44 protein-coding genes (1 of these 44 running past the window's edge) are annotated in these 57,671 nt (G+C 66.1%); 23 read left to right on the forward strand and 21 right to left on the reverse strand.

Annotated elements, in window-relative coordinates:
- The first annotated feature begins 244 nt into the window (after positions 1 to 244).
- From ACT54L_RS23605 to ACT54L_RS23655, 11 genes are all read left to right on the forward strand, one after another.
- The gene (locus ACT54L_RS23605; protein WP_476088109.1) at positions 245 to 1,984 is read left to right on the forward strand and encodes a relaxase/mobilization nuclease domain-containing protein; all 1,740 of its coding nucleotides are present in this window, start codon (positions 245 to 247) and stop codon (positions 1,982 to 1,984) included.
- Positions 1,985 to 2,005: 21 nt separating this feature from the next.
- Complete coding sequence (locus ACT54L_RS23610) at positions 2,006 to 3,997, forward strand: conjugal transfer protein TraG (protein ID WP_476088110.1); 1,992 nt, start codon at positions 2,006 to 2,008, stop codon at positions 3,995 to 3,997.
- Between the two features lie 5 nt (positions 3,998 to 4,002).
- Positions 4,003 to 4,449 (forward strand): CopG family transcriptional regulator, encoded by a 447-nt coding sequence (locus ACT54L_RS23615; RefSeq protein ID WP_476088111.1) that lies wholly within the window; start codon positions 4,003 to 4,005, stop codon positions 4,447 to 4,449.
- Positions 4,450 to 4,666: 217 nt separating this feature from the next.
- Positions 4,667 to 5,392, forward strand: coding sequence for a response regulator (locus ACT54L_RS23620; protein WP_280960270.1), 726 nt, complete (start codon positions 4,667 to 4,669; stop codon positions 5,390 to 5,392).
- A complete protein-coding gene (locus ACT54L_RS23625) occupies positions 5,389 to 6,702 on the forward strand; it encodes an ATP-binding protein (RefSeq protein WP_133863540.1) in 1,314 nt (437 codons plus the stop codon). The genes ACT54L_RS23620 and ACT54L_RS23625 overlap by 4 nt, the downstream gene beginning before the upstream one ends.
- An 88-nt stretch (positions 6,703 to 6,790) precedes the next feature.
- Positions 6,791 to 8,446, forward strand: coding sequence for an efflux RND transporter periplasmic adaptor subunit (locus ACT54L_RS23630; protein WP_476088112.1), 1,656 nt, complete (start codon positions 6,791 to 6,793; stop codon positions 8,444 to 8,446).
- 8 nt (positions 8,447 to 8,454) lie between these two features.
- Positions 8,455 to 11,586, forward strand: coding sequence for an efflux RND transporter permease subunit (locus ACT54L_RS23635; RefSeq protein WP_476088113.1), 3,132 nt, complete (start codon positions 8,455 to 8,457; stop codon positions 11,584 to 11,586).
- A 12-nt stretch (positions 11,587 to 11,598) separates the two neighbouring features.
- Positions 11,599 to 11,973, forward strand: a complete 375-nt coding sequence (locus ACT54L_RS23640) for a hypothetical protein (RefSeq protein ID WP_133863543.1) — start codon at positions 11,599 to 11,601, stop codon at positions 11,971 to 11,973.
- A 53-nt stretch (positions 11,974 to 12,026) separates the two neighbouring features.
- The gene (locus ACT54L_RS23645) at positions 12,027 to 13,580 is read left to right on the forward strand and encodes a multicopper oxidase family protein (RefSeq protein ID WP_476088114.1); all 1,554 of its coding nucleotides are present in this window, start codon (positions 12,027 to 12,029) and stop codon (positions 13,578 to 13,580) included.
- 623 nt (positions 13,581 to 14,203) lie between these two features.
- Positions 14,204 to 15,457 (forward strand): metallophosphoesterase family protein, encoded by a 1,254-nt coding sequence (locus ACT54L_RS23650; RefSeq protein ID WP_476088115.1) that lies wholly within the window; start codon positions 14,204 to 14,206, stop codon positions 15,455 to 15,457.
- A 3-nt stretch (positions 15,458 to 15,460) separates the two neighbouring features.
- Positions 15,461 to 18,901, forward strand: coding sequence for an ATP-binding protein (locus ACT54L_RS23655; RefSeq protein ID WP_476088116.1), 3,441 nt, complete (start codon positions 15,461 to 15,463; stop codon positions 18,899 to 18,901).
- 278 nt (positions 18,902 to 19,179) lie between these two features.
- Here ACT54L_RS23655 and ACT54L_RS23660 read toward each other — a convergent pair whose 3' ends face one another.
- On the reverse strand, positions 19,180 to 20,301 hold the full coding sequence (locus tag ACT54L_RS23660) for a DUF4172 domain-containing protein (RefSeq protein ID WP_476088283.1): 1,122 nt from the start codon (positions 20,299 to 20,301) through the stop codon (positions 19,180 to 19,182).
- Positions 20,302 to 20,640: 339 nt separating this feature from the next.
- On the opposite strand from ACT54L_RS23660, the gene trbB reads away from it, so the two are divergent.
- The 11 genes from trbB to ACT54L_RS23715 are packed head-to-tail and all read left to right on the forward strand — an operon-like array spanning position 20,641 to position 30,045.
- The gene (gene trbB / locus ACT54L_RS23665; RefSeq protein ID WP_476088117.1) at positions 20,641 to 21,609 is read left to right on the forward strand and encodes a P-type conjugative transfer ATPase TrbB; all 969 of its coding nucleotides are present in this window, start codon (positions 20,641 to 20,643) and stop codon (positions 21,607 to 21,609) included.
- Positions 21,606 to 21,938, forward strand: coding sequence for a TrbC/VirB2 family type IV secretion system protein (locus ACT54L_RS23670; RefSeq protein ID WP_476088118.1), 333 nt, complete (start codon positions 21,606 to 21,608; stop codon positions 21,936 to 21,938). The genes trbB and ACT54L_RS23670 overlap by 4 nt, the downstream gene beginning before the upstream one ends.
- Complete coding sequence (locus ACT54L_RS23675; RefSeq protein WP_476088119.1) at positions 21,938 to 22,207, forward strand: VirB3 family type IV secretion system protein; 270 nt, start codon at positions 21,938 to 21,940, stop codon at positions 22,205 to 22,207. The genes ACT54L_RS23670 and ACT54L_RS23675 overlap by 1 nt, the downstream gene beginning before the upstream one ends.
- A 13-nt stretch (positions 22,208 to 22,220) precedes the next feature.
- Entirely contained in the window at positions 22,221 to 24,659 is a 2,439-nt protein-coding gene (gene trbE / locus ACT54L_RS23680) for a conjugal transfer protein TrbE (protein ID WP_476088120.1), read from the forward strand.
- Complete coding sequence (gene trbJ / locus ACT54L_RS23685; protein ID WP_476088121.1) at positions 24,656 to 25,408, forward strand: P-type conjugative transfer protein TrbJ; 753 nt, start codon at positions 24,656 to 24,658, stop codon at positions 25,406 to 25,408. The genes trbE and trbJ overlap by 4 nt, the downstream gene beginning before the upstream one ends.
- 12 nt (positions 25,409 to 25,420) lie before the next feature.
- On the forward strand, positions 25,421 to 25,690 hold the full coding sequence (gene trbK-alt, locus ACT54L_RS23690) for a putative entry exclusion protein TrbK-alt (protein WP_476088122.1): 270 nt from the start codon (positions 25,421 to 25,423) through the stop codon (positions 25,688 to 25,690).
- A gap of 3 nt (positions 25,691 to 25,693) precedes the next feature.
- Positions 25,694 to 26,923 carry a P-type conjugative transfer protein TrbL gene (trbL, locus tag ACT54L_RS23695; RefSeq protein WP_476088123.1) on the forward strand — a complete coding sequence of 410 codons (1,230 nt, stop codon included), beginning with the start codon at positions 25,694 to 25,696 and terminating at the stop codon, positions 26,921 to 26,923.
- Positions 26,920 to 27,609: a conjugal transfer protein TrbF gene (trbF, locus tag ACT54L_RS23700; protein ID WP_332119792.1), complete on the forward strand. Its 690-nt coding sequence runs from the start codon at positions 26,920 to 26,922 to the stop codon at positions 27,607 to 27,609. The genes trbL and trbF overlap by 4 nt, the downstream gene beginning before the upstream one ends.
- Positions 27,606 to 28,592 carry a P-type conjugative transfer protein TrbG gene (trbG, locus tag ACT54L_RS23705; RefSeq protein WP_476088124.1) on the forward strand — a complete coding sequence of 329 codons (987 nt, stop codon included), beginning with the start codon at positions 27,606 to 27,608 and terminating at the stop codon, positions 28,590 to 28,592. The genes trbF and trbG overlap by 4 nt, the downstream gene beginning before the upstream one ends.
- The gene (locus tag ACT54L_RS23710) at positions 28,589 to 29,770 is read left to right on the forward strand and encodes a TraB/TrbI/VirB10 family type IV secretion system protein (protein WP_476088125.1); all 1,182 of its coding nucleotides are present in this window, start codon (positions 28,589 to 28,591) and stop codon (positions 29,768 to 29,770) included. Before trbG ends, ACT54L_RS23710 begins: the two co-directional genes overlap by 4 nt.
- A gap of 2 nt (positions 29,771 to 29,772) precedes the next feature.
- Entirely contained in the window at positions 29,773 to 30,045 is a 273-nt protein-coding gene (locus tag ACT54L_RS23715; protein ID WP_476088126.1) for a DUF2274 domain-containing protein, read from the forward strand.
- On the opposite strand, the gene ACT54L_RS23720 is transcribed toward ACT54L_RS23715, so the two are convergent.
- The 20 genes from ACT54L_RS23720 to ACT54L_RS23815 form a co-directional block, all read right to left on the reverse strand.
- Positions 30,005 to 30,922, reverse strand: a complete 918-nt coding sequence (locus ACT54L_RS23720; protein WP_476088127.1) for a LysR family transcriptional regulator — start codon at positions 30,920 to 30,922, stop codon at positions 30,005 to 30,007. The genes ACT54L_RS23715 and ACT54L_RS23720 overlap by 41 nt on opposite strands.
- Before the next feature lie 161 nt (positions 30,923 to 31,083).
- Entirely contained in the window at positions 31,084 to 34,122 is a 3,039-nt protein-coding gene (locus ACT54L_RS23725; protein WP_476088128.1) for a type III restriction-modification system endonuclease, read from the reverse strand.
- A gap of 10 nt (positions 34,123 to 34,132) precedes the next feature.
- The gene (locus tag ACT54L_RS23730; RefSeq protein WP_476088129.1) at positions 34,133 to 36,079 is read right to left on the reverse strand and encodes a site-specific DNA-methyltransferase; all 1,947 of its coding nucleotides are present in this window, start codon (positions 36,077 to 36,079) and stop codon (positions 34,133 to 34,135) included.
- Positions 36,057 to 36,797, reverse strand: coding sequence for a DUF4391 domain-containing protein (locus ACT54L_RS23735; RefSeq protein ID WP_476088130.1), 741 nt, complete (start codon positions 36,795 to 36,797; stop codon positions 36,057 to 36,059). The genes ACT54L_RS23730 and ACT54L_RS23735 overlap by 23 nt, the downstream gene beginning before the upstream one ends.
- Positions 36,794 to 40,066 carry a helicase-related protein gene (locus ACT54L_RS23740; protein WP_476088131.1) on the reverse strand — a complete coding sequence of 1,091 codons (3,273 nt, stop codon included), beginning with the start codon at positions 40,064 to 40,066 and terminating at the stop codon, positions 36,794 to 36,796. The genes ACT54L_RS23735 and ACT54L_RS23740 overlap by 4 nt, the downstream gene beginning before the upstream one ends.
- Entirely contained in the window at positions 40,050 to 40,910 is an 861-nt protein-coding gene (locus tag ACT54L_RS23745; RefSeq protein ID WP_476088132.1) for a BrxR family helix-turn-helix transcriptional regulator, read from the reverse strand. Before ACT54L_RS23745 ends, ACT54L_RS23740 begins: the two co-directional genes overlap by 17 nt.
- Before the next feature lie 652 nt (positions 40,911 to 41,562).
- Positions 41,563 to 42,837, reverse strand: coding sequence for a tyrosine-type recombinase/integrase (locus ACT54L_RS23750; protein ID WP_476088133.1), 1,275 nt, complete (start codon positions 42,835 to 42,837; stop codon positions 41,563 to 41,565).
- A gap of 542 nt (positions 42,838 to 43,379) precedes the next feature.
- The gene (locus tag ACT54L_RS23755; RefSeq protein WP_476088134.1) at positions 43,380 to 44,543 is read right to left on the reverse strand and encodes a GNAT family N-acetyltransferase; all 1,164 of its coding nucleotides are present in this window, start codon (positions 44,541 to 44,543) and stop codon (positions 43,380 to 43,382) included.
- Positions 44,540 to 45,343 (reverse strand): alpha/beta hydrolase, encoded by an 804-nt coding sequence (locus ACT54L_RS23760; RefSeq protein WP_476088135.1) that lies wholly within the window; start codon positions 45,341 to 45,343, stop codon positions 44,540 to 44,542. The genes ACT54L_RS23755 and ACT54L_RS23760 overlap by 4 nt, the downstream gene beginning before the upstream one ends.
- Positions 45,344 to 45,444: 101 nt before the next feature.
- Positions 45,445 to 46,368, reverse strand: a complete 924-nt coding sequence (locus tag ACT54L_RS23765; protein WP_476088136.1) for an arginase family protein — start codon at positions 46,366 to 46,368, stop codon at positions 45,445 to 45,447.
- 14 nt (positions 46,369 to 46,382) lie between these two features.
- Complete coding sequence (locus tag ACT54L_RS23770) at positions 46,383 to 47,825, reverse strand: aspartate aminotransferase family protein (RefSeq protein ID WP_476088137.1); 1,443 nt, start codon at positions 47,823 to 47,825, stop codon at positions 46,383 to 46,385.
- The gene (locus ACT54L_RS23775; RefSeq protein ID WP_476088138.1) at positions 47,818 to 48,537 is read right to left on the reverse strand and encodes an MtnX-like HAD-IB family phosphatase; all 720 of its coding nucleotides are present in this window, start codon (positions 48,535 to 48,537) and stop codon (positions 47,818 to 47,820) included. The genes ACT54L_RS23770 and ACT54L_RS23775 overlap by 8 nt, the downstream gene beginning before the upstream one ends.
- Positions 48,538 to 48,818: 281 nt before the next feature.
- Positions 48,819 to 49,736: an HlyD family secretion protein gene (locus tag ACT54L_RS23780; protein WP_476088139.1), complete on the reverse strand. Its 918-nt coding sequence runs from the start codon at positions 49,734 to 49,736 to the stop codon at positions 48,819 to 48,821.
- Positions 49,733 to 50,458, reverse strand: coding sequence for an ABC transporter ATP-binding protein (locus ACT54L_RS23785; RefSeq protein ID WP_476088140.1), 726 nt, complete (start codon positions 50,456 to 50,458; stop codon positions 49,733 to 49,735). The genes ACT54L_RS23780 and ACT54L_RS23785 overlap by 4 nt, the downstream gene beginning before the upstream one ends.
- Positions 50,455 to 51,588 (reverse strand): ABC transporter permease, encoded by a 1,134-nt coding sequence (locus ACT54L_RS23790; RefSeq protein WP_476088141.1) that lies wholly within the window; start codon positions 51,586 to 51,588, stop codon positions 50,455 to 50,457. The genes ACT54L_RS23785 and ACT54L_RS23790 overlap by 4 nt, the downstream gene beginning before the upstream one ends.
- The gene (locus ACT54L_RS23795) at positions 51,588 to 52,994 is read right to left on the reverse strand and encodes an efflux transporter outer membrane subunit (protein ID WP_476088142.1); all 1,407 of its coding nucleotides are present in this window, start codon (positions 52,992 to 52,994) and stop codon (positions 51,588 to 51,590) included. The genes ACT54L_RS23790 and ACT54L_RS23795 overlap by 1 nt, the downstream gene beginning before the upstream one ends.
- A 177-nt stretch (positions 52,995 to 53,171) precedes the next feature.
- Positions 53,172 to 54,863 carry a cyclic peptide export ABC transporter gene (locus ACT54L_RS23800; RefSeq protein ID WP_476088143.1) on the reverse strand — a complete coding sequence of 564 codons (1,692 nt, stop codon included), beginning with the start codon at positions 54,861 to 54,863 and terminating at the stop codon, positions 53,172 to 53,174.
- Positions 54,864 to 54,933: 70 nt separating this feature from the next.
- Complete coding sequence (locus tag ACT54L_RS23805) at positions 54,934 to 55,239, reverse strand: hypothetical protein (protein WP_476088144.1); 306 nt, start codon at positions 55,237 to 55,239, stop codon at positions 54,934 to 54,936.
- A gap of 80 nt (positions 55,240 to 55,319) precedes the next feature.
- Positions 55,320 to 56,654, reverse strand: coding sequence for a sensor histidine kinase (locus tag ACT54L_RS23810; RefSeq protein WP_476088145.1), 1,335 nt, complete (start codon positions 56,652 to 56,654; stop codon positions 55,320 to 55,322).
- A complete protein-coding gene (locus ACT54L_RS23815; RefSeq protein WP_476088146.1) occupies positions 56,651 to 57,319 on the reverse strand; it encodes a response regulator in 669 nt (222 codons plus the stop codon). Before ACT54L_RS23815 ends, ACT54L_RS23810 begins: the two co-directional genes overlap by 4 nt.
- A 343-nt stretch (positions 57,320 to 57,662) precedes the next feature.
- Between ACT54L_RS23815 and ACT54L_RS23820 the strand changes: the two genes are divergently transcribed.
- Positions 57,663 to 57,671 carry the beginning of a GNAT family N-acetyltransferase gene (locus ACT54L_RS23820; RefSeq protein WP_476088147.1) on the forward strand. 531 nt of this gene lie beyond the right edge of the window, so 9 of the gene's 540 nt are visible here — the first part of the coding sequence; the start codon lies at positions 57,663 to 57,665; its stop codon lies off the right edge, out of view.

Consider the following 57,671-nt stretch of genomic DNA (forward strand, 5'->3'; position numbering starts at 1 on the left):
TCCATGCTTCGAAGGAAACCGACATGCCCCGATTTTGCATCCCACCAATACTGTGCAGGGACCGGACGGATACCCACGACCGCACGAGGGCAGGATAAAAGCGCGCACATTGCGCGACGGTCGGGGTGTTGTTTCTGCAGCCTTTTTCTGTGTCCCCGGCACCTTGCAGGCCCGAACCACAAGGTTCGCCCGTTCCGCAAGTGGCTGCGTATCCACGATTTCCCGCACATTGCGAGGCTTCGCCATGAGCGATGACCGCGAGTTCCGTGTCCGTCCCGGCCGCATCCGCTCGACCCGCGCCCAGCAGGCGCGCCCCTTCATCGCCCAGGCGCTCGCCGCGGCCCGCAAGGCCGGCGGCGGGGTCTCTCGCGCCGGCAAGATCGCCTCTGGCAACCGCTCGCGTTTCGGCAGCGGGCAGGTCGCCAGCCTTCAGGCCAGCCGCCGGATTACGCCGCGGTCACGCGGCGCCGTGGTGAAGGCCCGCGTCGTCCGACACACGGCCCGCGCGGGCTCGCTTGGCCAGCACCTCACCTATCTCCGCCGCGAGGGGGTGACCCGCGACGGCGAGAAGGCGCGGATGTTTGGTCCCGAGATCGAGAGTGTGGATGTCGACGCCTTCACCGAGCGCTGCCGCGAGGACCGGCACCATTTCCGCTTCATCGTCTCGCCTGACGACGCGTTGGAGATGGAGGACCTGCGGGCCTTCACCCGTGACCTCGCCCGGCAGATGGAAAAGGACCTCGGCACCGGTCTCGACTGGGTCGCCGTCGATCACTGGAACACCGAGCATCCCCATGTGCATCTGATCGTGCGCGGCCGCCGCGACGATGGCCAGGATCTCGTGATCTCCCGCGACTACATCAAGGAGGGCGTGCGCGATCGCGCCCGCGACCTGATCACCCAGGAACTCGGCCCGCGCACCGAGCTCGATATCCGCCGGAGTTTGGAGCGTCAGATCGAGGCAGAGCGCTGGACCGAGCTGGACCGCCAACTCGTGCGCGAGACCCGCGAGAGCGGCATCATCGACATGGCGCCGGTGACCGGCCGGCAGCCGGACGACCATCATGCGCTGAGGATCGGCCGCCTTCGCAAACTCGAGACGCTCGGCCTCGCCAGTGAGATCGGCAACGCGCAATGGGTGATGGAGCCGGAGGCGGAATCAACCCTGCGCGCGCTCGGTGAGCGTGGCGATATCATCAAGCGCATGCACCGCGCCCTGACCGAACGCGGGATCGAGCGCGGCACGGCCAGCTATGTCCTCGCCTCCGAGAGCCTCGAAGTGCCGGTCATCGGCCGGCTGGTCGCGCGCGGCCTCGATGATGAACTCCACGGCTCCGCCTATGCCATCGTCGATGGGGTGGACGGGCGTTCCCATCATATCCGGTTGCCCGATCTCGATGCCGCTGGCGATGGCGCGCCTGGCTCCATCGTCGAGCTGCGGACCTTCGATGATGCGCACGGCAAGCGACGTGTCGCACTCGCCGTGCGCTCCGATCTGGACCTTGCCCATCAGGTCACGGCCACCGGCGCCACCTGGCTCGACCGGCAGGCCATTGCGCGTGACCCCGCAGCTCTGTCGGATGGCGGCTTCGGCGCCGAGGTGAGCCAAGCGCTTGACCGGCGTGCTGAGCATCTCATCCGCGAGGGGCTGGCCGAACGACAGGGACGGCGCGTCGTCTTCGCCCGCAATCTCATCGACACGCTCCGCCGCCGGGAACTGGAGGCCGTCGGCGCGAAGCTCGCCGCCGAGACCGGCCTGCCGGTCAACAAGGCCGGCACCGGCGAGTATGTCGCCGGCACGTATCGCCAGCGCCTTGTGCTCGCGTCCGGCCGCTTCGCCATGCTCGATGACGGGCTCGGCTTCCAACTCGTGCCCTGGTCGCCCTCGCTGGAGCGCCAGCTCGGCAAGCATGTCTCCGGCGTCGCCCGTGACGATGGTGGCGTCGACTGGAGCTTCGGCCGCAAGCGCGACCTCGGCCTCTGACCGCAGAGAAGGATCATCACCATGTCGGCGACGAAAATCCTCTGGGGGCAGATCCTCACCGTGCTGCTGATCGTGCTGGCGGCGATCTGGGGCGCTACACAATATGTGGCCTGGAGCCTCGGCTTTCAGACTCAGCTGGGCGCGCGGTGGTTCGAGTGGCTCGGGTTGCCGATCTACTATCCGCCGGCCTTCTTCTGGTGGTGGTACTTTTTCGATGCCTATGCGCCGGAGGTGTTCTTCCGGGGGGCGCTGATCGCCGCCTCTGGCGGCTTCCTCTCCATCGCCGTCGCCATCACCCTGTCGGTCTGGCGGGCGCGCGAAGCCTCAAAGGTCGAGACCTATGGTTCGGCGCGCTGGGCCGAAAAGGAGGAGGTCCGCGCCGCCGGCCTCCTCGGTTCCGATGGTGTCGTGCTCGGTCGGTATGAACGGGACTATCTGCGCCATGACGGGCCCGAGCATGTGCTGTGCTTCGCGCCGACCCGGTCCGGCAAGGGGGTCGGCCTGGTGGTGCCCTCGCTGCTGACCTGGCCCGGATCAGCCATCGTCCATGACATCAAGGGCGAGAACTGGCAGCTCACCGCCGGCTTCCGCGCCCGGCATGGCCGCGTGCTGCTGTTCGATCCGACCAACGCCAAGTCCGCCGCCTACAACCCTCTGCTGGAGGTGCGTCGCGGCGAGTGGGAAGTGCGTGACGTCCAGAACATCGCCGACATTCTCGTCGACCCCGAAGGCTCGCTGGAAAAGCGAAACCATTGGGAGAAGACCAGCCACGCGCTGCTCGTCGGAGCCATCCTTCACGTGCTCTATGCCGAAAAGGACAAGACGCTCGCCGGCGTCGCCGCCTTCCTCTCCGATCCGAAGCGGCCGATCGAGACCACGCTCGACGCCATGATGAAGACCGCCCATCTGGGCGAGGCGGGCCCGCACCCCGTCATCGCAAGCGCTGCCCGCGAACTGCTGAACAAATCCGACAATGAACGCTCGGGCGTGCTCTCCACCGCCATGTCGTTCCTCGGCCTCTACCGCGATCCGGTGATCGCCGAGGTGACGCGGCGTTGCGACTGGCGCATCGCCGATATTGTCGGCGGCAAGGCTCCCTCGACCCTCTATCTCGTGGTGCCGCCCTCCGACATCAATCGCACCAAGCCGCTGATCCGCCTCCTCCTCAACCAGATCGGCCGGCGTCTGACCGAGGACCTGCAGGCGAAGGGCGGACGCCATCGGCTGCTGCTCATGCTCGACGAGTTCCCCGCGCTCGGCCGGCTCGATTTCTTTGAATCGGCGCTCGCCTTCATGGCCGGCTATGGCCTGAAAGCCTTCCTCATCGCCCAGTCGCTGAACCAGATTGAGAAGGCTTATGGGCCGAACAACTCGATCCTCGACAATTGCCATGTCCGTGTGAGCTTCGCGACCAATGACGAGCGCACCGCCAAGCGCGTCTCCGATGCGCTCGGCACCGCCACTGAGATGAAGGCGATGAAGAACTACGCCGGCCATCGGCTCTCGCCCTGGCTCGGTCACCTCATGGTGTCGCGCTCGGAAACCGCCCGCCCGCTGCTCACCCCCGGCGAGGTCATGCAGCTACCGCCCACGGACGAGATCGTCATGGTCGCCGGCACCCCGCCGATCCGCGCGAAGAAGGCCCGCTACTATGAGGATGCGCGCTTCCGGGACCGGCTCCTGCCGCCGCCAACGCCCTCTCATGGCCCGACCGTCCAACACGATGACTGGACCGCGCTGCCGTTGCCAAGGCCACAGGAGGGCACAGGCGGGAGCACCGCGGACAAAGGTCGAGACGATGACCCGACCGGGTCGGAGCACCGGCATCAGCCCGAGCTCAGCCGCGTGAAGCCGGTCGAGAAAAGCCAGCTCATCGAGAATGAGTTCGAGTTCGATCTGGATCGCGACGACGAGATGGAGGACGTCGCCACCCGAAACCGGCGCATGACCGGCCTCATGCAAGGCGTCGCCCGACAGGTCAGCCTCAATCCCAATGACGGCATGGAGCTGTGATCGCCATGGCAGGCCGCACGAAGAAAGCGCAGATCTCCGTCTATCTCGAGCCCGACATCATGGACCTGCTGGCCCACTACGCCGCCCAGCGCGACCAGTCCATGTCCCTGATCGCCCAAGCCGCAATCGCCTCCTTCCTGTCGCCCGACAGTGCTGAGCGCCACGAGGCCGTGCTTGCCCGGCGCCTCAGCCAGATCGATCGCCGCCTTGCGCGGCTGGAGCGGGATCTCGGAATTTCGACCGAGGCTTTCGCCACCTTCATCCGCTTCTGGCTCGCCACCACCCCCGCGCTGCCCGAGCCGGCCGCCCAGGCCGCCCGCGCCAAGCTCTCCGAGCGCTACACAGCCTACACCCGCGCGCTTGGCAGGCGCCTCGCCAAGGGGCCGCAGCTGCGGCAGGAGATCGGGGAGGATGTTTCTCAACTGGAGGGTGACGGAGGCCGCCGGTCGTGACGCATTCTCGGGCTTTGAGTACGTCTGCTTGTGACGAACGGACCGAGCCAAGTCGCCGAATGGGTCCGAAACCTCAGAGTTAAAACGGCCCGAAGCTGTTTGAACATGGAGGGGTTCATCGCGCACATCGGATCGCTCAGGGATTCAATGTGATGGCATCCGGCTTTAGGCTAGAAAGAACCGTGCCGAGCGCCGCGGTGTGGAGTGGTGCAGAGGAGTGCGTGACACGGTGTCCCCCGAAGGCCACATCCTCATCGTTGACGACGATGCCGAAATCCGGCGTCTCGCCGGCAAGTTCCTGCGCGAGCACGGGCACAAGGTCACGGCCGCGCAAGGCGCCCGCGAAATGCGGGAGACAATGGCTGCCGGCACGGTGGACCTCGTCATTCTCGACATCATGCTGCCGGGGGTGAGTGGGCTCGATCTGTGCCGGGACATCCGCCGCACCTCCAATGTGCCCATCATCATGCTGACCGCCCGCGGCAGCGATGTGGACCGGATCGTCGGCCTGGAGCTGGGTGCCGACGATTACCTGGCCAAGCCCTTCAACCCGCGCGAGCTGCTCGCCCGCATTCATGCTGTGCTGCGGCGGACCCGGCTGTCCGACCCCGCCGCTGCCAGCGGCGGCACCCGCCTGACGTTTTCCGGGTGGACGCTCGACACCCGGCGGCGGGAGCTCACCAACCCGGAAGGCGCCATCGTCGATCTTTCCACCGGCGAATATGATCTGCTGCTGACCTTCCTGGAGCATCCCCAGCGCGTGCTCACGCGCGACCATCTGATGGACGCCGCGAAGAACCGCATCGCCACCGGCTTCGACCGGGCGATCGATATCCAGGTGAGCCGGCTGCGCAGGAAGCTCGATTCGAGCGGCGGGCCGGAGATGGTGAAGACAGTGCGTGGGACCGGCTATTTCTTCGTCCCGGAGGTGGCGCGCTCATGATCCGCGCCATCGACAGCCTCGCTCTGCGGACCGCAGTCGTGGCCGTGCTCGGAATCGTCGTGGTCCATGTGCTGAGCCTGTGGACCTACGAACATGCCATGGAGCGCGAGCGCCATGCGGCACATGCCGTCCGCCTCGCCGACCAGATCGTGGCGCTGCGCCGGTCACTCGCCGCCGCACCTGCGGAGCGTCGGGAGGAGGTGGCCCATGCCCTGTCGGGGGGCGCCATCGATGCCCATTGGGGCCGCGAGGCCATGGCCGCGACGGGGCCCCACGCCGACGAGTCCGCCCAGCGCCTCGCCGCCGAGGTTCGCGCGCTCGCACCGGACCTTGCCGCAGCGGACATTCTGGTTGGCGCCGGGCCCGATCCGCACCTCAGCCTCGTGGCCGTGCGCCTGCCCGACGGGAGCTGGCTGAATGTGCGCATGTTTGCCTCCGTGCCGCAGACCGCCGGGGGGCACGGCTCCCTGCTCTCCACCACGCTGATGGCGGCGGGGGTGCTGCTCCTGTCCCTCGCCATCGCCGCATGGCTCACGCGGCCTTTGCGGGCCATGGCGCGCACCGTCGCGGCCCTGCCGCCGGATGCGGCGCGCATTCACCTGCCCGAGACGGGGCCGAAGGAGGTGCGGGAACTGGCCCATGCCTTCAACGGCATGCAGGCGCGCATCGCTGGGTTGGTCGAGCGGCGCACCCAGGCCCTCGCGGCGGTCTCCCACGACCTGCGCACGCCCATGACGCGCCTGCGCTTCCGCCTCGAGGATGTGAGCGACCCGGCGCTGCGCGACGCCATCGCCGGGGATGTCGCGGAGATGGAGCAGATGGTCGAGGCCACGCTCTCCTACCTGCGCGGCGAGGCGAGCGAGGAGCCGGTGCGGCCGCTCGATCTCGTGGCTTTGGTGGAAACCATCGTGGACGACGCGCGGGACCGGGGCCTGCGGGCCGATCTTTCGGCGCCGCCGCGCCTCGTCGTCGCGGGACGGCTCGTCAGCCTGAAGCGAATGGTGGGCAATCTGGTGGACAACGCGCTCGCCTATGGCGGCTCCGCGCATGTGTCCATCATGGACGAGGAAGCGGATGCCGTCCTGACGGTGCGGGACGAGGGACCGGGGATTCCAGTGGACCAATTCGCCGCCGTGCTAGAGCCCTTCGTGCGGCTTGAGGCGTCGCGCAGCCGCGCTACTGGAGGCGTCGGGCTCGGCCTCACTATCGCCAGCGCGGTTGCCGAGGCCCACGGCGGCGCGCTGACCCTCGCCAACGCCCCCGGCGGCGGCCTCGTCGCCACGGTGCGCCTGACCAAGGATCCGGGCTGAAACAAACTGATACAGAAGCGATACGCGGCGTGACGCGCCGCACGCTATCGCTCTCCCGTACCGGAATCACCAGCGGACGGGTTGAGGCATGGGTCGCCATTTCTTGCGGAAAGCCGTCTGCGGCCTATGCTGGCTTCTCGCCGGCGCGGCGCTGTCCGGTCCCGCTGCGACCCACGAAGGCCACGACCACGGCGCGCCCCCGCCGCCCCCGGTGACGACGCTCGCCCCCCGCGCTGAGGCGGCCTCGGCCGATTTCGAGCTGGTGGCGGTGCTGCGCGACGGTACCCTTACCATCCACCTCGACAGCTTCGCCGACAACGCCCCGATGGAAGGCGCCGCCATCGAGGTGGACACGCCCGAGGGCTCGCAGGCCGCGAAGCCCGCCGGGCCGGGCACCTATGTGCTGCCGGTTCCCTTCGCCGCCAAGCCGGGCGCGCACGACCTCGCCTTCACCGTCACCGCCGGCGACACGGTGGACGTTCTCGCCGCCACCTTGACCATACCAGCCGCTCCAACATCGTCCGAGACGCAAGCGCCGGCGGTGCTGGCGCAGCTCGGCGGGCTGCGAGCGGACCTCCTCGCGGGCATTCTGGCGGGCCTCCTCGTCGGCTTCCTCGCCGGGGCGCTGGTCATGTCCCGGCGTCGGGCGGGCGCGCTCCTCATCCTCGGATCGCTCGGCGTCGCTCTGGCCGGTGCCCCGCAGGGGGCATGGGCGGCGGACACGCAGCCGCCCGCTCGGCAGCCCCCCGCCCGCGATGCCGCCCAGCGCCTTCCTGACGGCTCGGTGATCGTGCCCAAGCCGACCCAGCGCATCCTTGGCGTGCGCACCCTCGTGACTGCTGCCGGCACCTTTGCCGGCATGGTCGAGCTACCCGGCCGCGTGGTGCCGGACGCCAATGCGAGCGGCCTCGTCCAAACCGCGGTGGGTGGACGCCTTGCGCCGCCAGAGGGCGGCTTCAAGCCGCTCGGAACCAAGGTCGCGGCGGGCGAAATCCTCGCCTACGTGCATCCGCCCATCGGTGCCTCCGACCTCAAGGACCTGGAGCAGCAGGGCTACGAGCTGGACCAGCAGATCGCCATCATGAAACGGCGCTACGAGCGGCTCTCGGCCATTCCCAACGCCGTCACCCGCCGCGAGGTGGAGGAAGCGGAGATCGAGCTGAAGGGGCTCCAGACCCGCCGCGCCAGGCTGGAACGGGTGCAGCGCGAGCCGGAGGCCCTGCGCGCGCCGGTGTCCGGCGTCATCGCCGCCGCCGACGCGGTCGCGGGGCAGATGGCCGATCCCAACTCGGTGGTGTTCCGCATCGTCGATCCCGGCCGGCTGTGGGTGGAGGCGCTCGGCTTCTTGCCGGATGCTGGACGCTCCGGTGCCACAGGACGCCTGCCCGACGGGCGAACCGTGGCGCTCACCTTCTTGGGCGCGGGGATATCAGACCGGGCCCAGGCGCTCCCCCTTCTGTTTTCCGTCCCCGCGGACACCGGGGAGCTGCGCCCCGGCCAGTTCCTGACGGTCTTCGCGGAGGCCGGCGCACCGCGCACTGGCATCGCCATCCCCCGGTCAGCGGTGGTGCGCGGGGCGAACGGCCAGCCCATCGTCTATGAGCACGTCAGCGCCGAGCGCTTCATGCCTCGCGAGGTGAAAACGGAGCCGCTTGATGCGTCCCGAGTGTTGGTGCTGGCGGGCCTCGCCCCCGGACGCCGCATCGTGACCGATGGCGCCGAACTCATCGACCAGATCCGCTGAGGCCGGTGATGTTCACGGTCCTCGTCACCCAATCGCTGCGCAACCGCCTGCTGGTGCTGGCGCTGGCACTCGTGCTGGTGGTCTATGGCGCCTATGCGGTCACGCGGCTGCCGGTGGACGTGCTGCCGGACCTCAACCGGCCCACCGTCACCATCATGACCGAGGCGGAAGGCCTCGCCCCGGCGGAGGTGGAGCAACTCGTCACCTTCCCGCTGGAAACGGCCATGAACGGCCTGCCGGGCCTCGTGCGCCTACGCTCGGTGTCCGGTGTCGGTCTCTCCGTGGTCTATGTGGAATTCGACTTCGGCACCGACATCTTCCGCAACCGCCAGCAGATCGCGGAGCGCCTCGCTCTGGTGCGTGACCGGCTGCCGGCGAATGTCTCCCCGCAGATGGGTCCCATCAGCTCCATCATGGGCCAGATCCTGATGTTCGCCGTCACCAGCGACACCGCATCGCCCATGGCGGTGCGGGAGGCGGCGGACTTCGTCATCCGCCCGCGCCTCCTGGCCATCCCCGGCATTGCGCAGGTCATTCCCATGGGCGGGGAGGTGCGGCAGTTCCGCGTCTCGCCGGACGTTTCTGCCATGCGCGCCTACGGCATCACGCTCGACGCGCTGGAAAAGGCGCTCTCCCAGTTCGGGACCAATTCCGGCGGCGGCTTCGCCGACCAGGGCGGCCGGGAATTCCTCATCCGCAACATCGCCCGAACCCTCAGCCTCGATGACCTGAAGACTCTCGTCCTGCCGCGCCCCGCCGGCGGCAATGTCTTCCTCCACCAGATCGCGCAGGTGGATTTCGCCGCTCGCCTGAAGCGCGGCGATGCCGGCTATATGGGGCGGCCTGCCGTGATCCTCTCCTTGGAGAAACAGCCGGAGGCAGACACCCTTGCCCTCACCGGCGCGGTGGAAGAGGCGGTGGCCGACCTCAACCGCACGCTGCCCGACGGCATCCGCATCTCCCCGCCCGTGTTCCGTCAGGCGGACTTCATCGCCGCCTCCATCGGCAATGTGGAGAAGGTGCTGCTGGAAGCCATGGCGGTGGTGGCGGTGGTGCTGTTCCTGTTCCTTCTCAACTGGCGCACAACAGTCATCTCGCTCACCGCCATCCCGGTGTCGATCCTGGCCACCGCCATCGTGTTCCACGCCTTCGGCCTCTCCATCAACACCATGACGCTGGGTGGCCTCGCCATCGCCATCGGCGAATTGGTGGATGACGCGGTGGTGGATGTGGAGAACATCTTCCGCCGACTGCGCGAGAATGCCGCCGCAGCCGTGCCCCGTCCCGTGTTCGATGTGGTGGTGGCGGCGAGCCGGGAGGTGCGCTCCGGCATCGTCTACGCTACCCTCATCATCGTATTGGTGTTCGTGCCACTGTTCGCCCTGCCGGGCATTGAGGGGCGGCTGTTCGCCCCGCTGGGGCAGGCCTATATCGTCTCGATCCTCGCGAGCCTTCTGACCTCCATCACGCTCACGCCGGTGCTCGCCTTCTATCTGCTGCCGGCCCTCAGCCGCCATGCGGAAAGGGACGGCGCGCTGGTGCGGATGCTGAAGGGTGGCTACGCCGCGTTGCTCTCCACCGCCTTCCGCCACCCGCGCCTGGTGATGGGCACGACCGCGCTGCTCTTCGTCGGTGCGCTGGCCGGTGCCGCAAGTCTGCCGCGCGCCTTCCTGCCGCCGTTCAACGAGGGCTCGCTCACCATCTCCATGTCGTTTCGACCCGGCCTCTCGCTGGCCGAGAGCGACCGCATGGGGCTTGTCGCCGAGACGCTGATCCTGGACGTGCCGGAGGTGAAGGCGGTGGGTCGGCGCACCGGCCGGGCGGAGCTGGACGAACATGCGGAGGGCGTGCACGCCTCCGAGATCGAGGTGGACCTCCAGCCCTCCGCCCGCGGCCGGGCCGAGATCACGGCGGATATCCGCGACCGCCTCGCCGTCCTGCCGGCGTCTTTCAATCTGGGTCAGCCCATCTCCCACCGGCTGGACCACATGCTCTCCGGCGTGCGGGCCGAGATCGCCCTGAAGCTGTTCGGCGACGACCTCGACACCTTGCGCGCCACGGCGGAAAGCCTGCGCCAGCGCCTCGGCGCCATTCCCGGCCTCGTCGACCTGCAGGTGGAGCGGCAGGTGCGGGTGCCGGAGGTGACGGTGCGCGTGGATTACGGCCGCGCCGCCCTCCATGGCCTCCAGCCCGCACAGTTGACGGACGCGCTGGCGCGACTCTCCAACGGGCGCGTGGTCTCGACCCTCGTAGATGGCAACCGGCGCTTCGAGCTGGTGGTGCGCCTGCCCGAGGCAACGCGCAGCGCCGAGGGGCTGAGCCGCCTCCTTATCGAGACGCCATCCGGCTGGGTGCCCCTCTCCCAGGTGGCGGACGTGAAGGAGACGGACGGGCCGAACCAGATCCTGCGCGAGGGCGGGCGGCGGCGCATCGTCGTGCTCGCCAACACCTCAGGCGGGCGCGACACGGCGGCCATCATCGCCGACATGCGCCGCGTGATCGCCGCGACGGATTTGCCCTCCGGCATGTCCACGAGCCTCGAAGGCACCTTCGCGGCGCAGGAGGAATCCATGCGCACCATCGGCGCACTCGGCGCGGTGTCGCTGCTCCTGGTCTTCGCCATCCTCTACAGCCGCTACCGCTCGGCACTGTTCGCGCTGGTCATCATGGGCAGCGTGCCGCTGGCCCTCATCGGCGCGGTGGTGGCCCTGTGGCTGGCCGGGCAGCCGCTCTCGGTGGCGAGCATGATCGGCTTCGTGACGTTGACCGGCATCGCCGCGCGTAACGGCATCCTGAAGATCAGCCACACCATCAATCTCGCCATCACCGAAGGCCTGCCGTTCGGTCCCGCGCTGGTGGCGCGAGGGAGCCTTGAGCGGCTGACCCCGGTACTGATGACGGCCGCCTCCGCCGGCATCGCCCTGCTGCCGCTCATGAGCGGCGCCGAGATGCCGGGCAAGGAGATCCTGCACCCGGTGGCCGTCACCATCTTCGGCGGCCTCGTCAGCGTCACGCTGCTCGATGCCGTGCTCACCCCCGTCCTCGTCCTCGCCTACGGCCGCCGCCCGCTGGAGCGGCTCGTGGCGGCGGTGGGCGAGGACGGCCCCAACCCGGCCGCCGCCCGCGCGGATGCCTTTTGATCGGAGCCCGCCATGATCTTCCGCCCCCTTGCGTCGGCCCTCATCGCTCTTCCCCTTCTCGCGACGCCGCTCCTCGCGCACGAGCCCGGCACCGGCGCCAACGGCGGCGTGCGTGTGGACGCCGGGCATTTTCATGCGGAACTGGTGGTCGACGGGACGCCTGCCGTCTCGCTCTATCTCAGCGACGGCTCCGACAAGCCGGTTCCGGCCGACGGCTTCAAGGCCAATGCCATCCTGGTGGTGGACGGCAAGGCCCAACGCTTCCCTCTGACGCCCGCCGGCGGCAGCCGGCTTGCCGGGACCGCCCCGGTCGCCGTGCCCAAGGGCGTGAAGGGCGCCGTCCAGCTCACCGCGCCGGACGGCACAACGACCCAGGCGAAATACTGAACTCAATCCCTGCCTCGCCTCGTCTGCCCGGCGACGCACCCAGGAGGCCGACCATGACCCAACCTAAGCACCTGTCCTCCGTGTCCCGCCGCACCGTCCTCGCGGGTGGCGCCGCCGCCGGCGCGCTTGCCCTCTCCGGCGGGTGGAGCCGCGTCCTCGCCGCCCCGCTCATCACCGTGGAGAGCCTCACAATCGACGTGAACGGCAAGGCGGCCAAGGTCTTCGCCGTCAAGAGCCCGGCGGGCGAAGGCATCTTCGCGCAGGAGGGCGATCGCCTCGCAGGCGCGGTGCTCAATGCCTCGCAGGCGCCGGCGGTGATGCACTGGCACGGCCAGATCTTCGCGCCAGCGGATCAGGACCGCGCCCGCCCCGACGGCGGCGAACTCGCGCCCGGCGGGACGGACCAGGTGGACTTCCTGCTCACGCCCGGCACCCATTGGATGCATTCCCACACGCTGAGCGAACAGCAGTTGCTCGCCGCGCCCCTCGTCACCCGCGAGGCGGATGCCGGGGACGCGCAGGACGTGGTGGTGATGCTGCACGATTTCTCCTTCCGCAGCCCGGAGGAGATTCTCGCCGGCCTCGGTGGCGCGAACGCCCATGGCGACCACGGGGCTCACGGAGCGACCCAGCCCACTCAGGCTGCGGTGGGGATGGCGATGCCGGGAATGGGTCATGCCGGCCACGGCATGGGCGCGATGGGCGGCATGGGCGGCGGAATGATGGGGGCGGGCCAGAACGCGGGCCACATGGGTCACGGCATGGGTGCGGGCATGGGCGCGGGAATGAGCGGCGGCATGATGGCCCACGCCAACGACGTCGATTATGACGCCTTCCTCGCCAACCGCCGCACCCTCGCTGATCCCGAGGTGGTGAAGGTGGAGAAGGGCGGAAAAGTGCGGCTGCGCATCATCAACGGCGGCACCGCCACGGCCTTTTTCATCAGCATGCCCGGTCTGAAGCCGCGATGCGTCGCGGTGGACGGCTCACCCTGCGTTCCGCTGCAGGCGGATACTTTTCCGTTGGCCCAGGGACAGCGCATCGACCTTCTGGTGGATATTCCGGCGAGCGGAGGAGCCTTCCCGGTGCTGGCGCAGGTAGAGGCCTCGGCCCGGCGCACCGGCCTCATCCTGGCCACGGCTGGAGCGTCCGTCTCACGCATCGCCGAGACTGCCGACCGTCCGCAGGGCCTGCTCGACCTCGCGTTCGAAGGGCGCCTTTCCGCCCGGAAGCCGATTGCGCAGCGTAGGGCGGACAAGGTCTTCCCCATCATGCTCGGCGAGGAGGCGGGCTATCGCTGGACCATCAACGGCCACACCTATGGACAGGCAAGCCCCTTCGCCGTCAGTCCCGGCGAGCGGGTGGAGATGACCTTCATGAACCCCACCACCATGAGCCATCCCATGCACCTGCACGGCCACCATTTCCAGGTGGTGGGCATCGGCGGGCGACGGATCGCAGGCGCGGTGCGCGACACGGTGATGGTGCCGCCGCACATGCCCGTCACCATCGCCTTTGACGCCGGGCCGAAGGGCGAATGGTTCCTGCACTGCCACCACCTCTACCACATGGCCACGGGCATGATGGCGGTGGTGAAGATAGCTTGATCCCGCAGAGGAGAGACCGTCATGTACTACGATCAAATGATGGGCGGCGGCATGTGGGGGATGTGGCTCTTCGGCCTCCTCATCCTGGCGCTCGTCGTGCTCGGCATTGCGGCGCTCATGAAATATCTCCGGCGCTGAGGCGGAATACACTGGCAGTCTGACCGTCCACGGATAGGCCTGATCGTGCCTACGGCGCGGCCAAAGATTTTGCGGGTCGGACAGTCAAACAGCCTCGGGCCGTGCTCTGGTCACGACGGTCAATTCCGCCCTGGCTCGGGCCGGTGCACCGCTACGAGGAGCAGGACGCGTAGAAACGGGGCGCAACGGGGTGAGGCGAAGACGTTACAGATTCTGCCGGAGATGGAGTGCGGGCGACTGCTTATAGCCGGCAGGACAATGTCGCAGATTGACCCAAAGCGACCCCTCAACGGCCCTTTCAGAGACGTCCGCTTTGCGCCCCCATTTCAGCCATTGACCGGGTGACGGCTCTGGCTCGAAAGTGGACATTCACGAGGTGGAATAAGTCGGCCCTCTTGCGACAGAACTTCGCGCTGGGCGGTGTGCGGTTCGTATCGCCTGGATCAGGTGGTAAGACTGCTGCCACGCTGACAAAGGGAACCAACGTGTCGAGCTTCCGCTTCCTGCACGCGGCAGACATCCATCTGGATAGCCCACTGCATGGTCTTTCGCGCTACGACGGGCTTCCGGTCGAGGATATCCGCCTGGCCACCCGGGCCTCATTCGACAATCTCGTCCAGTGCGCCATCGACGAGGCCGTCGACTTCGTCATTATCGCCGGTGACCTGTTCGACGGCGACTGGCGTGACATGGGAACGGGCCTCTATTTCGCCCGGGCCATGGGCCGGCTCGATCAAGCTGGCATTCCGGTCTTCATCCTCGCTGGCAATCATGATGCCGCTTCCATCATCTCCCGCACGGTGCCATGGCCGCCGAACGTCCGGCAGTTCGGCCCCCGCCGCCCTGAGACACACCGCTTGGCGCACCTGGACGTAGCTGTTCATGGCCAGAGCTTCTCAACCCCGACCGTAACCGAGAACCTCGTCCTCGCTTATCCGCCGTCGGAGAGCCACAGCTTCGATATTGGCGTCCTCCACACCGCCCTCGCCGGCCGGCAAGGACATGCCGATTATGCCCCCTGCAGTGTGGAGGATCTCCGTGCAAAAGGGTACGATTATTGGGCGCTCGGCCACGTCCATGAGTTCGAGATCGTCAGCACCGATCCCTATGTCGTCTTTCCCGGCAATATGCAGGGACGGACTATTCGTGAGACCGGCGCAAAGGGCGCGGTGATCGTAACCGTTGTGGACGGTGAGGTCTCGGCGGTGGATCGCGTTGAGGTCGACGTCATCCGCTGGACCCGTCTTGAGGTGGATTGCTCGGGTGCGCAGCTTGAGGAGATCCAGGACCGGATCCGAGCCGCGCTCGGCCGCCTCCACGGTGCCAATGGCTCCGGCCGCCCCATTGTCGTCCGCGTCAGCCTGACGGGAGAGCTGACCGATGCTGGTGCCCTTCATGACCGAACGGCCGAACTGCGCGACGACGTTCGGGCCATAGCCGGCGCTATCTCCGCGGATCTCTATGTCGAGAAGGTGAAGGTGCTGGTGACCACGCCAGCCGCTGCCGGAGGACTCGTCTTGGGCGAGGATTTGGGGGCCCTGATCGAAGAGGGTGCCTCTGATCCTGACCTCGCGAAGGCGCTCGAGGCCGACCTCGAGCGCTTCATGCTCGCCGCCAACACGGCACTCGGTGATGCAGAAGACGGCGAGTTGCGGCTCTCGGCGTCGCACGGAGACTGGTCGACGGTCCTACGCACGGCGTCCCTCGCCCTGCGCTCACGCCTGACGCGGGAGGCGTGAGCGATGCGCTTCTCCCGCCTCTCGCTGGAGCGCTATGGGCGCTTTGAGGATTGCGAACTCAACTTCCGTACAGGCGCCCCCGATCTTCACATAATCTACGGTGCCAACGAGGCCGGGAAGACGACCTCGCTTGCCGCCGTCTCGGACCTCTTGTTCGGATTTCCAACACGGTCGGCCTACAATTTTATATTCGACAACGCGCTGCTGCGGGTCGGGGCTGTTCTGGAGGATGGTGGGCGAACGTTCTCCTGTCGTCGCAGAAAAGGCACTGTCGGCACGCTGCTCGACGCCACCGACGCTGTACTGGATGAGGCACCGCTTATGGCGATGCTGAAGAGCCAGACGCGTGAGACGTTCAATCTCTCATTCAGCCTCGACCAAGCCGGACTGCGCGCCGGCGGCCGAGCGATGGTCGAGGCGAAGAACGACCTCGGGCGAACCCTGTTCGCGGCAGGCTCGGGCCTCACGGGCATTGCCGACGAGCTGAAGAAGCTTGAGGGAGAGGCGGACGCCATCTGGGCGCCCTCGACCGCCCAACGCCGCTCCTTCACCCAGGCGCAAAAGCAGCTTGCGGAGGCGACGAAAAAGATCCGGGATGATGCCTTGAAGCCGAAGGCATGGTCCGATGCGCGACAGGCGGCCGAAAGAGCCCAGAGGGCCCTGGAGACAGCACGCAGTATCCGCGACGACGTACAAGCCGAGCTCAGGGCGGCGGATCGCATTCGTCGGATCGCGCCCTTGGTGCGCCGGCGCGATGAACAGCTCGAAGCGCTCCAAGCCGGTGAAAGGACAATCGATCTCGGAAAGCAGCGCGAGGATAGTGCCGAAAAGGTCATCCAGGACGCTGAGGAGGCGCAGCGTCAGAGGGCGGCAGCCGAGCAGCTGCGCGCGGAGGCCGCCGCACGTCGCAACACGATAGAGGACGATCCGCAGATCCTCGCTCGCGCTGACGAGATTGATCAGCTCGTTGCCGACGCTGGGGCCGGCGAAAAGGCCGCTCGAGATCTGGCGAGATTGGAGCCTGAGCTTGCGGTCGCCGAGGCGCTGACACGCCGGTTGCGCGCGGAAGCAGCCCCCAACGCCGATGTTGCACTCCCACGTGCGGTTGCGGCGAAACTGCGCGATCTCGCTCGGCTGCGCGGCGAGACAATGGCCGCCAGCCGCCAGATCGCTGAGAGCCGCGCTGATATCGAAGAGCGCCGCAGGCGTGCGCAGGCCAGAGTCGAGGAGGGTCCTGCCGAAGCGCCTGTCGACACGTTGATTGATGCCGTGAACGCGGCACGGGCGCTCGGGGCAGATGCGGATGCCCGCTGCGAGGCCGCCCGCCGAAAGGCCGAGGCATCGTCATCCGCAATCCCTCCCCTTCTCGCGAGGCTTGCTCTGTGGCGCGGCAGCGTTGAGGAGCTCGCGTCACTTCCGAGGATTGGCGAGCGGGAAATCGACGCGGCTCGATCAGAAATCGCAGACATCCTCGCCACGGCCCGGCGTGAGGAGGAGCAGGCCCAACGTTCAGTTGATCAAAGCGGTGCAGTAGCTCTCGAGATCGAGCAGCTCGCAACCGGCGCGGTCGTCACCCCGGAGGAGATCGCATCCGCTCGGCAAGAGCGCCAGGCGCATTGGCTGCCAATCCGCGAGCATGTCCTTTCGGGAGGCGCGCTTAAGTCACCCGCAAACGCCGTGGCCGGCTTTGAGGCGAGCGTCACTTTGGTCGATGAGAAGTTGGAGCTCCGCTTCACCCTTGCTGACGCCTCCAGCCGCCTCTCGCTGCTTGAACAGACGAAGGCAAGGCACGAGCTTGAGGCCGAACAGGCACGGAACCGCGCAGCAGAAGCGCGGCGCCGGTACGAGGGCGCTTTGGACGCTTGGCACAGCCGAATCTCGGCGGTGGGCCTGCCCGCGCTGGAGCCATCGCAATTCCTTACCTGGCAGGCCAACCGTGAGGTCGCCGAGACAGCCCAGCAGGAATATCTTGATGTGCGCTCGGATCTCGATGCTCTAATCGAGCGCCGCGATGGCTGCCGGAAGGCACTCGCAGCCGCGCTTGGAACAGCCGATGCTGATGGTCCGCTATCACCCTTGCTGGCGGCCGCGGAGCGTAAGCGCGGTGAAGTGGAGCAGGCGGCTCGGCGCCGGTCCCAGGCCCAGGAGCAACTCGAACAAGCGACTGCAGAGCTCAACGCGCTTGATCGCCGCCAAGGGCGTCTAGATGAAGACGCCGCGTCCTATGATCGGGCGTGGAATGCGGCCCTGGCAGATGCTGGTTTGCAGATGGACATCGCCACATGCGGGGCGGTTCTCGATCTCTTGGACGAGCTCCGACAGGCCGGCGTCACCGAAGCTGAGCTACGTAGACGCGTCGAGGGCATCCGACGTGATGCTCGTGCTCACGTCTCGCGCGTGGAAGCGCTTTGCGATGAATGCCGCATTGCCGCCAGAGAACCAGCCGCCCGCCTACGCGCCCTGCGCGACCGTCTGGTCGGCGCCCGTGCCTCAGCCACGCTGATCGGTTCGCTGGATGAGGAGGCGCGCCGCCGCTCGGAGCAGGTCGACGAAGCCGCGGCAAGGATCAAGGCGGCTGATGATGCTCTGGCACCGCTTCTCGCGGAAATCGGGGCGACCGACCGCCCCGAGCTGTCTGCCGCCATCGAGCGATCTCGCGCGAGACGACAGCTGGCGCACGAACTCGCGACGACAGAACGCCAGATCGTAGACGATGGCGATGGGCTCGCCCTCGATGAACTCGTGGCTGCCGTGGGCTCGTCTCGTCTCGATGAGCTGGCTGGACATATCGCCAGGCTCGAAGCTCGGCTGAAAGAATTGAACGACGAGGTCGATCTGGCCGCGACGGCCCATGGTGATGCACGCTCGGCATTCGCTGCGCTGGACAACAGCGCAACGTTGGCCGCCGATGCTGCCGCGGACGCCGAGCAGGCAAAATCCGAGTTGGAGGTCCTCGCCGAGCACTACATCCTCAAGCGCGCTCAGGCCCTCACCCTTAAATGGGCGATCGAGAAATACCGCGAGCGCCACCAGGATCCGCTGCTCTTGCGCGCGGGAGAACTATTCTCGATTCTCACCACCGGCCGCTATGCCACGCTCCGCGTCGATACCGATGGCCCCTCACCGCGCCTGCTCGGGCTTCGCCATGACGGCCGGACAATGGTGGAAGTCGGCGCCATGAGCGAGGGTACGACCGACCAGCTGTTTCTGGCTCTCAGATTGGCCGCGCTCGAGCAGTCAGTTGCGGCCGGGGTGAACCTCCCGTTCCTGGCCGACGACCTGTTCGTGAATTTCGACGATCAGCGCGCCGAGGCGGGCTTCAGGGTCTTGGCGGAGGTTGCGAAGTCAACGCAGGTTTTGTTCTTTACGCATCACTCACACCTCATGGCGATTGCGAAGCATGTGGTCGGAGCGGAGCTTCATTCCGAGTGCGCGCTTGATTGATCCGAGCAGGCTTCCGAGAGCAGGTTTATCCGCAACATGCCCTGCGCAGAAGTTCGCTGCTGCGGCGATGAAGGGCCGGTTTGGGTAAGTTCCTGCCCCCGACTGTCATCGGCGACATGTCCGCTTATCGTGCGAAGTTCCCCTGTAACGGACTGTCCGCTCTCGGCCCCAAACCGGCCATTCATCGTCCCCGCAGCTAACGTCGGCTTCTGGCGCATCCTGCAGATTTGAGGATGCCTCGCCGAGGGCCCCGAACAGCTGCCCCGCGTTCCGCAAGCTCATGACTTTACAGCATGTCCCTGCAGGTTCAGATGGTAGCGCGTGTATCGGCGTTCTCCGGTTCGCGTCAGGGCGCCTTGTTCCACCAGATCGTGTAGGTCGCGTGTGGCGGTGGGGCGTGAGGTGCCGGTGATGGCGAGGTAGTTCTCCGCGCTCAGGCCTCCCGTGAAGCCGCCGGGGCCCTGGCGGAACAGGCGGGCGATCACCTTCTCCTGCCGTTCGTTCATCTTGTGGCGGAAGCGATCATAAAAATGCGCCTTGGCGATGTGGAAGGCGACGCGGCCGAGCGTCGTCTGCTGGGCCGCGATGATCGTTTCTGCAAAATAGACCAGCCAGCCCGTGACATCGAGCGTCCGCTGATGGACCTCGAGCTGATCGTAATAGGCCTTGCGATGCTGCTCGATGGTATGGGCGAGCGCGATCAGGGTCGGCTGCCCGATGTTTTGGGCGAGGGATTTTTCAGCGAGGGTTCGGCCGATACGACCATTGCCATCCTCAAAAGGATGGATGCTCTCGAAATAGAGGTGCCCGATCCCGGCCCGGGTAAGTGCCGGCAAGGGCGTTTCACCGTCCGGGGCCGAGCCATTGAACCAGGTGAGATAGGCGGCCATCTCGTCCGGAACCCGGGAGGATGGCGGCGCCTCGAAATGCACAGTCGGCCGATCCTGGCGGCCGGACACGATCTGCATCGCGTCTTCATGGCGACGGTAGCCGCCGATGGTCTCCAGATGCCGGCTATCCGCCATCAGCATGCGGTGCCAGCGGAACAGCGTGTCGGCGTCGAGGGGATCAGCCCAGCTCCGATAGAGATCGACCATCATCTCCGCGATGCCCCGCTCTTTCGGCTTCACGTCGCGATTGTCGGTGTCGAGGCCGAGCTGACGGCGCAGAGAGGATTGCACGCTGAGGCGATCCAGCGTCTCTCCTTCAATCGCGCTCGTCTTGACGGCCTCGTCGCTGAGGAGTTCGATCCGCAGCAGGTCCCGCTCGCCCTCGCTGACATGCCGAACCGCACCGATCACCTCGCCGGTGAGCAGGAGGAACCGCCGCTCCAGCGGTTCGAGGGCAACCGGATCATAGGCAAAATGCGGCCAGCCGTGCTGCGTCCAGTTCCACACCATGAGCGATAGATTCTCCATCTATAGCTCACATAATAGCGGATGCGTGATTGATAGATAGCCATCCTATCGCTCATGGCAGAGCCGCGTCATCGCGCGACGCAGGTTGATCGAGCGATCCCATCCCCATTTCCTATGCGGGCACAGGGAGCATTTTTCAAACCGTGAAGGGGAGGCTCCCTATGCCGCTTCCGATCACTGCAGCAGTTCCGCCGTTCACCTGTCGTTGCACGCCACGCTGCGAAGCGGATCGAATCCTGTTGAACCGGCCTAATATCGGGCTCTTTTAATCATCCCCACCCGGGATGAGATCGTCAGAACCCCGGCAGCGTCGGGGTTCGCATGGCGGCACACCATCATCAGAGTTTTGCCCGCGGCGCGCGGATGCTGCGCACGGCGCTGGGTCCGGCGATCGCCCGGCATCTGGAAGACCCGGCCGTCGTCGAGGTGATGCTGAACCCCGACGGGCGGCTGTGGATCGACCGGCTTTCGGAGGGACTGTCCGACACGGGTGAGCGGCTCTCGCCCGCTGACGGCGAGCGCATTGTTAGGCTCGTCGCACACCATGTCGGCGCCGAGGTTCATGCGGGAGCTCCGCGGGTTTCGGCCGAGCTGCCCGAGACGGGAGAACGGTTCGAGGGATTGTTGCCGCCGGTCGTGGCGGCCCCGACGTTCTCCATCCGCAAGCCCGCCGTCGCGGTCTTCACGCTCGAAGACTATGTCCGCGCTGGGATCATGTCCGCAGGACAGGCCGACGCGCTGCGCCAGGGTGTCGCCTCTCGCGCCAATATCCTCGTCGCGGGCGGCACCTCGACGGGCAAGACCACGCTGACCAACGCGCTGCTCGCCGAGGTCGCTAAGACAGAAGACCGCGTCGTCCTCATCGAGGATACACGCGAGCTGCAATGCGAGGCGCCGAACCTCGTCGCCCTGCGCACCAAGGACGGCGTCGCTTCGCTGTCCGACCTTGTGCGCTCGGCGCTGCGCCTGCGGCCCGACCGGATCCCCATTGGCGAGGTGCGCGGCGCCGAGGCGCTGGACCTCCTGAAGGCCTGGGGCACCGGCCATCCCGGCGGCATTGGCACCATCCATGCCGGCAGTGCGATCGGCGCGCTTCGGCGGATGGAGCAGCTCATCCAGGAAGCCGTCGTAACCGTCCCGCGCGCGCTGATCGCCGAGACCATCGATCTCGTGGCCGTGCTCTCCGGCCGCGGCTCCGCACGCCGGCTCACAGAACTCGCCCGTGTCGAGGGCCTCGGCCCCGATGGCGACTACCGCGTCACCCCTGTCATCACCGGAGATCCCACATGATCCGATCGCTCCGTCGCGCCCATAGCGCAGCCCGGCTGGCCGTGTCCGCCACCTGCATCAGCCTCATGGCCACGGCCAGCGCTCATGCCTCCGGCTCGTCCATGCCATGGGAGGCGCCGTTGCAATCCATCCTCCAGTCGATCGAGGGGCCCGTCGCCAAGATCATCGCCGTCATCGTCATCATCTCGACCGGCCTCGCGCTGGCCTTCGGCGACACGTCGGGTGGCTTCCGGCGGCTGATCCAGATCGTGTTCGGCCTGTCGATCGCCTTCGCCGCCTCGAGCTTCTTCCTGTCCTTCTTCTCCTTCGGCGGCGGAGCGCTGGTCTGATGGCCGAGACGGTTGAGGTTCCCGGCTTCAGCGTGCCCGTCCACCGAGCGCTCACCGAGCCGATCCTGCTCGGCGGGGCACCACGCGCCATCGCCATCGTCAATGGAACGCTCGCCGGGGCCTTGGGTCTCGGCCTGCGCCTGTGGCTCGTCGGTCTCGCTATAGGGGTGATCGGCCATGTCGCAGCGGTGTGGGCCGCAAAGCGTGATCCGCTCTTCGTGGAGGTGGTGCGCCGGCATCTGCGCATCCCGGCGCACCTCTCGGTCTGAGCGAGGCGCGCCAATGATGAACCTCGCCGAGTATCGCAGCCGCAACCGCCGCCTTGCCGATTTCCTGCCCTGGGCGGCACTGGTCGCACCGGGCATCGTGCTGAACAAGGACGGATCGTTCCAGCGCACGGCGCGTTTTCGTGGGCCGGACCTCGACAGCGCCGTGCCCGCCGAGCTCGTCGCGGTCGCCGGGCGGCTGAACAATGCCTTCCGCCGTCTTGGCGCGGGATGGGCGATCTTCGTGGAGGCGCAGCGCCATGCCGCCGCAACCTATCCGGCGAGCGCTTTCCCCGATGCCGCTTCCGCTCTGGTCGATGCCGAGCGGCGGGCCGATTTCGAAGAGGCGGGCAGCCATTTCGAGTCGAGCTATTTCCTCACCTTCACCTTCCTGCCGCCGGCCGAGGATGCCGCGCGCACCGAAGGCTGGCTCTATGAAGGGCGGGACAAGGCGGGTCTCGATCCACATGAGACGTTGCGCGGCTTTGCCGACCGAACCGATCGGCTCCTCAACCTTATCGACGCCTTCATGCCGGAATGCCGCTGGCTCGATGACGGCGAGACGCTGACCTACCTGCATGGCTGCGTCTCGACGCATCGGCACCATGTTCGCGTGCCGGAGACGCCGATCTATCTCGACGCGCTGCTGGCCGACCAGCCACTCACGGGCGGGCTGGAGCCCCGGCTTGGCGATCAGCATCTGCGTGTGCTGACCATCACCGGCTTTCCGACGGTGACGACGCCCGGCCTGCTCGATGAGCTGAACCGCCTGGCCTTTCCCTACCGGTGGTCCACACGGGCGATCCTGCTCGACAAGGCGGATGCCGTTCGGCTGCTCACCAGGATCCGCCGCCAATGGTTCGCCAAGCGCAAATCCATCGCCGCCATCCTGAAGGAGGTCATGACCAATGAGGCCTCCGTCCTCGTGGACTCGGATGCCGCCAACAAGGCTGAAGATGCCGACCTCGCGCTTCAGGAGCTCGGCGCGGATCACGCCAGCGTCGCCTATGTCACCGCGACGGTGACGGTGTGGGACGCCGATCCCCGCATCGCCGACGAGAAACTGCGGCGGGTCGAGAAGGTCATCCAGGGCCGCGACTTCACGGTGATGACCGAGACCATCAACGCCGTCGACGCCTGGCTCGGCAGCTTGCCCGGTCATGTCTATGCCAATGTCCGCCAGCCTCCGATCTCGACGCTGAACCTCGCCCACATGATCCCGCTGTCAGCCGTGTGGGCGGGCGAGAGCCGCGACGTGCATTTTGACGGACCGCCGCTGCTGTTCGGCAAGACGGAGGGCTCGACCCCGTTCCGGTTCTGCCTCCATGTGGGCGATGTCGGCCACACGCTCGTAGTGGGCCCCACCGGCGCGGGCAAATCCGTGCTGTTGGCGCTGATGGCGCTGCAGTTCCGGCGCTATGTGAGAGCCCAAGTCTTCGCCTTTGATTTCGGTGGATCGATCCGGGCCGCGGCGCTTGCCATGGGCGGGGACTGGCACGATCTCGGTGGCGGTCTCAGCGAGGGGAGCGCGGAGAGCGTTTCGCTCCAGCCGCTGGCGCGCGTCGATGAGGCTGCCGAGCGCACTTGGGCCGCAGACTGGCTCACTGCCATCCTCACCCGCGAAGGCGTCCCCATCACGCCGCAGGTGAAGGAACATATCTGGACGGCGCTGACATCGCTCGCCTCCGCGCCGGCCGAAGAGCGCACCCTCACCGGCCTCTGCGTCCTCCTGCAGTCCAACGACCTGAAACAGGCGCTGCGTCCCTATTGCCTGGGCGGCGCTTGGGGCCGGCTGCTCGACGCCGAGACCGAGCATCTGGGCTCCGCCACCGTCCAGGTTTTCGAGACGGAAGGTCTGATCGGGACGGAGGCCGCGCCGGCGGTTCTGGCCTATCTGTTCCACCGGATCGAGGACCGGCTCGATGGATCACCGACCCTCATCATCATTGATGAAGGCTGGCTGGCGCTGGACGACGAGGGCTTCGCCGGCCAGTTGCGGGAATGGCTGAAAACGCTGCGCAAGAAGAACGCCAGCGTCATCTTCGCCACGCAGTCGCTCTCTGACATTGATGGCAGCGCCATTGCGCCGGCAATCATCGAGAGCTGCCCGACACGCCTTCTGCTCCCCAATGAGCGGGCCATCGAGCCACAGATCACCGCCATCTATCGCCGCTTCGGCCTGAACGACCGGCAGATCGAGATCCTCGCGCGGGCGACCCCGAAGCGCGACTATTACTGCCAGTCGCGGCGCGGCAACCGTCTGTTCGAGCTCGGGCTTTCGGACGTGGCGCTGGCGCTGTGCGCGGCGTCCTCCAAGACCGACCAGCAGGCCATCAGCAAGATCGTCGCGGATCAGGGGCGCGACGGCTTCCTTGCGGCATGGCTGCGTCATCGCGGCCTCGGCTGGGCCGCCGACCTCCTTCCCAACCTCACCAATCTGGAGACGCAGCCATGAAGCTGTTCCGTCCGCGCGCGCTCACCGTCGCCGTCGCGCTGCTGACCGCGCCGCTCGCCCTCGCACCCATTGGGTCCCCGCCCGCGCAGGCCCTCACGGTCTATGACCCCTGGAACTACGCGGAGAACATGATGTCGGCGGCGCGGGCGCTGGAGCAGATCAACAATCAGATCACCTCGCTGCAGAACGAAGCGCAGATGCTGATCAACCAGGCGCGCAATCTCGCCAGCCTGCCGCACTCCTCGTTGCAGCAAATCCAGCAATCGGTCCAGCGCACCCAGCAATTACTCGGACAGGCGCAGAGCATCGCCTTCGATGTCGGCCAGATCGACCAGGCTTTCCAGCAGCGCTACGGCAACATCCCGCTCTCGGCCTCCGATGCCGATCTCGTCGCCGGTGCGCGCTCGCGCTGGCAGACGACCGTCGGGGGCCTGCAGGATGCGCTGCGGGTCCAGGCCGGCGTCGTTGGCAATGTCGACGCCAACCGCGCCGAGATGGCGACGCTTGTCGGCCAGAGCCAGGGCGCCACGGGCGCGCTTCAGGCCACGCAGGCCGGCAACCAGTTGCTCGCTTTGCAGTCGCAGCAGTTGTCCGACTTGATCGCAGTGATGTCCGCCAATGGGCGCGCCACGGCGCTGTCCGAGGCGGAACGCGCGACCGCGGCGGAGCAGGGACGTGAGCAGCGCCGGCGCTTCCTCACCCCGGGCGCCGGCTATCAGGCCGGCACTGCCCGCATGTTCAGCAACTGACGGGAGGCAGACATGGACGCAGCCATGCTGGCCCGGCTAGGGGCGGTGATCTTTGTGGCCATCGCCGGCACGGCGGCGGTCGTGGAGATGAGCCGGGAAGAGAAGGCGCCGGTGCCTTCACCCAGTCGGACGGTCGAGGCCGCGGGCGATCCTCTGCGCGATGAGCAGCGCCGCTGCCAGCAGCTTGGAGAGGCCGCCGCGCGGGACGCCGCGTGCCTGAAGATCTGGGCGCAGACGCGGGACCGGTTCCTCGGGCGCAGCGTGCCCAACGAAGGCCGCTGAGCCATGAACGGCACCGGCGTCATCGACAACTTTCTGGGGGTCTTCACCTCCTATATCGACAGCGGCTTCGGCCTGCTCGGCGGCGAGGTCGCCTTCATCGCCACCACCCTTATCGTCATCGACGTGACGCTGGCGGCGCTGTTCTGGTCGTGGGGCGCTGACGACGACATCATCGCCCGGCTCATCAAGAAGACCCTGTTCGTCGGCGTCTTCGCCTACATCATCGGCAATTGGAACACCCTCGCCCGTATCGTCTTCGAGAGCTTTGCCGGGCTTGGGCTGAAGGGATCGGGCACGGCATTTTCCGTCAGCGACCTCATGCGTCCGGGCAAGGTGGCCCAGACCGGGCTCGATGCCGGCCGCCCTTTGCTCGACTCCATCTCCGACCTGATGGGCTGGGTCGCCTTCTTCGAGAACTTCATCCAGATCGCCTGCCTGCTGTTTGCCTGGGCGCTGGTTCTGCTCTCCTTCTTCATCCTCGCCGTCCAGCTCTTCGTCACGCTGATCGAGTTCAAGCTGACGACGCTCGCCGGCTTCGTGCTGATCCCCTTCGGCCTGTTCGGCAAGACCGCCTTCATGGCTGAACGGGTGCTGGGCAATGTCGTCTCCTCCGGCATCAAGGTCATGGTGCTCGCCGTCATCATCGGCATCGGCTCGACCCTGTTTGGCCAGTTCACCGCGGGCTTCGGTGGCCAGACGCCGACCATCGACGACGCCATGGCCATCGTGCTGGCTGCCCTTTCCCTGCTCGGCCTCGGCATCTTCGGTCCCGGCATTGCCGCCGGGCTCGTTTCTGGCGGGCCGCAGCTGAGCGCCGGGGCCGCGGTCGGCACCGGCCTTGCCGCCAGTGGCGCCCTGATGGCAGCGGGCGGTGCCGCCAGCCTCGCCGTCCGAGGCGGCGGAGCCGCGCTCTCCGCGACGGCGGCTGCGGCGCGGGGTGGAGCGACAGCCTACAGCCTCGGTTCCGCCGGACAGTCCGGCATGGCGGGTGTCGCCTCGGGACTGGGGAGCGTCGCACGCGCCGCGGGCTCCGCCGCCTTGTCACCGCTGACGAACGCCGTCAGTGGCACGGCCTCGGCTTCCTCGGCCGGCGAGGTGCCCGACTGGGCCAAGCGCATGAAGCGCGGCCAATCGCTTCGCCACGGCGTCTCCGCCGCCGCCCATGCTGTGCGCTCCGGTGACAGCCATGCCGGCGGCTCTTCCGTCTCCCTCAATGAGAGCGACCGCTCATGAGCCTCTTCAAGCGACCCGCAACCCATTACGGCACCTCGCCCGAGCCGGTCACGCCCTATCAGAAGGCGGCCCAGGTGTGGGACGAGCGCATCGGTTCGGCCCGTGTGCAGGCCAAGAACTGGCGGCTGATGGCCTTTGGCGGCCTGTTCCTCTCGGCTGGCTTTGCCTCAGCGCTGATCTGGCAGTCGACGCGGGGCACCGTCGTGCCCTGGGTGGTGGAGGTCGATCGTCTCGGCCAGACGCAGGCCATTGGCCCTGCCACTGGCGACTATCGCCCGACCGATCCGCAGATCGCTTGGCATCTTGCCCGTTTCATCGAGCAGGTGCGTAGCCTGCCGGCCGATCCCGTGATCGTCAGGCAGAACTGGCTTCGGGCCTATGAGTTCACCACTGATCGGGGCGCCGCCGCGCTCAACGATTATGCCCGCGCCAATGATCCCTTCACCCGGATCGGCAAGCAGCAGATCACGGTCGAGGTCTCCAGCGTCATCCGGGCCTCCCCGGATTCCTTCCGCCTCGCCTGGGTCGAGCGGCGCTATGAGAACGGCCAGCTCGCCGCCACCGAGCGCTGGAGCGCGATCCTGACGCTGGTGATCCAGCCGCCGCGCGATGCCGAGCGCCTGCGCACCAATCCGCTCGGCATCTATGTCAACGCCATCAGCTGGTCGCGGGAGATGAGCCAGTGAAAACGTCCTTCCGTAAACCCGCATCTCCGGCTTTCCGCCAATCCGCACTTGCGGCTCTCCTGCTCTCCGCAAGCGCGCTGGGCGGCTGCGCATCGGCTCCGAAGCCGCCGCAGATCAGCTATGACAGTGACGTGCCGTCGCTGCCGACGGTGCCGACAGTGGTTGCAGATGACCGGCCGCGCCCGCTCCATACGCCTCCCGCCTGGACGCCGGCCAAGGGCGGCACGGACGCGAAAACCCCGGTTGCCCGCGTCGAGAACGCCAATGCTGCGGCCCGCGTGGAGCCGCGGCGCGAGGGCTATTACAACGCCATCCAGATCTATCCCTGGAGCGAGGGCGCGCTCTATCAGATCTATGCAGCGCCCGGCCAGATCACCAACATCGCACTGGAGCCGGGCGAGAGCCTGACCGGCAATGGGCCGATCGCGGCGGGCGACACCGCCCGCTGGATCATTGGCGACACTGAGAGCGGGGAAGGTGTGAACCGGCGCGTGCATGTGCTGGTGAAACCGACGCGGGCGGACATCTCCACGAATCTTGTCATCACCACCGACCGGCGCAGCTACATGATCGAACTGCGCGCCGGCGAGAAGCCCTATATGCCGGCCGTCGCCTGGGCCTATCCGCAGGTTCCGGGAGCGCAGCGCCCCAGTGTCCCAGCGGCGGCACCGGTCATTCCGGCCTTCACTGCCCGCAACTACCGTTATGCGCTCACCGGCGACACGCCGCCCTGGCGGCCGATGGCCGTCTATGATGACGGGCGCAAGGTCTATGTCGAGTTCCCGCGCGGCATTATCCAGGGCGAGATGCCGCCGCTCTTCGTCATCGGAGCCGACGGTGAGGCGCAGATCGTCAATAGCCGCACCTATCAGAACGTCCTGATCGTCGACCGGCTGTTTGGGGCGGCCGAACTGCGCCTCGGTGGCGGCGACCGGCCTCAGAAGGTGCGGATCGAGCGCACGGATGGGAGGCCCGCATCATGAGCAATCCGGATCATCATGACCTCGAGGCGGATCTCGGCGCTCCGGCCACCGATCACGCTGCCGCCATGCGGCTGCGTCCCGAGCCGCCGCGCGTCACGCGTCTCTCACGCAAGGTCCTCGCTGGCGCCGGGCTGGTTGTCAGCCTCGGCATAGGCGGCACCCTGATCTATGCACTGCAGGGGCGCGACAAAGGGACCGGCGGCGAGGAACTCTACTCCACCCAGAACCGCTCCACCGCCGACGGCCTTGCCGGCCTGCCGCGGGACTATACCGGGCCGATCCTGGGTCCGCCTCTTCCCGGCGATCTCGGCCGGCCGATCCTTGAGGCACAAAACCGCGGCCAGCCCGTCGTGCCGCCGACAATGACAGCGCCACAGGTCGATCCCGAGCAGCAGCGGCGTCTTGCCGAACAGGAAGCCGCGCGGACCAGTCGCGTATTCTTCCAGGCGGCACAGGCTCGCGCGACCGCGCCTTCGGGGGCGGGTGCCTCCGGCTTTAGCGGCCCTGGCTCGGCAGGAACGGGCGGCGCGTCCTCCCCCCAGGATCGCCAGCTTGCCTTCCTCAATGCCGCCGTGGATCGGCGCGTCGTCGCATCCGATCGCGTCATGGCACCGGCATCGCCTTATGTCCTGCAAGCAGGCGCCGTCATCCCGGCCGCTCTCATCACCGGCATTCGCTCCGACCTACCGGGCCAGATCACCGCCCAGGTCACCGAGAATGTCTATGACAGCCCGACCGGACGCATCATGATCATTCCGCAGGGCACGCGGCTGCTCGGCCAGTACGACAATGGTGTCGGCTTCGGCCAGCGCCGCATCCTGCTGGTCTGGAACCGGCTGATCTTCCCCAATGGCCGCTCCATCGTGCTGGAGCGCCAGCCCGGCACCGATGCGCACGGCTATGCCGGCCTCGAGGACGGCGTCGACATGCACTGGTGGGATCTCGCCAAGGCGGTTGGCCTCTCGACGCTGCTCTCCGTAAGCGCTGAGCTCGCCATGGATGATCAGGATGCATTGATCCAGGCCCTGCAGAGCGGGGCCCAGGACACCATCAACGATGCCGGGCAGGAGATCATCCGCCGGCAGTTGCAGGTCGCCCCGACCCTGACCATCCGGCCCGGCTTCCCGGTGCGGGTCATGGTCACCCGTGACCTCGTCCTCGAACCCTACAGGTATTGACCATGGCGAAGCTGAAGCTCGGACCGATCACGAACGACAAGCCAGTGAAGGTGACGCTGTCACTGCCCGGCGCGCTGCACCGTGACCTTGTCGCCTATGCCGACGTGCTCGCGCGGGAAACCGGCCAACCTGCCCCGGATCCCGTGACACTTATCGTGCCCATGCTGGAGCGCTTCATCGCCACGGATCGCGAATTCGCCAAGGCACGCCGCGTGGCTGGCGGCGCCGCGAGGATCAGCGCGTCGCAGCCCGCTCCTGGGCCGTCGTCCGTGTGAGGCTGAGCAAGGTGCGCACCGCCGGGTTGTCGTTTCTCAGTGAATAGATCACCGAGAACGGGATCACCTCGCCGGCAAGCGGCCTGTACACCACCTCAGGCACGCTGAGCACCGTCTCGGATTCCAGCACCGGGACGATGCCGCGTCCCGTGGCAACCAGCCCCAGGAGGCTATAGCGGGCGACTTGCTGCGTGCTGATGCGCGGCGAGATGTCGAGCTCCCGGAATTTGCGTTCAAGGAAACCCCGCACCTCATTGCCGGAGCCTTGGGTACGCACCAGGAAGGTCTCATCGACGAGATCCCGCCAGGAGAGCGCAACGCTCTGGGCCAGCCGGTGCAGGCGCGGCAAGGCGAAGAACAAAGGTTCGCTCCAGAGAGGTATAGCATCGCAGTCCGCCCAGCCTTGCCGGCCGAGGATGTAAGCGGCATCGAGATCGAACCGCCGGATCGCGGCCGCATGGCTCTCTGCAGGGGCCTCCACGAAATCGATGTGCACACCGGAATAGCGCTGGTCGTACCTGTGAAACAGGTCGGCCAGGAAGCCTGAGGCCAGCTTCGAGAACAGTCCAACCCTCAGGTGCCCTTCTTCCGCCCGGCCGAACGCTGCGGCCTCCTCGCCGGCTTCGCGAATCTGATCCAGCGCTTGCCGTGTCCGGCTAAGGTACCTTTGCCCCGCCAGAGTGAGGTTCACCCCGCTTGAATGCCGGATGAACAGCGAGACGCCGATCTCATCCTCCAGATCCCGAACGCTCCGGCTGATGGACGATTCCTTGACCTCAAGTGCCCCCCCCGCCTTGCGGAAGCTTCCGTGCTCGGCGGCCGCCACGAAATAGCGCAGGTGGCGCAGTTCGATCGAGGGTGACAACAGCGCAGCCATCCGGGCTCCTGCGTGTTGAAGGGCTTCAAGATATTTCTACCGAAGGTTTCAAAAGCGGTCGAGCGCGACAAATGCGGGGCCACCACTCGGCAACCGCCGCACATTGGCGTGGCCTAAACCCGAAGCTGAAATAATGATGACCGATAGGGCGCATTAATTATTCAAAAATTTGGTTTAGAAACGATGCCCATGAGCTGCTCGTAACTGGTGACCACGTCATACCTGACCCGCTCCTCGGACACGCGCCGCCCGATCTCGTCGAAGAATTTCCGAGCGCACGCGATCTTGGTGTTCTCGATCTCGCGGAGCTTCATCGAGGACATCGTGCCCTTGGTCTCGGCGACGAAGTAGATGTGCTTTACGCTTCCCTCCTTAAAGGAAATCGCCCAATCGGGGTTGTAGTCGCCAACCGGTGTGGGGATCAGGAAGCCGCGCGGCAGCTTGGCGTAGACCACCACCTCGCTGGCGGTATCGAGCTCGTCGGCGAACTTGCGCTCGATGTCGGAGTCGGTGACCACGTAATCGTACACGTGCCGCTTGAGCTTGGCCGAGGCCTTGGAAAAGTCCTGGCCGGTCTGGTTCGCGGTGAAGATGTCAACGTCGTAATGCTCGGCGAGCCCGTCATAGGCCAGCCGCTCGATCACCATCGTGGCCTTCTGCTCGGCGATGATCCGCGACGCCTCGGCGATGAAGTGCTCCGGATTCTCTTTGAACTGCCCAAACACGCTGGCCTGGATGCCAGTCAGGATCTCGGCTGCAGTTTTGCGTGTGAGTTCCGTGTTTTCAGCGATCTTCCCAAGGAGGTCGTACTTCACGAGCGAATGGACTGATCCGCCCCGCTCGGTCGTGGACCCTGTCAGGGCAAAACCATCACCTGCCTTGAGCTGCTCGTCAGTCAGCCCATCGCCCTGAATGCCTGCCTGAACGGTGTACTGGAGCGGCGTCACACGAAGCTGGCTATCGAGGGCGCTTACGCATTTGTGGACCAATTCCTCGGAGTCGAACTCGACCCGATAAACGGCCTTCTGGTTGATGCGCCGCCAGAGCTCCTGGAACTCCTTCTTCTCGAAATTCTCGTTGAGCGGATTGGTCTTCGGCTTTCGGCCGTCCTCAACCTTGGGCAATTGCGCATCGCTGAAGACGCTGTCGATGATCTGGAAGATCTGATCGGCGTGCGCCTTCAGCTCATCCGGCAAAGCCGCCAGAGTTCCGGCTTCCTTCGCCTGATGGTAGGCGCCGGTGATCTGGTCCGCGTCATCGGAATAGTCGTTCTTCACGAGGTAGCGGTAGATCTGCTTCGCCATGGCCGGCGTGATCTCGACCGGGCCGGCATCCGTCGTGATGGTCCTGCCCGCGAAATATGCTTCCGTCGCCTTGCGCGGACGCGACGTCAGCGTGTCGGCAATCTCCTTTTGGAGACCGGCCACGAAGTTCTTGTAGCTCTCGCTGGCGACGACGGTGAGGACGTTTATGTCATGGACGACTGCGGGATTATCCATCCGGTCGCCGTGTTGGTCCACCGACAGGCGTAGTCCGCGGCCCACTTCCTGGCGCCGCGAAACGGTGTTGTCGCTGTGCTTGAGCATGCACATGACGAAGACGTTGGGATTGTCCCACCCTTCGCGTAGCGCGGAATGCGAGAAGATGAACCGCGTGGGCTCCGTGAAGGACAGCAGCCGTTCCTTGTCCTTCAGGATCAGGTCGTAGGCGTCAACATCGTCTGAATCGACCGACCGCGCACCCACGGCGGGGTCCTTCAGCCGGTTCGTCTTCTTGTCGATCGAGAAATAACCGTTGTGCGTCTTGGCCGCGTCGATACCCGCCAGGTGCTTTCGGTAGGCGTCATTATCGATCGCAAGCTCCGCCAGATACTCCGCCTTGAGAAGTTCATACTCCTCCTCGAACACGCGGGCATACTCGCCCTTCTCATCAGGCTGGGCGTAGTCGCGGTACTTCACCACCTCGTCGATGAAGAACAGCGACAAGACCTTGATGCCTTGAGCGAAGAGCTGCTTCTCCTTGTCGAGATGCGCCTTGATGGTCTCGCGGATCTGGATGCGCCGGATGTCGCGCTCGGATACGTCCCCGGTTGCCTCTCCGGCCTGGAGCACCAGGCCGTTGGTGAACTCGACCGTGTCGTTGCGGGCGTCGATCTGGGAGATCGTGAAGCCATCCCGATATTGATCCAACTCACCGGACTCGGCGAACAGGTCGTCACGGAACTCCAGCCGCTTGAGCTGGCGCTTGATCTCACCGCTCGCGAGCTTCACCTCGATCTCGAGCCGCGCCACCGGCGCCTTTTTCGAAATTTCAATGCCCTCGAGGTAGAGATAGGCGTTCGTGCCGGCGAGCCCGCGCGTCTGGATGCCCCGCACCGCGATCTTCTTCACCAGCTTCTGGTTATAGGCGTCGAGCGCATCCAGCCGGTGAACGCGGTTGTGCTGCGTCTTGTGGGTCGCCGAGTAGCGCAGGGTCATGAGCGGCTTGAACTTCGGAAGCGCTTCCATCGTGGCCGCGCCTTCCATCTTCTGCGGCTCGTCGAGAATCAGGATCGGCCGGTTGCTGGCGATCACGTCAATGGGCTTGCGGGATTGGAAGTCGTCCAGCTCCTCATAGATGCGACGATTGTCGGCGCCGCGAGCGGCGAACGCCTGGATGTTGATGACCATCACATTGATGCCAGCGTCCGACGAGAAGCTTTCGAGCTCGTGAAGCCGCTTGGAGTTGTAGATGAAAAAGCGCGCCTTCTTACCGTAGGTCTCGGTAAAATGGTCGGCGGTGATCTGCAGTGACTTATGGACGCCTTCCCGGATGGCGATCGAAGGCACCATGATGATGAACTTCGACCAGCCGTAGCGCTTGTTCATCTCGAAGATCGTCTTGATGTAGCAATAGGTCTTGCCGGTCCCCGTCTCCATCTCGATATCGAGGTTGATCCTGCACCCGGCGCTCGCGACCAGCTTATCCGAGATTGGCAGATTCTGCCGGCGCTGAACGTCCTTGATGTTGGCAAGCACCTGAGGCTCGGTCAGCACTAGATCGGCGTTCTTGAACCCTTCCTCGAAGGCGCTCGTCTGCGCCTTTCGGCCCGGATCGATCCGATAGGTGATGCCGTTCGACATCGGCTGCCCGGCGAAGCAGTCCACGACCGCACTCACGGCCTCGGTCTGATAGGACTGGACCTTGAACTTCAGCTTCATGGCAGCCCCCTCAAATCGACTTGACGTCGGTGCCGGGCGACACCTGCCGGAAGACCTGCTCGACGTTGATCTTCACGGCGTCGGACACGAAGCCATTGTCGCGGAATACGACGCGCAGCGGCTCGCGGCCAGCGAGCTCTTTCACCAGCTCCTCTGTCACGCCGGTCTCGAAGCAGGCAACCAATGCGTTTCCATCTACAAAAAATACGGTCTTGCCCTGCACCGTCTGGCGCTCGATGGGCAGTGTCAGGTCCACGCCCCAGTCGACGAGCACCTGGAACAATAGGTCCTCGGCGCTACGGTCAGGCTTGATGTTGTCGACGGAGGCCAGCAGGTCCTTTTGATCGATCTGGTCCGGGCGATAGTAAACGTCCTGCATGTTGGATGTATCGACCTTTAGGACACGGAAGCCGACATCGCGGTTCCAGTCCGGGTGGCAATCACCTTCAAGGATCTTTTTCCCCGCGCGCCGGATCCGTTCTTTGGTGATCTCCACAATCGTAGTGAACCCTGCGTTGCCAGCTTTTGTGGCCGGATCAATAGCCTCCGGCATTTGCACAGCGATGAATCTACGATTGCCACCATCCAAGGAATTCTGCAGCATTGTCGCGTGGGCCGCCGTGCCTGATCCCGCAAAAAAGTCGAGAAATATACCTGTCTTCGATGAAGCCATTTGTACAAAGTATCGAAGGAGTGCCAGAGGCTTCGGATAGTCGTCAAAAATAATCCCGATATCCTCTAGCTCTGCCGTGGCTTTCTGCGATCCGCCGAACCCAGTGAGCCAGGAAATGACGTGACTAGGCTCACCTCGGATCTTTACAGCTTCAACAGCACCCGAGGCGGTCAATTCAAAAGTAGTTACCTGACCTTTTGCATCGGCAATTGGCTGGCAGTTATTTCGAATGAATTGTTCAAGAAGCTCCCTTGAGCTCCACCCACTGTATATGGCTACGGGCGCCTTTGTCTTTCCATTAGAAACGTGGACGTTATCTTCAAAGTGCGGCCACGCGTCAGTGCGACGAGCAATCTTGCCGTCGTCAAACGACGCCGGAAAGCCGCTCGGAAGCAAGATGGAGCTAGGCGGATTCTTCGGCCCGTTCTTTACAATCGTATTCCTTATTTCAGGTCTATAAATCTTGCTGGTCTCGGGCACATTAGGGTCGACCACCAAGGGGTGCGGGAAATTGGCCTCATCTTTCGCGTAAGCCAGAATATATTCATGGCAATATTTGAATTTAGCCTGATTATCGAAGTTTCCATCTGTACGCCACGCGAATGTACAGACCGCGTTCTCGAACCCAAAAACTTCGTCCATTATAAGTTTTAACTGCGCTACTTCGCGATGATTGATCGAACAAAAAATTATACCATCTTTCGCTAGCAAGTTCCGAGCGAATCGGAGCCGACTATACATCATGGTAAGCCAGTCGGAGTGGAATCGGCCATTGCTCTCTGGATTTGAGACCAGTTTTCCGCCGTCTTCGTCAATCTGATTTGTCCTTCCGAGGAACGATTGAACTCCTTCAGAAAAATCATCTGAATAAATGAAGTCTTTTCCTGTGTTGTACGGAGGGTCGATGTAAATCATCGAAACCCTACCGAGAAAGGTCTCTTGCAGTAACTTCAATGAATCGAGATTCTCGCCTTCGATTAAAAGATTTTTGGCCGAATCGAAGTCAACGCTTTCCTCTCTGGAGGGGCGAAGCGTCTTCGTAATCGGAGCATTCGCAAACGATAGAGCCTCCCGTTTGCCCGGCCAATCCAGCCGATAGCGCTCCTGCGGTCCCTCAACGAGGTCATCACTCAGTTCCTGACGCAGCTGATCGAAATCCACTGCCAGACGCAGCTGCCCCGTCACCTCGTCGCGTGCCTCGGTCACGCAGCCAGGGAACAGATCGCGGATCTTCGCGATGTTCTCCTGGCTGAGGTCGGGGCTATGCATCTTGAGTTTTTCCATCCTCATTCCCTTGCTCACTCATCGCGGCGTTGGTGGGCTCTCCTTTGGAGAGCCGCTCCAATTCCTGCCGTGCAGCGCGCAGTTCGGCATTGATCGCCACGCGCTTGTTAAACTGCTTCTCGCGGGCAAGGCGGGCCTTGATACGGTCCACCTCCCGCGTCTTGGCCCGGATCGCCTCCATCCGCGCCACGCGCGTCTGGATGCCCTCGACGGCCGGCTCTCGTCCGACAGCAACCTCAGGCATTAACGCCGTGATGAGAATGTCATAGAGCCCGCCAAGATTGAGGGCGACCGGCAACGGCCGACGCGGCGCGTCGTCAGGTGCCCACTCGGTCGCGAAATAGCTGCTGACAACCCACTTCGCGGAATCGGCATCACTCGGCCGCTTGAAGGCGGCCACCGCCTTGCGCTCGCCCTGCCAAGTGAGCTCGAAGATCAGCGGGAACGGAATGGCACGGTCGATCGCGCGCAACACCTCTTCGTCGAGCTTGCCGCTGCGCAGGCTGATCCCGAACACTTGGATCTCACTGACGGCCTTCGTTGCCGCGAGGTTCATGGTTACGGGCGCGAGCTTGTATTTCCAAGTGATCTGATCAACCTGGGTCACGAACAGGTCCCTCAGCGCCGTGCCGACGCCGGCATGGTCGTAGATCCGGCTTTTCGGAACAACACGACCGAAGGCGGCGGATTTGGGATATTCGAAGAAGGCTGCCGTCATGCCGCTGCCTCCTCGATCACGAGGAAGGCAATCAGTTCGAAATCGTCGAGGCCGGCGATGGTATGAACCAGCGCCGTGGTCCGCCCACCGCTGAACAGACTGTCGATGTCCTTTTCTTCCTTCACCTCGATCATTGAGCGGATTGCGGCGCTCAGAAGCGCGGAGCATTGCTCCATCTTGCGACCGTCCTGCGTCCGCTCATTGAACAGCTGGCAGACCGCCTGGATCGGCTCCGGCCGGCCCTTGCAGCTAGTGCGGATCAGATCGAGCAAGCGCTTCACTTCGGTATGGTCGATGACGACCCCACCGTCGTGACCCACATAGACGAGGTAATAGGGGTGCAGCCGGTTCTGCTGGTTGATGTTCACGCTGTCGTGGATGTTTTTCAGCGCGAAGATCACACCCGGCTTCAAGCCTAGCGCCGGCTGCGCCGGCACCACAGCATGCATGCCGTTGGGCAGATGATCGAGGTCGCCATGCTCCCTGATATGGTTCAAGAGATCCATGCGGAAATCGTTGAGGCCGAGGTCCGTGATGGAGATCCCGGTCCTCACATCCTCCAGCTCGATCACCTCTTCCTGGAGCCGCTTGAGTTGCTCCTTGCGGTAGGCGATGTCGCTACTCTTGGCGGTGAGTACATTGTCGTCGCCGGTCGCCGTGACGTCGGCGATCATCATGCGGTTTTCGACCCGCTCCTTGAGATTGATGTACTCGTCGAGCGATATTTCCGGCCAGTAATTAACGAGCTGGATTTGCGCATTGGGCGACCCAATGCGGTCGATGCGCCCGAACCGCTGGATGATCCGCACCGGGTTCCAGTGGATGTCGTAGTTGATCAGATAGTCGCAATCCTGAAGGTTCTGGCCTTCGGAGATGCAGTCCGTCCCAATGAGGATGTCGATCTCGCCCGTTTCGTGCGGCAGGACCAGATGCTTCTCCTTCGCTCGCGGCGAGAAAAGCGTGAGCAAGGACTGGAAGTCGTAGCTCTTCTTCAACGTGCTCTTCGGCGCATCGGAGCCAGTGACCATGCCGCAGTGCAGGCCGTCCGACTCGAGAAATGCGGATGCCAGATTCGCATAAAGGTACTTCGCCGTGTCCGCGAAGGCGGTGAAGATGAGAACCTTGCGGTTACCTGGATTGAGCGGATCGGCAACCTTGCGGGTGACGACATCCTTCAGATGCTGAAGTTTGGCATCATCCCCCGGTCGCACCTTGTCCATCGAAGCGATCAAATCACCAATGAGCGTGAGATCCGCGGCGAGGTCGTGCTTCCAAGATGGAATGTCCATATCCGACAGGCTGATCTGAATTTTCTTGCCTACCGTGAATTCATCGAGTCCGCTCAGGTCGTCATCGTCCGGGTCGAAACCGGGATCGCCGAGATGGTCGCTCACGCTCTGGGCGGCGCCCGTGCTTTCATAGCCGTCGATCGCCTGGAGCGTCTGCGCGATGCTGCCGTGCAGGGCCCGTAGGGTGAGGCGGAATGCTTCGACAGAGCTCTCCAGCCGCTTAAGCAAATTGGTGGTCATCAGAGCCTGAAGGCTCCGCTCGCGGTCAGCCTGGCGCAGCCTGCCGCGACCGCCTTCCACATGGGTGTCGTAGATTTCTTCGTACTTCCGAAGCCGGCTCGGCAGGATGTAGCTGATCGGCGCGTACACCGCGAGCTTGAGCACCGACAGGCTGCTGAAGATGTCGTTTAGGCCGAGCACGTCCGATCGATGGGTGATCGGGCACTGATACGACAGCGGCTTTCTGCGCTGGGGAAATTTGCCGATATCCTTAGTGTCGTAGAAGGTCTCGATATGCTTGCGGGACCGTGCAATCGTCACGGCATCGAGCATCTCGAAAAAATCGAAATCGAGGGCCTTCAGGATCGCGGCTGCGGTTCGCTCCTCTGGAGGCAGATCGGACCAAGCGTTGAACGCCTTCTGCGCACGCCGGAATATCTCCTCAATTCCAGTGTTGATTTTCAGCTTGCGACTAAGGTTTTCGGAGTCCCCCTCGTAAGCTAGCGCGAGCTGATTGCGCAGATCGTTGAATCGGTTGTTCACTGGCGTCGCCGATAGCATCAGAACTTTGGTCTTCACGCCAGCACGGATGACCTTGTTCATCAGCTTGTGGTAGCGCGTCTCCCGGTCCTTGAAGACATCGTTGTTCCGGAAATTGTGCGACTCATCGATGACGACGAGATCGTAATTGCCCCAGTTCACGCGGTTCAGCGGAATGCCGAACGCCTCTCCTGACGTGCGGGAGAGGTCGGTATGGCTCAGGACATCGTAATTGAAGCGATCCTTGGCGAAAATGTTCGTTGTCAGATTGGCGTTGTAGTTTCGCCAATTGTCCGCAAGCTTCTTCGGGCACAGAACCAGAACCGACCGATTGCGCAGCTCGTAGTATTTGATCACCGCCAGGGCGGTGAAGGTTTTACCCAGGCCGACGCTATCCGCCAGAATGCATCCATTGTGCATTTCAAGCTTATTGATAATTCCGGTCGCGGCGTCCCTCTGGTAATTAAAAAGCTTGTTCCAAACGAGGCTATCTTTGTACCCAGTCAGATCGTTTGGCAGCGCGTCCTGATCGACCTCTTCGAGGAAATCCTGGAAAAGGTTGTACAGGATGTGGAAGTAGATCCGTTCCGGGGAGTTCTCCTGGTAGACGGCCTCGATATGATCGCAAATGGCGGCCGTGACGTCGCTGAGCTTTTCCTCGTCGTTCCAGATCTGGTTGAATAGCTGCAGGTAGACCTGCGTATGGGCACCATCGTCGATACGCGTGACGAGGTTTGATACCGCGTCGCCCTTCTGATAACCGAGATCGACAGCTGTGAAGCCGCTGATCGGCATGTAGGCGACGTCACTCGTTTCCGCTGCCGCATGGATGAATTGCTGCATCGGCGCCTTGGTCGTGTTCGACCGAAAGCGAGCTTTCTTGCGTATCCAGTTAGCGCATTCGCGCGCGACCGCACGCTGTGTCAGCTTGTTGCGAAGCTGTATCTCGAACTCGGTTCCGTACAGGCCTCGCTCGCGTGTCGCTTTGGGAATGAAAAACTCCCGCCGTTCCTTGCGGATGCGGCCTGTCATTTCCATCGGGACAAAGGTCGGCGCGGTGAATATGAATTGAAGACTCTCCACCTTTGACAATTCCGCTTTCAGCGCCTCGAAAGCGTAGATCGAGAAGCATGACGCTGCGATCTTGAGCCGGGCGCCACGCCCCAGCGTTGTCTTCAGGTCATCGCCAAGAAGCAGTGATGTGTTATCGATGATCTTCATCGCCACATCCCTCACGCAAAAGTACTATTTGCTGGTCCTGCGGCCGACGGGCACCCGGCGGCGTATCCAGGCCCAACCGTCTGAGCGCGTAGTAGCGCAGCGCCTTTCGAATCTGAATTCGAGCACGCCCTCCTTGCATGCCGTAGTCGAGGGCAATGATCCGCTTTTGACTTTCGGAAAGCTCCGGATGTGGCCCGATTTCTAGCGTGATGATTTCGTTCCAATCGGCATCGTCCTCCGGCGACACCTCGCTCGGACGAGTTGACCTAGTCTCTATGATGCGCGAGAGCAAAAAATCTTTGAACGACGCGCCCACCACGCAGAAGGCGCGGGCGTGCCATCGGAACCCATCAAAGCCAATCGCATGTGGCGCGATCCATCGCCAGAGAGGAGCTTCGCTGGAGAGGGATTGATATCTGACCTCGATCGCTTGGTTTTGACGGATCGCCGCAAGCACTGTTCGCAGCGTGTCGGTATTGACACCGCGGAACGGAATTGGCGGCCCCGCATAAGGAGGCGAGTGGGCAATCCATGAATCTGACGCGGCGATAATGCCTTCGGCAACGGACCGAAGCTGGCTGAGGTACTGACCGGCATCTGGTTTGAGAAAGCGAGGCTCAAATTCGGCGCCCGCGACATAGCGCTTGGCGCTCTTGTCATAGACGGCGTTGTGCGGTGCCCGTTCCTGATAGAGCGTCAAATCCTTCGAAGCCTGCGGAACGGACACGTCGAAAGCTTCGATGATATCCGAGCGATTCACGCCACCATTCCAGTAAAGTCGGAACTCGATGAATTCGAGCCGGCGCTCCACGCCCCATTTCAGCACCGCCTCCGCACCCCGCATCGCTCTCCAGCTCCCTGCACCGATGAGCATTGAAACTATATGGAAACATCAAAGCGATAAGTATAATTATTATTCCCATTAGCGGCACGGGTCAATGACGATTGGCATGGGAGTTGGGCCAACGGGGAAGGCGGCAGCTAACGGGCTGACCTCGATACTGATCCAGCGCCCGCACAGGAAGCAACAACCCGAAGAAGAGCGCCGCGGTCGTCAAGGCCGGTTCACCTTGATAGTTCATGGTCGTCTAGCTATGAGCGAAAGCCGCCTAACGGCGGCGCGCGAGGCTCGCCACGGCCTCCGTATCGTCTCCTCGAGCAGGCCGCCGCCCGGCTGGCTGGCGGGTTCGTCCGTCCCATCGACGATGAGAGCCTGCGCGCGGTAATCCAGGATATCCCGCCCGCCACGCCGATGGGCGAGATGGGGAGCATCAAGGCTCTTCCCGGCATGATCGACGCAGTTGCCGACACGGTCCACAAAGTTTGGCGCGCCGGCCTCGACCTTGCCGCACGCGCTTTCGATCAGGCGGCTGCGGCGCTGGTCGACATCGTGGTCCGAGGCCTGTCGCAATCGAGTCTGCTGTGCCTGGCTGTGCTCTGCCGGGACAGCTTTACGATTCTGACTGCGGCACTCTCTGATCCGTCTCCCGCGACTGTCACGCCCCACGTCGATAAGGACGCGCGGCCGCCGCCTTGCCGTCGAGGATGTCAGCCATCTCGTCCGCGACGCGGTCGGCCGCGAGCCGCAGCGCCTCGTCGATATGGATATAGCGCTGCGTCACGCCGCGCGCCGCGTGGCCGAGCAGCGCCGCGATCGTCAGTTCGGAAAAGCCGAGGTCGCCGGCGACGCTCGCGAAGGTGTGGCGCAGGGTATGTGGGGTGACGTCCTCCAGGCGCGCCATTGCGCAGAGGCGATCGAGCACGCGCACGATCCCGACGAAATGCCCTTCACCCCAGTCGGCCGGGAAGAAGAAGCGCGATCCGGCCTGTGGCTGAGCCAGCAGCAAGTCGACGGCGGCGCGGCCGATGACCCGCGTCTGCGCGCCGCTCTTCGTGTCGGGAAATCGGATCGAGCCTTCCTCGTCATGGAGCCAGGCACGCTCCAAAGCGAGCCCCTCCATACGGCGCAGCCCCGTCATCAGAAAGAAGCGGATCGCCGCAAGGCCGGTCGGGTGCTCGCCGTCCTGCTCAGCTATCCGCATCGCCTTGCCGAGCTTCTCGATCTCGGCGCGGCTCAGCCGGCGGTCGCGTGGCGTACTGGCGAGGCGACGGATACCCTTTGCCGGGTTGCTTTCGATCTTTCCTAGCCTGACACCGTGCTCGAAGATGGCGTGCAAAGTCGACATGGTCCGCGCAGCGACACCCTCGCCGCCAGTCGCCGCACCGCCGCGACTGCCGGCGCGCGGCTTGGACGTCTTGCCCGCCGCGATGTCGGCCTGTGCCCCCTCGATATCTCCAAGCTTGAGCGCGCTGACCGCGCGCTTCCCGAGGAGCGGCCGGATATGCACGTCGATGCGGCTGCGATCCATGGCAAGCGTTGACGCTTTGATGGGCCGGCGTCTCTTACCGAGGATCCGGCCGGCCTCCGCCTCGGCCAGATACCAGTCGCACACCTCAGCAACGGTGATGGCGTCACTGGCCGCCGCTTGCTTTTCCTCGAGAGGGTCGACGCCCCTGGCGATCCGGCCGAGGACGGTCTTCGCCTCGCGCCGCGCCTCCTCCAAGGTCATGACGCCGTAGCGGCCGATCATGATGCGACGGCTGCGGCCTTGGGCGTTGCGATATTGGACGACGAAGGTCTTCAAGCCCGAGGCGACGACCTTGACGCCGAAGCCCCTGAGCTCCTGATCCCACTCGATCAAATACGAACCTTTGACCCCAACCTTCGAAGGTTTCAGAGCATCGACCGTCTGCTTCGTGAGCTTTGCCATTATATATCAGCGCGTTAGATGAATTTTGCTTACTTTATCACGGGTGGCCGCCGGAGTAAGCATAAAGTCAGCTTTTCAGGGCGAGTTCAGGCGCGCCCTCGGTCAGGTTCGGCGACGGAAATGAGGAAAATATAGTGTGATTACCGTAGTTTATACGAGTCCAGCGCAGTTCATCGCAGCGTGGCGCAAGCGCCTGGGGCACCTTGCCAAGGTTGGGGTCGAGGGTTCGAATCCCTTCGCCCGCTCCAAAATTTTTCAATAAAATCAGATGATTAGCAAACGCCCTTCGGGGCGTTTTCTGCTTCCAAAGCTCCACGCTGTGGGCGTTGGAAGCAGAACGGAAGCACCTGCACGAAAGTCGACGGATAGCATGGCGCGCTGACGGCGCCCTTCCTTCGCCTCTGCCAAGCGCAATGCGAGGTCGAAAACGCCGGGAAATGGCCCCGGGCGTATCCTCCGCGCTTGTCAGCGCTCAAGTGACGCGGAGCGTGTCGCTTGCTGCCGGTCCGTCGGAGCTCTGCAGGTCCGGTCGCAGGGCCCGCTCAGCGATCAGGCGATGGAAGGGTTCGCGAGGCGGCAAGCTGCGGATCCAGGTGATCGAAGGACAACCAGGGGGCCAGGCGCGCGAGCAGGCATTGCACCAGGCGATTGCGATGGCGGAAGCGGATGGCGGAGGGCACCAGCCGGCTGCCGAAGCGCAGCTTCGCAGCGTAGGCGGTCTGCCCCGTCTGCAACGCGCTAACGCCCCGTTCCAGGCAGAACCGCACGTTTGCCATCCAACTCACCGCATACAGGTTGTGCTCGCGCCCCAACGGGTGTCGCATGCCCAGGAATTTGTCGATCACGCGGTCGGTTTCCACAAGCAGCAGGTTGAAGGCCGCCAGCGTATCGCCGACCCAGTAGAGGGCAAAGACGGCGCGCGCTCCCAGCGCCTCGGCGATGGCCGCAAAATAGCCCGGCGGCAGCACTTCGAGGTCGCCGTAATCCAGGTCGCTGCGCGCGCGCGTCGTCTCGTAGAGGGCTTCGATCTGCCCCTCCAGCCCGGCGATCCCGACGCGATGCTCGATGCGCACCGCGCCGGACTTGGCGAGCTTGCGGCGGATGTCTTTGCGGGTCGCCCCGGAGAGCGAGGCGAGGTAGCCATCCACGTCGTCGAAGGGGAGGTCGAGGGTGGCCACCGGGAGGCTGCCGAGGCGGGCGAACCCGGCGCGCCCCAAGGTCTCCTCCATCGCCACATCCTCCCGGGGGGCGAGATCCTTGAACGCGACGAGATGCGCCCGTCGCGCCCGCGCCTCCTCCTCCAGCGCGGTCAGCATGGCCTCCATTGCACGGGCGCGGGCAGGCGCATCGAGGCGCGGGGCGAAGCCGAGGTGGCAGCGCTCCGCATAGGGCGATCCGACGCACAGCACTCGGAGCGTCGCGAGGCCGGGCACCCCGCGGAACACGGCTTCCGCCCACCGGCGCGCGCGCCCCTGCAAAGGGGTATCGAGCCTGTAGGCGAAAGGAAAAACAGGCGCCACGGCGGCGACGCCGATCCCGTCCGTGACCACCACCGCCCCGCAGCGGAGGCCTACGCCGGAGGCGGCGGCGGCCCGGTCGCAGGCGGTGAAATAGGCGTGGCTTTCCGCTTCCCCCGGCAGGCAGGCGTCCCAGTCTGCCGCTGTCATCCCGGTGATGCTTTCGAGGACATGTCCCGCGAACATCATCCTGGCACCCCGGCCACGCGCGCACGGCCCGTCCGCCCGGTTCCGCCGGCCGCCGCGAGGCGTTCCGCCAGGGCAAGCGTGCGGTCCACCACAATGCCGCGCTGCTGGTCGATGGTGACGAGGTGATAGCAATCGTCGAGGATCACCGCGTCGACCAGGCCGCCGAGGCGATGCTGGATCTCGAAGGCGTTGGAAAGTCCGGCGATATCATCCTCCCGCGCATGAACGAGCAGCGCCGGGCAGGTGACGGTGGGCATCCGCGCGCGCGTCGCAGCAACCAGCCGCCACAGCTGCTGGAGCGCCCGGGCTGGCGTGCCATCCAGCCCGGCCAAGGTGCTGTCCCCGGACGCCATCGCCTTCAGGATCGCCTGGCGGGTGCGCGGGTGCTTGATGCCGTAGGGCTCGCGCTCGGAAAAGCTGTAGCACCGGCCCAGAGGCGTATTGATCAGCCATTTCAGCAGGAAGGCGTAGCGCGGGATCGACCAGCCGTCGTAGCGCAGCGTCGGCGCGTACAGCGCGAGGCCGTCCACCTGCATCGGCCGTTCGGCGGCGATATGGATCGCGAGCACCGCGCCCATGGAGAGCCCGCCGACGATCACCCGGTCGCACGTGGCGCGCAGGGTGGTCAATGCATCGAGCCCGCTCTGCGCCCAGTCCCGCCAGCCGGTGGCCAGAAGGTCCCCCTCGCTGCCGCAATGGCCGGTGAGCTGCGGGCAATGGACCGTGTGGCCGGCGCCATGGAGCGCCCGCGCGATGACCTTCAGCTCCACCGGCGTGCCGCCCAGGCCGTGCAGCAGCAAGAAGCCGGTCCGCCCGCCGGCCAGCCGGATGCTATGGTCCGCGCCGGAGACCGCTGGGGGGAGACGTTCCCCTTGCCGCGATGGCGGCACGTTGTCCGGCCTCATGACAGCACCCGGTCGAACAGGTCGATGAGCACGGCGTTCACCCGTGCGTTCACGGCAAGGTCCGCGGCGCTGGGGCCCTGGGGCGGGGGATGGTCGAACCAGGCGAGGGTCGCGCGGAACAGGTCGGAAAAGCGCGGCTCCGACCAGTCGCCGCAGACATCCGCGCCTGCGATCCGGTGCGTGCCGGCGAGGTGCTCCACCGCGGCCAGCAGATGGCCGAGCGGCAAGCCGCCCTGATCCCAATTGGTGCGGGCCTCGCTTTGCGCCAGCACATCCTTGTCGATGGTGATCCATATGGCAGGAGTTGGGATCTCCTCGACGAGCTCGTCGAGGAAATCCGTCCAGCTTTCCTCCGCCAGGTTGCGCCAGTGCAGATGCTCGCCCTCCTGTCGGTAGCACCGTGTGTGGCCGTAGCAACCCCAGACGCGGGAGGGGGGATGGCGCCAGGGATAGAGCGCGATGCGCCCATCCCGCACCGCCCCAAGGTTCGCGAACTGCAGTTCCGGCCGCACCAGATCGGCACTGGAGGGGCCGATGGTGACGACCTTGGGCACATGCGGCAGGCTCAGCGCCCGGTTGACCCAGGCGCCGCAATTGTGCGTGGCGGGAAATCGCACCCAGTCGGGATGGTTGTCGAAATGGACGATGGTGACGGGGGTGTCCAGTCTCGCCACCAGCCCGGCCGTGAGGTGGTGGAAGTCTCCCGAGCCGTAGAAGGTGACGGTCGCGCCCGCGCCGTCCTGCGCTGGCGGGAGCCGGGCGGCAAGACGGCGCAGCGCCCGGCGGCTCGCGACGATGCGCAGGCGGCTGGCGAGGTCAGCTGCATCGATGCAGGTGGCGGTGCCCGCATCGATGCGCAGACGCAGTGGCTCCTGCGCCGGCAGGCTGCCGTCCAGATCGATGACATGAAAGCGCGCCATGGCCGCCGCGCCCTTCACGCCGCCGCGACGCGGGCGAGCAACTGGTCGAGCAGCGCGACGGCCAGCTCGATTTCCGCGTAGCTCATGGTGAGGGCGGGGGCGAGGGTGATGACGTTCTTGTGGTAGCCGCCAATGTCGAGCACCAGCCCGTAGCGGCGGCCGGCGACCTCCAGATCCGCCTTCATGCCCTCGTCGCACATGAGGTCCACCAGGCGCTTGGCGGGCGTGTAGCTGTCGTGCGCCTCGCAGATTTCCATGCGCAGCGCCAGGCCGAGACCGTCCACGTCGCCGACGATCCTGTGGCGGCGCTGCAGGTCCTGGAGACCCTCCAGGAAGTACGCGCCCTTGGCCATGACCATGGGTTCGTACTCCTCCTCGGCCATCATCTTCATCGCTTCCAGTGCGACGGCGGTGCCGAGGGGATTGGCGTTGAAGGTGGAATGGGTGGAGCCGGCCGGGAAGACGGTGGGATTGATGAGCGCTTCCTTGGCCCAGACCCCGGACAGGGGATTGAGGCCATTGGTGACCGCCTTGCCGAAGACGATCACGTCCGGCTGCACGCCGAAATGCTCGATGGACCAGAGTTTGCCGGTCCGGAAGAAGCCCATCTGGATCTCGTCGACGACCATCAGAATGCCGTGGTCGTCGAGTACTTTCTTGAGGCCCTTGAAGAAGTTGCGCGGAGGAATGACGTATCCGCCCGTCCCCTGCAGGGGTTCGACATAGAAGGCCGCGTATTCGGCCTGTCCGAGTTTGGGATCCCAGACGCCATTATACTCGCTCTCGAACAGCCGGGCAAATTGCGCCACGCAGTGTTCGCCATACTCTTCCTTGCTCATGCCCTTCGGCCCCCGGAAATGGTAGGGAAAGGGAATGAATTGCGCGCGCTCGCCAAAATGGCCAAAGCGGCGGCGGTATCGATAGGATGAGGTGATGGCGGAGGCTCCGAGCGTGCGGCCGTGATAGCCGCCCTCGAAGGCGAACATCAGGCTCTTCCCGTTGCTGGCGTTGCGCACGATCTTGAGGGAATCTTCCACCGCCTGGGCGCCGCCCACATTGAAGTGCACCCGCCCCTTGGCCCCGAACTTGGCCTCGGCATCCCTGGCGATCATGGTCGCGAGCTCGATCTTCTCGCGATGGAGATACTGGCTCGCCACCTGCGGCAGGGTGTCGATCTGGCGCTTCAGCGCGGCGTTGAGGCGCGGGTTGGCGTAGCCGAAATTGACCGCCGAATACCACATCTGCAGGTCAAGAAAGCGGTTCCCGGCCGCATCCAGCATGAAAGAGCCTTCGCACCCCGAGAAGATCTTCGGAAACTGCGTGTAATGCACCGTATCGCCATGGGAGCAATACTCGGCCTCAAGAGCCAGCAGGCGCGCCTCCTCGGCGGCCAGGCCGGCGCGCGTCGCCGCACTGGCGGCGGTCGCGGCGGGGTGCTGGAGCGTGGCGTTATCCATTGATGTTGTCCTCAAGTTGACGGGGGGCGGGCGGCAGCGGAGCGCCGGCGAGAACCGCTTCCAGACGCGCGCTGGCGTCCGAGAAATCAGCGATGGGGTGATGGGGGATGCCGGCCTGCGTGCAGTGGCCGACCAGGCTGGCCTTGGCGAACACGAGGTCGGCTTCCCCCGCCACGCAGAAGTCCGAGCGTCCGTCGCCGATGAGCAAATTCAGCGGCCGCGCCAGCTGTGCGGCGACGCGGCACTTGCAGGTGCCGCTGCCGCAGGCCCCGCCCGGCGCCGCGTGGGGCGACAGCAGCCGCCAGCGGTCGCCGCCCATCCAGCGGAGCTCGTTGGCGACCACCGGGATGGGGCCGAGCCCGGCGCGCGCCATGACGGTGCGGATGGTCCTGTCGAGCCCGTCGGACACGATGGTGAGGGGAATGGCGTGGCGCCGGCAGAGGTCGACGAAGTCGGGAAAGCCGGGGTCGATCTCCAACGTGGCCGCAAAGGCGTCGAGCGCGTCTGGCGTGACGCGCAGCAGATCCACCTGCCGGGCCATGCAGGCGCGCGAGCCGATGAGGCCAGCATGCCATTCGGCCTCGATCTCCTCCCAGCCCGGCGCGGCGAAGCGCGCGAGCACGCGGTCGGTGGTGTCTTCGCGGGAGATCGTGCCGTCGAAATCGACGATGGCCTGCCAGAGGGACGGCGGCGTGGGGGGCGCAGGGGGCAAGGGGGGCCTCACTGGGGCGCGAGCGGGGCGGCCTCGGCGATCCCCGCGGCAGGGGCGCCGCCGGACGCGAAGCGGTTGCTGAGGCCGATCACATGCGCGAGGTCCGGGGCGGGCGAGGGCCTGAGTTTTGGTGTAAAATCGTCAGGCCGAAAAGTGTTTTCGGGCCATGGGGTGACCAGGCGTGGGGAGTGCAAAGGGTTGCCCCGTTCCAATTGCTTCTATTGACATCGATGAAGCCGCTGGATTGCGCGAACATTACGAATGATGTCTGAGTTTAATCTTCATGGATTGTGAAAACGCACATAGACGCGCTGGCCGATCAGGAACAATTCCGGCCGATCGATGTCGAGGATGCTGTCCGCCACCCGCACGTCGGCGCGTTCGGTCGGCCCCTCGCTCGTGCGACGGGTGTCGAGGAAGGCGCCGACCCTGAGAACATGGCCGGGGGCGCTCGTGCGCTCGTCGCTCTCCGCGACGATCTCGGCGGTCATGCCCGGCGTCACCAGCCGCACGAAATTCTCCTGGATCTCCGCCCGCACGATCAGCGGCGCATCGGGGATGACGACGAACATTTCCGTCGCCGCGCTGGCGGACACGACGTCACCCGGCTTCACCGAGCGACGCGCCACACGCCCGGCGAGCGGGGCGCGCACCTCGCGCCGCTCGCGTTCGTAGAGCGCGCTGTCGCGGCGGGCGAGCGCGAGCGCGGTCGCGGCCTCGGCGCTCTTCAGCTCGCCGGTCAGCGCGGCCATTGCCGCCTCGGCCTCGTCGAGGGCCTGTGCCGAGACCGCCTGGTCCTTGGCCGCGCGGCGGGTGCGCTCGAGGCTGCGCTGCTGCACGGCCCGCCGCTGCTCCAGCGCGGCCTGCCGGGCCTTCGCCTCGTCGAGCGTGGCCTCGGCGGCGGCGAGGGCGAAGGTGGCCTCCCGCGCCCCGAGCCGCGCCAAAACCGTGCCGACCTCCACGCGCTGCCCCTCGGCCACCAGCACCTCCTGAACCTGGCCGTCCCGCGTTGCCAGGATGCGCGAGAGGCCGCCCTCCACCTCCACGCGCCCGCGCGCGGCGGCGATCACCGGCGCGCCATCCGGCTGCGGCTCGGCGTCCACCCGGCTGCTGTTGGTCACCATCACGATGCCGGCGGTGATGCAGACGGCGAGCGCCAGCACCACCGGGGCGAGGGTGGCGATATGCGAGAGCTTCATGGACTGGTCTCCGTGGCGCCGGGTCTCTGGGCGCCGCGACTGTCGCGGCGGAGCCGGCCGTCCTCCATCTCGATCACACGGTCGGCGCGGGCGATCAGGCGCGGGTCGTGCGAGACGCAGACGACGATGGTGCCGCTGCGGTGGGCGATCTCGCGCAGAAGGTCCGTGACGATGGCGCCGTTCACGCTGTCGAGGGCGCTGGTCGGTTCGTCGGCGAACAGCAGGCGCGGACGCTTGACGATGGCCCGTGCGATCGCCACCCGCTGCTTCTCGCCGCCCGACAGCTCGGCCGGGCGCAGATGCTGCCGCTGGCCGAGCCCCACCATGTCGAGCACCCGGGCGGCGGCGCGTCGGCCCGCGTCATGGGCGATGCCGCAATAGTCGAGCACCAGCTGCACCTGCTCCAGCGCATCGAGCGCCGGAAACAGGTTGAAGCCCTGGAAGACGAAGCCGCAATGGGCCAGCCGGAAGGCGTCCCGCGCGGCATCGTCGAGGGCGCAGAGGTCCGTGCCGAGGGCGTGCACCTGGCCGCGATCCGGGCGCGACAGGCCGCTCAACAGCGACAGCAACGTGCTCTTGCCACAGCCCGAGGGGCCGCTGATGAGGGAGAGTTCGCCTGGATGGAGCGCCAGGGAGACCTCGCTCAGGGCCTGCGTTCGGATGGACTGGACCACGTAGGATTTCTCCAGCCCCCACGCGCGCAGCGAGACATCCGCCGTCATCGCAGCAGCGCCGCAGGGTCGGCATGGCGCAGCCGGCGCAGCGCGAGCACGCCCGCGAGCAGGGCCACCGACAGCACGAGCGCGCCGGACAGGGCCATGATGCCGGGGCCGAGCGCAAAGGGGATGCCGTTGAGATAGGCCATCGCCGCCGTGAGCAGGCTGCCGGCGAGCCCCAGCGCCAAGCCGACGGCGCCGACCCACGCCGCCTGCTCCACCACGATGCGGCGGAGTTTGGGAAATGGCACGCCGATGGCCCGCAGGGTGGCGTATTGCGGCGTTGACGCCGCGACGGCGGCCGTCAGCGTCTGGCTGGTGATGAGGGTGCCCACCAGCAGCGCGACGATGGTCGCGAAGATGAAACCAACGCCCGCGCCCGATTCCAGCAGCCAGTAGCGCACCGAGCGTCCCGCCAGCTCATCCGCCGTCCAGACCTCGAAGCGCTTTTGGGTCTCGGGTCCGGAGAAGCGGGCCTGCACCGTCCGCGCCGCGCCAGGTGAGCGCAGCGCGGCGAGATAATAGGTGACGTCGCCCGCGGCCGCGAGCGAGCGGTCGAGCGCCCTGACCGTGGCCAGGGAGGCGACCACGTTGACGCCGCCCATGGCGCGCATGCCCTGCGTGGTGCCCACCACGCGCACCCGCTGGCCGTTGATCTCGGCGGCGCCGCCGATGGCGGTCGCGAGCTTGTCGAGGTCCGCCGCGTCCACCAGCACGGTCGCCGGCTCCGTCAGAAGCGCACGCGCGGAGCGCGGCATCGCCTGGGAAAGCCCGAGCCCGTCTGGCCGCGTGTCGATGCCGATGAGAGTGACGCTGACGCCGCCCCCGCGCGGGCCGCGCCAGTCCCCGGAGCCCAGCAGGAAGGGCTCGACCCGCAGGATGCGCCGGTCCACCAGCAACTCGGCGGCGGCGCCGGCGTCGATGCTGCGGCCGAGGTCGGCGCTCTGCGTGCCCGGAAAGCCGATCCACAGATCGGCGCGCGACTGCGTGACCGGCAGCGCGTTGGTGCCGACGATGCCAAGCAGCAGCGCGCCTTGCACGATGATGAGGACGCCGGAAAAGCCCACCGACATCACCGCCGGCAGGAACCGACGCCATTCGTGAACCAGCGTCTTGCGGGCGAGCGCGACCGCCATCAGCTCCGCGCCTCCGGCGCCGGCGCGGCCGCCCCTAACGCCTTATAGAGCGCGACGATGGCCAGCCCCTCGGCCTCTCGTGCCGCCGCCAGACGGCGCTGGGCCTGGATCAGGGCGGCGTCCGCGTCCGCCCGTCCGCCCGCATCCGCCAGGCCCTCTCGGTAGAGCACGCCGAGCCGACGGGCCTGGCGCTGGTCAGCCTCGATCACCACCGCGAGGCGCGCTGTCGCCGCGCGGGCGGCGCGCCACGTGGCGAGCGCCCCGGCCGCCTCCTGATAGGCGGTGAGGACGGCCTGGCGATAGGCCGCCAGCGCCTCCTCCAGCAGGGCCCGCCGGGCATCGACCGCCGCGGCGCGCCGGCCATGGTCGAACAGGGGGAGCTGGAGGGACGGCCCGCCGGCAAGGCCCAGCGCCGATCCCGGCGCCGGCAGGCCGACGCCGATCGTGCCGCCCAGCCGCAGCTTCGGATAGAGTTCGGCTTTCGCGATCCCCACATCGGCGGCAGCCTTCAGCACCCGCTGCTCGGCCGCCCGCACATCCGGCCGCGCCCGCAGGAGATCGGCTGGCCGCCCGGTCTCCGGGCCGTCCTGGGGATAAGGCTGGCGCCCGGAGGCGCCCAGCGCCGCGTCGGGCATCGTGGTGCCGAGCAGGGTTGCGATCTGCTGGCGGAGCGCCTCCGCGCGGGCATCGAGCCGGGCGAGCTCGGCCTGCGTGTCCGCGACCGCGGCGCCATCGGCATCCGTGCCCGGCGGCGAGAGGCCGTTCCGCGCCCGGCTGCGCGCAAGGCCCGCGCGCCGCTCCTGCGCCGCGAGAAGGTCGGCCGCCAATTGCCGCTGCCGCGTCGTCGCGCAGAGGGAGATGTAGGCCGCGGCAACCTCCGCCGTCACGGCGATGCGGACCGCCTCCAGCTCATCACCGGCGATGGCGGCCGAGGCGGCGGCGGCCTGCTGCGTGCTTTCCGACAGGCCGAACAGGCCCATATCCCAGCTCGTGTCGAACCCGGCGACGACCGGCTGCCGCAGGGGATCCTCGAACGGTTCTTCCGACGTACCGGCCAGCGCCTGGCCGCTGCCGCCCACGCTCGGACGAAACAAAGCGGATGTCGCGCCCGCCTGGCTGCGCCCGGCCGCGAGCCGCGCCTTCGCTTGCGCAATGGAGAGGTTCTGGCCGGCGGCCTGTGCCACCAGCCGGTCCAGCGTCGGATCGCGGAAGCGGCGCCACCAGCCGTCGATGTCCCGCCGAGGCCCTGGGGCGGCCTCCTGCGCATACCGCAGGGGCAGCGCCGGCGTCTCCGGGACGACGGGCTCCAGCAGCGAGCATCCCGCCAGCAGCCAAACACCCGCGAGCGCAAATGCAATGGACGGGCCGGAGGGCTCACTGGCCGGCGCATGGCCATCGCGAGGCAAGGGAAGAGGGGGCAGGGGCTTCGTCCGTCATCTGGCGCGGCGACGTCCTCGCCAGCGGCTGGGCCATCGGCGCGAGGCCGGCCAGCCGGAGGCACGGAAACGAGGATGCCGGCGGTGTTGCGGTCCAGTCGCTCTTGCGAGCGTGAGGGTATCTCGCGCGGCGCGATTACGCGAGCATTACGCGCGGTGGACCGCGAGCGGAGCCGCAGCGGCGCCGGCCGCGCGCGCGTCGGGGCTTTCGGTGGCGATCACGCGTCCGCGCGCCATGTGGACGATGTGGTCGGCGGCGTCGAAATAGCGGTCGTCATGAGATACCGCGATCACGGTCTTGCCGGCCTGCCGCAGCTCCGGCAGGAGCGTGCGGTAGAACATGGCCCGGAAGTCCGGGTCCTGATCCGCCGCCCATTCGTCGAACATGAGGATCGGGCGATCCTCCAGCACGGCGTGGATGAAGGCCAGCCGCTTGCGCTGCCCCGTGGAGAGATCGGTGGTGGTAAGGCGCGCGCCGTCGACGGACACCACTCCGGCAAGATGCAGCCGCTGCAGCCAGGCATTGACCCGCAACGCACCGCCCGGCCCGGCGAGGATCTCGTCGAACAGGTGGTAGTCGGCAAACACGCCCGAGAACAGCCGGCGGTAGCCCTCCAGCCCGGCCGGCGTCACCGGCCGCCCATCCAGCAGCACGTGGCCGGCGCTCGGCCGGTACAGCCCCAGCAGGATCTTGATGAGGGTCGTCTTGCCGCTGCCGTTGCCGCCGACGATGAAGGTGATCTCGCCCTGCCGGATGGTCAGGTGCGCGATGTCGAGCGCGAAGCCGCCCGCACGATCCTCGCCCGCGAAGCTGTGGCGGACGCCCTGAAGCGCCAGGCTGTGGCGGAAGGGCGGCGCCGGGCGCCAGCCTGCGCCTTCCGATCCCTCCTCTGCGAGGCCGGCCGTCAGGGCGCTGATCCGGCGCAGGGCGATCTGCGCCTGGCTGAACACCGGCAGCGCGCTGGCCAGTTCCTCGATGGGGCCCTTGGCGAACAGCATCACGATGATGAAGCCGGTGATGACCTCGTTGTCGATGCCCAGATGGGGCCGCAGCACCAGGACGACGCAGACGAACACGAAGATCAGCGCGATGCTGATGGTGTCGACGGCCCAGAAGAGGGCGTAGGCCCGGCCATTGACGGCGGCGATGCGGTTGGTGAGGGCGCCGATGCCCTGCTGCTCCACGCGCAGCCGGCGCGGGCGGTTGAGGCGCAGCTCCTTGGCGCCTTCGATGATGGCGCGATACTGCTTCTGCAGCTGGTCCTCCAGGCCGCGCGCCTCGTCGAAGCGGGCCAGCCAGGCCCCCATGGCCACGGAATTGAGCACCCCGCCCAGAACCACCAGCACCAGCCCGAAGCACACCATCGGCACCGACAGCGCGAACAGATAGGCAAAGCAGCCAAGGACCATCGCCAGAGCGGTGGTGTAGCCCGCGAAATGGTTGCCGAACTCGGCGATCTTCTCCACGTCGCCATTGAGCACCGCCATGAGTCGCGGGCTTTTCATCCGTTCGATCTCGGCCAGCGGCGCATCGAGGATGCGGTGGCACACCTCCTGCCGCAGGCGCGCGACGATGCGCTGCCCCAGCAGGCTGTTGCCGACGCCGGCGATGAGCTGGCCGGCGAGGCTGAGCAGACACAGGGCGGCAAGGCCCATCAGCATCGTCGGGGAGGCGGAGGAGGCGAGCGCGCCGTTGATGAGCGAGAGCGCCCAGGCCATGGCCAGTCCGCCGGCGCCACCCGCAAGGCTGGCCAGCAGGATGAGCCGCCAGAAGGGGCGCAGAAGGCGCAGCACCTCGCGCAGAAGGTTGGGGGCCGGTTCGACGGGAGAGGGGGGCATCGCGAAGTCGCCATCAGGTCGGGAACGGGAGAGTTCGGCGCGCGCTGGCGCGCGGTGGGGCGGGGCGGGATCACGGCCCCCCGTCGTCATCGTCACCGGTCTCCTCGTCGCAATCCTCGTCCCAGCCGCCGCGATGGACATCTGGATCATGCATCCCGCCGGGCGGGTGCTGCGGCACCGGACCCGCCCAGCCGGGAGAGGGGCCGTAGACATAGACGGGAGGCGGCGGCGCGGCGAAGACCGTTCCGGCCCATGCACCGGCGTCCACGTCCGCAATGGTGTCGGCAATGAAATCGCCGCTGTCCGCTGCGGCAGGATTGACGCTCAGGGCGCTTGCTGTGGTCGCGCCGAGCAGAAGCGGGGCAATGGTCCGCATGATGAATCCTGGAGGAATGGAAGACATGCCATTCTCGACCCCAGGATTACCGACGCATTACATGGCACGGCGACGGAATATCATTGCGGAAAACTCAGGGTCACCGTGGTGCCGCCGCCCGGCGTTTCCTCCATGGAGAGGCTGGCGCCATGCAGCGCCGCGACCTGCGCGACGATGGCGAGGCCGAGGCCGGTGCCGGCGGAATCCTGCTTGCCGCGCGCGAACGGTTCCATGACCGTGCGCCCGCCATAGGCGGTGCCGATGCCGGGGCCGAAATCAATCACCGAGACCCGCCGCGACGCGGCCACCTCCACCACCACCCGACCGCCGCTGCCGCCGTGCTGGATCGCGTTGCGCACGAGATTGGACAGCCCGATGCCGATGGCCTGCGCCGAGCCGGAGACCCTCACCGGCCCATCGCCGCGCAGCTCGATGTCCACGCCGCTCGCCAGCGCCGTCGGCACCTCGCGGGCCGTCGCCTCGCGCACCACCGAGACGAGATCGATAGGCTGCATTTCCGTGGGCTGGGAGGTGAGCCGGGCGAGCTGCAGCAGCATGGTCACCGTCGCCGACAGCGACTGCAGCTCCCCCACCAGTTCCGCCTTGATCTCGCGATCCTCGACGCGCTCCAGCCGCGTGCGCAGGCGGGTGAGCGGCGTGCGCAGCTCGTGGGCGGCATTGGACAGGAAGCGCCGCTGCTCCGCCGTCGCCGCGTCAATCCGGTCGAGGGCGCGATTGAAGGCGAGGGCGAGCGGCTTCAGCTCCGCGGGCTGCTGGTCGACCGGCAGCCGCGCGCCCTCCCGGGCGCCGATCTCCTCCGCCGCTGCCGCCGCCCGACGCACCGGCCGCACGATCAGCGCGGGCACCACCAGGATGGTGGTCAGGATGATGATGGCCATCACCGCCGCCAGCACCGTGGAGGGCATGTCCGGCTCCCGCAGCAGCGATATGACCACGTCCAGGCTGGTGTAGACCGCCCCGCCTAGGGCGATGAGCATGTCCGGGTTGTCCTTGTCCCCGGGGCGCGTCTGGCCGACGAGCTGCATCTCGGGGCCGCTGGCGTCATAGGCCGACCGCGCCTGCGGGGCATCCGGCAGGCCGAGGCCGGCGCGCACCCGCGGGGGTACCTCGCCATGGGAAAGGCTGCCTTGGGGAGTGCTGATCACATACCAGAGCTGCGGAAACTGCCGCTCAAGCGCCCGCAGCCGGCCGGTCGGGGTCAGCAGCGGGCGGCCCGCTTCGTCCAGCCGGACCGAGCGCTTGATCTCGATGGCGACATCGGATTGCGCGACGTCGCCGTCGTCCCCGTAGAAGGCGATGAAGCCGACGAAGAGGCAGAACAGCAGCGCCGAGATCAGGCCTCCCAGCAGCATGGCGGCCGACGAGGCGATGGATCTCTTGAGCAACATCCTCATTCAGCCATCAGGTAACCGATTCCGCGCAGGGCCTTGATTTCCGCACGGCACCCGGCTTCCCGCAAGCGCTTGCGCAAGCGCGACAGGTGGGCGTCAATGGCATTGGACTGGATCTCGTCGTCGAAGCCGTAGACCGCATTGTCGAGGGATTCGCGCAGGACCACCTGCCCCGCCCGGCGCATCAGCGCTTCCAGCAGCGCGAGCTCCCGGCGCGGCAGGATCAGCGGCTGGTCGTCCACATAAGCGGTGCGCGCGAAGGTGTCGAAGCGCAGGTTCGACACGCTGGTGATGCCCTTCTGGTCCAGCTGGTTGCGCCGCAGGACGGCTCGCGCCCGCGCGATCAGCTCCACCGGCTCGAAGGGCTTGGCAAGATAGTCGTCGGCGCCGGCATCGAGCGCCCGCGCGATCTCATTGGGGTCATCCAGCGCCGTGAGCACCAGGATGCTCGGGCGCGGACTGAGCAGGCGCATTCTGGCGATCAGAGTCACCGCGTCGCCGTCCGGCAGCCGCCGGTCCATCACCACCAGATCGAACGGGCGCACCTTCAGCGCGGATTCGGCCTCGTCGAGCGTTGCCACGCGGTCGGCCCCGCCGAGCGCAACCTCCAGCGCATCGCGCAGCCAGGGGCCGAGGTCGACATCGTCCTCTATGACGAGTATGCGCACGGATGGATGCCCTCTTTGTGTGGCCCCGCTTCTTGGCCGCCATCCTTACATGAAGATTACACGCCCACCGAGAGGGCCCGCCCGGCGGCTGGCGCCCGGCGGCCGGGGTGTAATGTTCACGCAATGAAGCCCCCTCCATGGATGAGGCGTGGCCCGCCCCCTGTGCGCGAGGGCACTGGAGCAGCCGGGATCGCGCGTGTCCCTGCGGCGGCCAGGTGACATCCCCTGCCACCCCACCGCCTTGCGGCGCCGGCACCGAGCCGGATCCCACAGCGCACCGGAGGCCGGTGACCGCGCCGCATCACCCTCAACCCCGTGCCCGGGCCGGGCCTTTCTTGGAGCCATGACCTTG

Source organism: Aquabacter sp. DMC10, assembly GCF_056314145.1.

Excerpts from the sequence above, each read along its gene's own strand:
- ACT54L_RS23605 (WP_476088109.1), top strand. The coding sequence starts at position 245 with ATGAGCGATGACCGCGAGTTCCGTGTCCGTCCCGGCCGCATCCGCTCG.
- ACT54L_RS23610 (WP_476088110.1), top strand. The coding sequence starts at position 2,006 with ATGTCGGCGACGAAAATCCTCTGGGGGCAGATCCTCACCGTGCTGCTG.
- ACT54L_RS23615 (WP_476088111.1), top strand. The coding sequence starts at position 4,003 with ATGGCAGGCCGCACGAAGAAAGCGCAGATCTCCGTCTATCTCGAGCCC.
- ACT54L_RS23625 (WP_133863540.1), top strand. The coding sequence starts at position 5,389 with ATGATCCGCGCCATCGACAGCCTCGCTCTGCGGACCGCAGTCGTGGCC.
- ACT54L_RS23630 (WP_476088112.1), top strand. The coding sequence starts at position 6,791 with ATGGGTCGCCATTTCTTGCGGAAAGCCGTCTGCGGCCTATGCTGGCTT.
- ACT54L_RS23635 (WP_476088113.1), top strand. The coding sequence starts at position 8,455 with ATGTTCACGGTCCTCGTCACCCAATCGCTGCGCAACCGCCTGCTGGTG.
- ACT54L_RS23640 (WP_133863543.1), top strand. The coding sequence starts at position 11,599 with ATGATCTTCCGCCCCCTTGCGTCGGCCCTCATCGCTCTTCCCCTTCTC.
- ACT54L_RS23645 (WP_476088114.1), top strand. The coding sequence starts at position 12,027 with ATGACCCAACCTAAGCACCTGTCCTCCGTGTCCCGCCGCACCGTCCTC.
- ACT54L_RS23655 (WP_476088116.1), top strand. The coding sequence starts at position 15,461 with ATGCGCTTCTCCCGCCTCTCGCTGGAGCGCTATGGGCGCTTTGAGGAT.
- ACT54L_RS23660 (WP_476088283.1), bottom strand. The coding sequence starts at position 20,301 with ATGGTGTGGAACTGGACGCAGCACGGCTGGCCGCATTTTGCCTATGAT.
- trbB (WP_476088117.1), top strand. The coding sequence starts at position 20,641 with ATGGCGGCACACCATCATCAGAGTTTTGCCCGCGGCGCGCGGATGCTG.
- ACT54L_RS23670 (WP_476088118.1), top strand. The coding sequence starts at position 21,606 with ATGATCCGATCGCTCCGTCGCGCCCATAGCGCAGCCCGGCTGGCCGTG.
- ACT54L_RS23675 (WP_476088119.1), top strand. The coding sequence starts at position 21,938 with ATGGCCGAGACGGTTGAGGTTCCCGGCTTCAGCGTGCCCGTCCACCGA.
- trbE (WP_476088120.1), top strand. The coding sequence starts at position 22,221 with ATGATGAACCTCGCCGAGTATCGCAGCCGCAACCGCCGCCTTGCCGAT.
- trbJ (WP_476088121.1), top strand. The coding sequence starts at position 24,656 with ATGAAGCTGTTCCGTCCGCGCGCGCTCACCGTCGCCGTCGCGCTGCTG.
- trbK-alt (WP_476088122.1), top strand. The coding sequence starts at position 25,421 with ATGGACGCAGCCATGCTGGCCCGGCTAGGGGCGGTGATCTTTGTGGCC.
- trbL (WP_476088123.1), top strand. The coding sequence starts at position 25,694 with ATGAACGGCACCGGCGTCATCGACAACTTTCTGGGGGTCTTCACCTCC.
- trbF (WP_332119792.1), top strand. The coding sequence starts at position 26,920 with ATGAGCCTCTTCAAGCGACCCGCAACCCATTACGGCACCTCGCCCGAG.
- ACT54L_RS23710 (WP_476088125.1), top strand. The coding sequence starts at position 28,589 with ATGAGCAATCCGGATCATCATGACCTCGAGGCGGATCTCGGCGCTCCG.
- ACT54L_RS23715 (WP_476088126.1), top strand. The coding sequence starts at position 29,773 with ATGGCGAAGCTGAAGCTCGGACCGATCACGAACGACAAGCCAGTGAAG.
- ACT54L_RS23720 (WP_476088127.1), bottom strand. The coding sequence starts at position 30,922 with ATGGCTGCGCTGTTGTCACCCTCGATCGAACTGCGCCACCTGCGCTAT.
- ACT54L_RS23725 (WP_476088128.1), bottom strand. The coding sequence starts at position 34,122 with ATGAAGCTGAAGTTCAAGGTCCAGTCCTATCAGACCGAGGCCGTGAGT.
- ACT54L_RS23730 (WP_476088129.1), bottom strand. The coding sequence starts at position 36,079 with ATGGAAAAACTCAAGATGCATAGCCCCGACCTCAGCCAGGAGAACATC.
- ACT54L_RS23735 (WP_476088130.1), bottom strand. The coding sequence starts at position 36,797 with ATGACGGCAGCCTTCTTCGAATATCCCAAATCCGCCGCCTTCGGTCGT.
- ACT54L_RS23740 (WP_476088131.1), bottom strand. The coding sequence starts at position 40,066 with ATGAAGATCATCGATAACACATCACTGCTTCTTGGCGATGACCTGAAG.
- ACT54L_RS23745 (WP_476088132.1), bottom strand. The coding sequence starts at position 40,910 with ATGCGGGGTGCGGAGGCGGTGCTGAAATGGGGCGTGGAGCGCCGGCTC.
- ACT54L_RS23750 (WP_476088133.1), bottom strand. The coding sequence starts at position 42,837 with ATGGCAAAGCTCACGAAGCAGACGGTCGATGCTCTGAAACCTTCGAAG.
- ACT54L_RS23755 (WP_476088134.1), bottom strand. The coding sequence starts at position 44,543 with ATGATGTTCGCGGGACATGTCCTCGAAAGCATCACCGGGATGACAGCG.
- ACT54L_RS23765 (WP_476088136.1), bottom strand. The coding sequence starts at position 46,368 with ATGGCGCGCTTTCATGTCATCGATCTGGACGGCAGCCTGCCGGCGCAG.
- ACT54L_RS23770 (WP_476088137.1), bottom strand. The coding sequence starts at position 47,825 with ATGGATAACGCCACGCTCCAGCACCCCGCCGCGACCGCCGCCAGTGCG.
- ACT54L_RS23780 (WP_476088139.1), bottom strand. The coding sequence starts at position 49,736 with ATGAAGCTCTCGCATATCGCCACCCTCGCCCCGGTGGTGCTGGCGCTC.
- ACT54L_RS23785 (WP_476088140.1), bottom strand. The coding sequence starts at position 50,458 with ATGACGGCGGATGTCTCGCTGCGCGCGTGGGGGCTGGAGAAATCCTAC.
- ACT54L_RS23790 (WP_476088141.1), bottom strand. The coding sequence starts at position 51,588 with ATGGCGGTCGCGCTCGCCCGCAAGACGCTGGTTCACGAATGGCGTCGG.
- ACT54L_RS23800 (WP_476088143.1), bottom strand. The coding sequence starts at position 54,863 with ATGCCCCCCTCTCCCGTCGAACCGGCCCCCAACCTTCTGCGCGAGGTG.
- ACT54L_RS23805 (WP_476088144.1), bottom strand. The coding sequence starts at position 55,239 with ATGCGGACCATTGCCCCGCTTCTGCTCGGCGCGACCACAGCAAGCGCC.
- ACT54L_RS23810 (WP_476088145.1), bottom strand. The coding sequence starts at position 56,654 with ATGAGGATGTTGCTCAAGAGATCCATCGCCTCGTCGGCCGCCATGCTG.